Raw genomic sequence first — 54737 nt, 5'->3', positions numbered from 1 at the left:
TATCACCGGCGACTTGCTGCACTTCCTCGCGATCCTGAACGATGCGGACGGGCAGTTCAAGAAATTCACCGGCGGGCTGTCGCTCGTCACGGCGGTGATGGACGCGCTGCGGTTCGCGATCGACCTCGCGCTGACCCCGTTTGTCTTGTTTTTGAAGAGTCTCGGCTACATCGCGGACGCGTTGAACTTCCTGGCCGGCAAGCTCGGTCTCGGCAAGGTCATGACCGACCAGACCGCCGAGGCGTTGAAGCACGCAGGCGACGCCTCGAACCAGATGGCGGGATCGGTCAAGGCGGCGGCCAAGCCCGTCGAATCATTGACGGACAAGATCAATCGGCAGACCAGCGCGACCGATGCGCTGATTACTTCGATGTACCGCGCGCAGAATCTGGCGCTTGGTGCCGCCGGTGCCGAGATCGCATATAAGCAGTCGGTTGCCGACGCGACGGCGTCCCTCAAGGAAAACGGGCGCACGCTCAACGACAACACCGCGAAGGGCCGCGCGAACCACAGCGCATTGGTCAACCTCGCGCAGGCCGCCAACGATCAGGTCTCGGCGATGCTGAAGGCGAACGCTGGCACGGTTGCCGCGTCGCAGGCCGCGCAGGCGTCCCGCGCGCAGTTCATCGGCATGGCGGAAAAGATGGGGTTGAGCAAGACCGCCGCGAAGAAACTCGCCGATCAGTTGTTGCTGACGCAAGCGCAAATCGACAAATTGCACGGCAAAACCGTGCTGGTGAAATACACCACGAGCGGCACGATCGCTGGATTCACCCAGCAACAGCGGCTCGACCACGGGCTCGCCGTCGGTGGCCTGGTGACCGGTCCGGGCACGGGGACCAGCGACACCGCGGGACTGTTTGCCCTCAGCAACAACGAGTACGTCGTCAAGGCGGCCTCGGCCAGCAAGTACGGCAGCAAGGCGATGAGCTCGGTCAACAACGGGACCGCGACCATCATCCCCGGCATGGCCGCCGGCGGCCCGGTGGTCGATTTCCACTCCGAGGGCGTGTTCAAGAATGCCGCGCAGGCGCAGAAGATCCTCGGTGCCATGTTCGGCGGTACCGGCCCGGTTGGTCCTGCCGGCGCCGGTGTCCAGCGGTGGCGTGCTGTGGCCTTGCAGGCGTTGGCGCTCGCGCACGAGCCGGCCGCGTGGTTGCCGAGTCTGCTGGCCCGGATGCAGCGCGAGTCCGGCGGCAACCCGTCGGCGCAGAACAATTGGGACGCGAACGCGAAGCGCGGTACGCCGAGCAAGGGGTTGATGCAGGTCATCCAGCCCACTTTCGATGCCTACGGCAACGGTTTGCGCGGGCGCGGGATTTTCGACCCGTTAGCCAACGTTTACGCGGCAATCCGTTACACAGTGGCCCGGTATGGTTCCGGGCCTGCTGGCTGGAATAAGGCGGGTGGCTATCGGAATGGTGGATGGCTCATGCCGGGACAGTTGGCACTGAATGAAACGCGGAAGCCGGAGGCTGTTTTCAACCAGCACCAACTGGCCGCGATGAATCGCCCGATCGTGATCGAGAACAAAATGGTCCTCGATGGCAAGGTGATCCAGCAGTCGCTGGTCCACCTGAATCACAGCAAGGGTTACAGAGGGTTAGGGTTCGGGCCGGGTGAGCGCGTGTGACGGATATCCGGATCACCGATGGCGGCGAAACCAAGCGGGCCGCTGAACGCCTCCGGCTCGCCGCGAACGGTGGCCTACAACGCGAGCTACAGCACGCCCTGGACCGCAGCACGAAACGGCTGGACGAGGACGTACGGGGCTCGGCACTGGAGCGCCTGCCGAAGCGCGGCGGCCTCAACCAGATCGTCGCGCGCTCGCGGATCGACGCCGAGCACCTCGCCCCGCTGCGGGTCCGACTCGTTGCCAAGGGCATCGACCAGCTGAAGCTGATCAACGCCGGGCACGTCTCGCACCCGACGTACGGTCACCGGCCGCGAGTTTTTCAGTCGCTCCCGAGGGCGAAGAACTGGTTCTCCCGGCCGATCCGGCGCAACGCCGGCCGGATCTCGCGCGAGTTGCGGCGGGCGATGGAGCGGACCGCGCGGCGCATCACCGGGAAATAGGTTCGGCCCGCGCCGCCCCAAGCGACACGGGCCGAGGTTTCCTCCGGTGAGCTACTGCTGAGCCTGCTGCCGGCGTTCGCGGTACTGCCGGCCGGCCGCGTCCGCACAAGCGGCCAGCGCGATCACGAGATCTTCCTCCGTCCACCGCGACGGATTGAGCGCGTCCTCAGCGCCCTGGTCGTACGCGGCGCGTTCCGCCTCGCTGGCGCTCTCGAAATCGTAGGGTGAAGGCATGGTGAGACCTCCTAGCTAGGTCTTGCCTAGGGGCCGGCCTGGAGCACCACCTCCGGGCTGGTCCCGCCCCCTCACCGTGAGGGGTACGCGGCCAGCATCACCCCGCCGCCGGCGACCGCACAAGACCGAATTTCCGCGCGATGCATGGCGATGCACGGTGACGCACCTGGGGAAAATTCCGCAGGACATCTAGAGAGGTACCACCAACCTCGCACCGCTCGGCCGCTTCGGCCACCGGGTCAAGACCCACGCCCACGACTGGACCGTCCACCGCATCAACGACAGGACCCTCGAATGGACCACACCCCACGGCTTCACCTTCCACGTCGACCCCACCGGCACGCATCGGATCGACCGACGGATCAGCGCCACTCCAGGCAAGCCTCAGGCCAAGTAGGGACGCCAACGTTAGGCCTGGCGGGTCTTCGAGTCCTTGACGCCGTTGTGGTTCGCGTCGACGTACGCGTGGAAGGCGATCCAGGTCGTGCTGCCGACGTTGATGACGGTCGCACCGCCGGGGCCGCACAGCCTCGCGGACCAGACGTCGGTGTTGCACGAGCAGTTGGCGAAGTCACCGCGGGCCGTGAACAGCCACACCTTGCCGCCGTGCGCGATCACCGACGGGCCTTCCGGAGGCGTTGCGGTAGTCGCTCTTGTAGATCAGGTATCGCTTGCCGTCCTTCGCGCGGTACGCCGGCGGGTCGATCGACTCGTATCCGCGGGAGACCCACGGCGAGCAGACGACCGGCTTCGAACCGGGCATGTAGGTGCCGGCGGAGTTGCGGGGACGTGGCGACGCCGACGCAGTGCACGTTGCGGGAGGAGGACTGGCCGGCGAAGTACATGACGTAGAGCGCGCCATGGCTGTCGGAGCTCTGGAACGCCTCGGGCGCCCAGAGCAGCGGCTTGGCGTGGTCGACCCAGGCGGGGATCGCCGACATCGACTTGTGGATCGCGGACCAGCCGCCGGTTGTCGTCCAGCGCGTGCCGTAGCCGGCGCCGGTGCGGAACAGGTGGTACTTCGAGCCGAAATGTGCGAAGCCGGGGTCGGCGAAGTCTTCGGCACCGACCCGGTGCATGATGCTGCAATCTAACCCGCGCGAAGCTCGACAACCTCCACCGCGCCGTCGGTGACAAACAGCCCGACATGATCGCCGGACGCAACGAGGTCCGGGCGGAAGCTCAGGGCTACTCGGTTGTCGATCACTGCCTGGGCGGTTGGGCCGTCCAGGAGGACCTGGATGGTGTGGCGGCCGGGTGGGAGCGGGCAGGCGCGTTCCAGGTCGACGGCGTGCGTGACGTCGCCGTGGATCTGCCACTGGGCGGGACCGGTGCGACCGCGCGGCCACTGGTCCAGGACCACGCGGTCGCGTTGCGGTTCCAGGCGGAGGACGGTCGCGTACTCGCCGTCGGGGCTCGCGTGCAGGAGCAGGCCGAACGACTGCGTACCGGGCGCGACGTCGACCGTCAGCGTGATCAGGCAATGCTCCGGCACGGGGTCGCCGATCCAGGCGGCGTACCGGTCGTGGGCTCCTTGACCCGGCTCGTCCGCCGCACCGTCGAGCGGTGACAGCTTCACGGCTGCCGGGTCGTACGCCGCCACAACCTCCGCGGGCAGCCCGAACGCGAGCGTGCCGTCGGGTTCCTGGTGTGCTTCGAGTACGGCCAGGTCGCCGGCCCACTGCCACGCATCCCCTTGTTTCGTGGGGATCCAGCCGACGAAGAACCTCCGCCCTTCGTGCAGCACCGTCTTCGCAGCGTAGAACGCGCGTCCGTCGACGGTGTCCCGGGGCGGCGCGAGCCACGGACCGTCCGGGGTGCGTGCGATCCGGTAGCGCGTCTGGAAGGCGTCGCTGAACTCGGAGTAGACCAGGTACCACCAGTCGCCCAACTGGAAGACGTCCGGGCATTCCTGGGTGATGTAGCGGTGCGGCTCCCACAGCGGTTGCGCGAGCTCCCAACGCTTGAGGTCTGTCGAGGTCAGCCGCGCCACGACACCACACCGGCGATCCGGCGCATCGTCGTACCGTGCGGCCAGCACCATTTGCCAGGGCTCGTTCGGCGCGGTGCGGTAGACGAACGGGTCGCGCCAGTCCTGCGGTACGAAACCGTTGAGGGCACCAAAGGTATCTTCGGGCACCTTGGTCCAGCGGGTCGGATCGCCATCGCTCACTGCGTGACAGACGACCTGGTACGCACCGTCCGCCGTACCACGGCGCGGGTTGTGTCCGGTGTAGAACAGGTGCAGACGCGATCCTTCCGCCACGACGCTGCCGGTGTAGCAGTCGAAGTCGACCGCGTCCCGATCTCCGGTCGGCAGTACGACGCCGTGGTCCGTGTACTCCACGAAGTCCGTCGTCGACACCAACGCCCACGGCATTCCACCCGAGCCCGCGGTCGGATCGTCCGGCCGCAGATCCAACAGATAAAACAACCAAACCCGCCCGCCATACTCGAACGGAATCACATCCCCGACAAACCCCAGCTCCGGCCGCCAGTGGATCACTTGGAACTCCCCCGCCGGGCGGTGGGCGAGGTGGCGGGTGGGGTGATCCGGCGGCGGTGTTTCGGTGGATCGCCGACCGAGTCTCGTTCGATCAGTTCGCAGTCGACGATGATGCGGTCGGGGGCGTCCTCGGGTGGGGTGAGGAGTAGTTCGCCGGCGCGGCGGCCGAGCATGAGGTGTGGGAGGGCGGCGGTGGTGAGGCCGGGGCGGACCTGGTCGGCGACGTCGGGCTGGTCGTCGAAGCCGACGATGCTGACGTCGCCGGGGCAGTCGAGTCCGAGCGCGTGCAACGCGAGCAGCGCACCGATCGCCATCCGGTCGTTTCCGCAGACGAGCGCGGTCGGACGGTGCTCGACGACGACCTCGGTAGCCAGGTCGTACCCGTTCCCGATCTGATAGTTGCCGTACCGGTGTACGAGATCCGCCGGCTTCAGACCGGCCGCCCGCGCCGCATCGTCGAACCCACGACGACGCTCCTTGCAGGCGTAGTCGTCCCGCATACCGCCGAGGAACGCCACCTCGCGATGCCCGCGCTCGAACACCGACGCCGCCGCCGCGCGCCCCCCGGCATACTCGTCGGCCAGCAGCACCGTGTCGGCAGGCCCCTCCTCCGGCCAGCAGTTGACGAAGATCGTCCGGATCCCGTCCAGCCGCGGGCTGCGGTGCAACGGCTTCGGTGCGAGCGAGGCGTACACGATCGCGGCGACGCCCTGCGCGACCAGGCTGGCGACCGCGTCGTCACCCTGCCCCGGGTCGTCGGTGGTGTCGACGACCATGCAGACGTAGCCGGCCGGCTGGACGACCTGTTGCAGGCCGAGCACGATCAGACCGGCGTACGGCTGGGAGACGATCCCACTCGTCACCACGCCGATCGTGAAGGACCGGTTCGACCGGAGCAGCTGCGCGGCCCGGTTCGGGACGAAGTCGAGCTCGGCCGCCGCCTGCAGCACCCGCCGCCGGGTCTCCTCGGCGACGGCGACGTCGCGGCGGTCGTTCAGGACGAACGAGACCGTCGGCTGGGACACCCCCGCGCGGCGCGCGACGTCGGTCATCGTGACGCGCTTCGGCCCGGCCGCTGCCTTCTTCGCCATCGGTCCCCCTCCACGGTGAGCACTGCCGCCAACAACTATCACAGATTCGGCCAATACGTATTGACCCCACTCTAAGCCGCTGCTACGGTCCCGAGTCAATACGTATTGGGCGCTAGGAGGAAGTCCCATGACAGGTATTCATCCGGCCACCGGCACACTCGGCCGCCGTACCCTGCTGAAGGCCGGCGCCGGAGGCCTGAGCCTCGCCGCGCTCGCCGACCTGGCCGCCTGCGGCAAGGACAGCGGCGGCGGCTCGTCGAAGTCGCTGAAGATGCTGTACTTCGGCGAGCAGGCGCAGGCGACCCAGCTGCAGAACCGGTTGCAGCCGCAGATCGCCAAACTCGACTCGACGATCAAGTTCGAGATCTCGGCGATCAACGGCACCGACTGGAACGACTTCCTGGCCAAGGTGCTGACCCAGATCGCGGCCGGTACGCCGCCGGACATCATCAGCGTCGCGACCGAGGGCCTGCAGCTGATGGCGTCCAAGGAGCTCGCGATCCCGCTCGACGACTACGTCACCAAGGACCTCTCGGCGCTGAAGGAGTACTTCGCCGACATCCATCCGGCACTGGTCGAGTCGATGATGTACCAGGGCCACCTGTGGGAACTGCCGGACAGCTTCAACGCCGGCAACATGTTCTACAGCACCGAGCTGTTCCAGCGGGCCGGCGTGGTTCCGCCGAGCGAGAGCTGGACCCTCGACGACTTCGAGTCCGCGGCCACGAAGATCGCCAAGTTCAAGGGCATCAACGCCTTCGGCTGGGTGGTCCGGCTGTGGGGCAGCTGGACGTCGTTCATGTACGCGAACAACGCCAACCTGCTCGAGGAGGGCAAGTACGACGGCGGCGACTGGCTGTGGAGCAAGGCGTACGCCGGCGACGCTGCTGCCGCCGGGCGGAAGGGCGGCTGGAAGTGGGGGGCGCCGACGGCGAACTCCGACGCCACCGTCGAGGCGCTCGACTACATGATCCAGCTGACCAAGAAGGGGCTCTCGCCGTCGCCGGACGTCGGCGGCGGCGGCACGCTGCAGGGCCTGTTCGCATCGAACCGGATCGGGATGTCGATCGGCGGCGGCTTCTGGGCCGGCGGCCTGGCCAACGCCGGGATGAAGAACGGCAGCTTCGACGTGACGATGTTCCCGAAGTGGAAGAGCCAGCGGCATCTGTTCGGCGCCGGCGGGTACGCGATCTTCAAGTCGTCGAAGAAGAAGGACCTGGCCTGGGAGGTCCTGAAGCTGCTGGTCAAGCCGGACACCTTCGACCTGGTCTTCCCGGGCAACGTGACCACACCCGGCCGCAAGTCCCTGGTGACGGCCGAGCGGTACTCCAAGACCGGGCCGAAGCACTGGTCGGTCTTCTACGACACGCTGTCCAAGCACCCGGACACCGCGCCGATCCCGGCCCCGCCGTACTACAACGCGCTCGCGACCGCGCTGAACCAGCGGACCACCCAGGCGATCTCGTCGGGTGACGCGAAGGCCGCACTGGACGGACTGCAGGCGGACCTGGAGAAGGCAGCGGGGGCGAGCTGATGACCGCCGTCACCGCCGGGGTCACCGTCGTGGAGCGGCGCCGACATCCGACGTCGCACGGAGAGGCGCGGTTCGGCTTCGCGATGATCGGGCTGTCGGTCCTGTTCGTCGCGGTCTTCACGGCGATCCCGATCCTCGCGTCGCTCGGCCTGTCGTTCTTCTCCTGGGACGTGATCTCGAGCCCGGAGTACGTCGGACTGAAGAACTACGAGCAGCTGTTCAACGACGGCCCAGTACTCAAGTCCTTCGGTGTCACGCTCGGGATGGCGCTCGCGATCGTCGTACTGCAGCTGACCATCGGCCTCGCGCTCGCGGTACTCGTCAACCAGCGCAAGCTGGTCTGGGTCCGGACCCTGTTCCGTACGGCGTTCTACCTGCCGCTGCTGGCCTCGACCGCGGCCGTGTCGATCTTCATGGGGTACCTGTTCGACTACAAGTTCGGGGTCGTGAACTACTACCTCGGGCTGCTCGGGATCCCGAACGTACCGTGGCTGACCAGCGGTTTCGGTGCGGCTTCGACGATCGTGCTGATCGCGGTGTGGCAGCAGGTCGGGTTCACGTTCGTACTGTTCGTCGCCTCGTTGATGTCGGTACCGACCGACGTCCTCGAGGCCGCGCAGATCGACGGCGCCGGGCCGTTGCGGACGCTGTTCCGGATCAAGATTCCGTTGATCAGTCCAACGATCCTGTTCGCCGCGGTGGTTGCCCTGATCAACGCGATGCAGCTGTTCGACCAGCCGTACATCATGACCAAGGGCGGCCCGGGATCGGCGACCACGACGGTGACGATCTCGATGTACCAGAAGGGGTTCCAGAACCTGCAGTTCGGGTACGGTTCGGCGATCGCGATCGTGCTGCTGGTGGCGATCCTGGTGATCACCGGGCTGCAGTTCCTCGCCGCACGAAAGCTGGTGTTCTACCAATGAGCCTCGCCCGTATCGGCCGGCTGACCGGCATCCTCGTTCTGGTGATCGCCGCGATGGTTGCCCTCGGCCCGTTGTTGTGGACGGTCACGACCTCTCTGCGGACGCCTGCCGAGGCGTTCAGCAATCCGCCGCAGTGGTTGCCGCTGCATCCTGATTTCTCCAACTACAGCGCGGTCTTCGACCGGATCCCGATCGGCCGGTTCTTCGTCAACAGCGTGCTGGTCACCGGGCTGATCGTGGTCGGCCAGACCATCACCTGCACGCTGTCCGGGTACGCGTTCGCGATGGTCAGCTTTCCGGGGCGCTCGGTGATCTTCGGGATCTTCCTGGCCACCATGATGGTGCCGCTGCAGACGATCATCATCCCGGTGTTCGTGATCATCCGGTACCTCGGCCTGTCCGACAGCCCGTTGTCGCTGGTGGTGTCCGCGCTCGGCAGCGCCTTCGGTACGTTCCTGATGCGGCAGTACTTCATGCAGATGCCGCGCGAACTCGGCGAGGCCGCGCGGATCGACGGCGCCGGGCACTTCCAGACGTTCCTGATGATCTACGCCAAGATGGCCGGTCCCGCGATCGCGACGCTGGCGATCCTGAACTTCTCCGGCTTCTGGGCGGAGTTCTACCGGCCACTGATCTTCCTGCAGTCGCAGGACAACTTCACCCTGCCGCTCGGCCTGGTCGGCCTGCAGGGGAACCTCGGCACCGGCTCGATCTCGATCGTGCTGGCGGGCGTCATCCTGGCGATCCTGCCGAGCGTCGTGCTGTTCGTCTTCGCCCAGAGGTACTTCATCGCAGGCATCACGGCAGGAGCATCCCGTTGACCCAAGTTCAGGCCGATACCCGTACGGCCGCCCACCTCCGCCCCGCGTTCCACATCCGGCCGCCGCGCGGGTACATCAACGACCCGAACGGGCCTCTCGAGGTGGGGTCCGACGTCCACCTGTACTTCCAGTCGCGGCCGGTGCTGGACATGCACGTGCCGGTCGAATGGGGGCATGTCACGTCGACCGACTACGTCCGCTGGACGTTGCACCGGCCCGCGATGGCCCCGCTGCCGGGCGGGCCGGACACCGACGGCTGCTGGTCCGGCAACACGGTCCTCGACGGCGGCCGGATCCGCGCGTTCTACTCGGGCTACCTCGACGACAGCCCGTACCAGTCCGTACTGACGGCCGTTTCCGACGACGGCGGCGCGTCGTTCGGGCCGGCTCGGCAGGTCATTCCGGATCCGACCGACGACGCGATCATGTTCCGCGATCCCTTTGTCTGGCAGGAGAACGGCTCGTGGTGGATGGCTGTCGGCGCCGGGTACGCGGGCCGCGGCGGGAGCATCACGCTCTACCGGTCGCCCGACCTGGAGTCCTGGTCGTACGTCGGGCCGCTGGCGGAGCTGCCTCGTACCACCGTGAACGGCGAGGACACCGGCGCCGCCTGGGAATGCCCGCAGCTGTTGACGATCGACGACCGCCGGATCGCGGTGATCGCGTCGTGGTCGCCCGAAGGCGGTTCCGCGCAGGTACTGTCGTTCGACGTCGACGTGCCGCTCGTCCCGCAACGCGTCGACCACGGGACGAACTTCTACGCGGCCTCGGCGCAACGCGAGAGCCGGTTCGGGCCGCTGCTGTACGGGTGGCTGACCGAGGGCCGCGACCGCGCCGGGTGGGACGACTGGGCGGGGGTGATCTCGTTGCCGCGAGTGGTGTGGCTCGGTGACGACTCGTCGCTGCGCAGTGCGCCGGTGCCGACGATCGACACGCTGCGCACCGGTCCCGGCGTACCGGCCGATGGCTGTACTACGGGCGCGCAGTGCGAGATCGCCGTACCGGATGGGTCGGGGCAGGTCGTCATCCACTTCGGTGAGCAGGAGCGGGTTGTCATCTCGCTGGACGCGGACACCCTGACGATCGACCGTACCGAGGCCAGCCTCTCCCCACACGCGCACCGCGACCGCATGCAGGTCGCGGACGCCTTCGATCCGTCGTCGGGCCGACCCGCTGCGCGGATCTTCCTCGACGGCTCGGTCCTAGAGGTCTTCACCAGCGCCGGCCGCGTCCTCAGCACCCGCGTCTACCCGACCGCACCACCCACCTGGCGCGTCGAAGCCCCACCCACCGCCCACCTCTGGCCCCTCGACCACTGACAGGAGCCGTTCATGTTCCTTTCGGAGCCGACGCTCGGGCACAGCTCGCTTTCGCGTCGAGATCCGCCGGGGTGACTCGCTTGCCGTCCGAGTCGAACGTGCCTGGTGGCAGGTCAGTTGGAAGCGTCCTGCCGATCGCGGCGGCACCATAGGTGTGCGCCGTCGCGGTGATGTCCACGCTGAACTCCTGCCCGGAGTATTCGAAGGTGCCGGACGTATGTCGCCACTGCGATGCATCGAGACGCACGACCTTGGAGGTCGGCCGAGTTGGTCCGTCGACGGTCAACACCCGTTTTCCGTCTCCTTGGGGCAGGTCCACCTCGGCAGACTTCACCGACTCGTTCGGACACAGCGGCACATATGCAGTGAGCACGCCGTCGTCGACTCGGAGACCGATTGGCACACCCTCCGGGTCGCTCGGTGCGAAGCATCCCGCAATCAAGAGGCACAGGGCTCCTGCCCACGCAACACTGGTGCCTCTACGACGCAGCACAGGCTGTCTCCCTTGCCGAGCGCAAGACAGGGGCGCCGCGGCACTGTCGCGACGCCCCTGGTTCATTGGTGCAGAAAGTCTTACTCGCCGACCAGCTGGTCGTAGTGCGTGGTGATCGACACGGCGTCGACACCGTTGAAGGTCGTCGGGACCTTGCCGTAGGACAGGAAGGCGGTCTTGGAGCCGTTCGCCTTGCTCATGCCGTACAGGTCGCCGGACTTGGTGTCGCGGTCCACGCCGACGACCAGGGAGCCGCCACGGTCACCGCACCCGTAGACGACGAGCGACTCGTACGCCGCCCAGCCCGAGGAGCGAACCAGCTTCAGAACCGGCTTCGCGCCAGCCGCGACCGGGATGTGGACGGTCCACAGCGCGCCGGCGTTGGTCGTCATCAGCAGGGTGTCGTACGTCGCGTTCTCGCTGAGGACGGTCATCGCCTTGAAGCCACGGAAGCCTGGCAGCGGGCCGAGCGACTTGAAGCCGGCGCCGACGATCGAGTACCGGTACAGGCTGCCGTTGCTGTTCAGGCCGTACAGGTACTGGTGCCGGGGCAGGCCGACGCTGTAGTTCGAGGTGGCGATGGACTTGAAGCTCGTCCAGCCCGAACCGACCTTCTTGAACGTCGCCACCGGCGGCTTGCTGTCCGGCAGGTAGGTCGTGTGGCGGTACAGGCTTCCGCCCTGCAGGAACAGGCCGTAGTAGTAGAACTGGGTCGCCGACGAGTTGGACGCCAGGTACCAGGTCGAGTTCGCCCGAGTGCCGACGAACTTGATCGGGTCGCCGTACGGGTAAGTCTTCACCGGGCGGGTGGCCTCGATGTCCACGCCGTCCACGGTGCCGGCCGCGGTCGGCGACGCGATCGAGGTCAAGCAGGCGTCCGCGGTGGCCGCCTTGGTCTTGGGCGTGGCCTTGGCCGCCCAGCCGTGCGTGTTGTCCGGTGTGGCGGCGGTTGCCGGGACAGATGCGGCCGCGGCCGAAATCAGGCCGACTGCGGCCGCTGCGAGCGCAAAACGCTGCAACTTCATAGGTTTCCCCTCCAGAAAGTCTCACAAGCCCCCGAGATTCGCGCCGACTATAGCCGAGCCCAGGGACAACCAGCGACAGCGCGGGGGATTTCAGGTGATGGGGGCGGCGGTTGCCTCTTGTAGGTCGGTGTGGGTTACGCCGGGGGCCAGTTCGATCAGGGTGAAAGTGCCTTGGGCTATGTCCAGGACTGCCAGGTCGGTGATTACGCGGTGGACCACGCGACGGCCGGTGAGGGGGAGGGTGCAGGTGGGGAGGAGTTTCGGGGCGCCTTGGCGGGTTCGGTGGTCCATCAGGACGATGACGCGACGGGCGCCGTTGACCAGGTCCATGGCGCCGCCCATGCCCTTGACCATCGCGCCGGGGACGAGCCAGTTCGCGAGGTCGCCGTACGCCGAGACCTGCATGCCGCCTAGTACGGCGACGTCGATGTGGCCACCGCGGATCATCGCGAAGCTGGTGGCGGAGTCGAAGTACGACGCTCCCGGCACGACGGTCACGGTCTGTTTGCCGGCGTCGATCAGGTCCGGGTCGACCTGGTCGTCGTACGGGAACGGGCCGACGCCGAGGATCCCGTTCTCCGCCTGCAAGGTGACCGAGGAGCCGGGCGGGAGGTGGTTCGGGATCAGCGTCGGCAGGCCGATGCCGAGGTTCACGTACTCCCCGTCGTTCAGCTCCGCAGCCGCCCGCGCCGCCATCTCGTCACGCGTCCACGCCATCTCAGGCCTCCCGGGTGGTGCGCTTCTCGATCCGCTTCGACCGCGCCTGCTCAGGCGTGAGCGGTACGACGCGTTGGACGAAGACGCCTGGTAGGTGAACGGTGTCCGGAGGGAGCTCGCCCACTTCGACGACCTGTTCGGCCTCGACGATCGTCAGGCGGCCGGCCATTGCTGCGACTGGGTTGAAGTTTCGGGCCGCGGCGTGGAAGACGCAGTTCCCGGCCCGGTCCGCGACGGCGGCGCGGACCAGTGCGAGGTCGGTGACGATCGACTCCTCGAGCACCATCTCGCGGCCCTGGATCGTCCGCACCTCCTTCGGCGGCGATGCGATCGCGACCGTACCGTCCGGCGCGTACCGCCAGGGCAGCCCGCCCTCGGACACCAGCGTTCCGACGCCGGTCGGGGTGAAGAACGCCCCGATGCCGGCGCCGCCCGCGCGCAGTCGTTCGGCGAGCGTGCCCTGAGGTGTCAGCTCGACCGTCAGCTCGCCCGCGAGGTACTGGCGTGCGAACTCCTTGTTCTCCCCGACGTACGACGCGATCACCCGGCTGATCCGGCCGCGTTCGAGAAGCAGACCGAGACCCGCGCCGTCGACGCCGCAGTTGTTCGACACCACGGTGAGATCGCGCGCGCCCTGTTCGAGCAGCGCCTCGATCAGGAACCACGGAATGCCGGCCAACCCGAACCCACCGACCGCGAGACTCGCCCCGTCCGGTACGTCAGCGACTGCGGCCGAAGCGGTGGCGACGACCTTGTCGATGCTCACGATCTATCCTCCAGCAAGTGTGCGACGACAGCGGGCGTGATCACATCGGGACGCTCCGCCGACGCCAGGTGCGCCGAGTCAGGTACGACGAGAAGCTTGCCGTTAGCAACGGTCGCGGCGATCCGTTCGAGCTGCCACGGCGGCGTGGCCGGGTCCTCCGCACCCGCGATCGCCAACGTCGGCGCCGTCACGGACGGTAGGTCGGCGAGTAGGTCCATCGTCGCGATCACCTCACAACAGGCGGCGTACCCGTCAGGCGGCGTCGAGGCAACCATCTCCTCGGACTCCTTCCGTACCTGGGGATGTTCCGCGATCCAGTCCTCCGTGTACCACCGCCGTACGACAGCCTCCGCCACTGCCGCCGTACCGTCCGAGCGGACCAAGGCAGCCCGCTCCGACCAGGCCGACCGTGGATCGAGCCGGGCGCCCGTGCACAGCACCACCAACCGGTCGACCCGGGCGGACTCACGCGCGGCGAGCCGCAAGCCGATCATCCCGCCGAGCGACAAACCGACGAAGTGCACCCGCTCAAGCTCCAGCGCGTCGAGTAGCTCGACCACGTCGTCGGTCAGGTCGTCGATGGTGTACGGACCCGGCGGTACCGGCGAGCGCCCGTGACCGCGGGTGTCGAACCGGACGACCCGGAAATGCTGCTCCCAGTCGGCGAGGTTGGCGTCCCACATCTCCCAGGTCGCGCCGAGCGAGTTCGACAGTACGACGGTAGGCGCGCCGGGCCGGCCGGTGATCCGATGGGCGACCGTCATCGGACGGCCTCGAAAACCGCGGCAATGCCTTGGCCGCCGCCGATGCAGAGGGTTTCCAGGGCGTACCGGCCGTTGCGCCGCCGGAGTTCGTGGGCGAGCGTGGCGAGGATCCGCGCGCCGGTCGCGCCGACCGGGTGACCGAGCGAGATGCCCGAGCCGTTCGGGTTCAGGCGGTCGTCCAGAGGGTCGACCTTCCACTCCCGCAGACAGGCCAGCACTTGCGCCGCAAACGCCTCGTTCAGCTCGATCAGGTCGAGGTCGTCGAGGGTGAGATCGGCGCGGGCCAACGCGGCGGCGACAGCGGCGACCGGGCCGATGCCCATCACCTCGGGTCCGACCCCGGCCACCGCCCATGAACGCAGCTTGACGAAAGGACGCAGACCTCGGCGGTCGGCCTCCTCCTGAGTAGTCACGATGCAGACGGCGGCGCCGTCGTTCTGCCCGCTTGCGTTGCCTGCGGTGACGGTCGCGTCAGCGTCCGCCTGAACGGGGCGAAGAGCGGCGAGACTCTCGAGGGACGTGTCCGCGCGGGGATGCTCGTCTGCGGTGACGAGCGTGCTGGTGCCGCGGCGACCCGGGACCTCCACCGCGAACAGCTCGTCGGCGAAACGCCCCGAGGCCTGTGCCGCGACGGCCCGTTGATGGGACTGCAGCGCGTACGCATCCTGCTCCTCGCGGGTGATGCCGTACATCCGGCCCACGTTCTCCGCCGTCTCGACCATCCCGCCGGGAACCGGATGGAACTTCCCGCCGGCGGTCTCCCGCGCGCGGGTCAGCCGGTCGCTCAGCTCCACGCTCCCCCGGACACCGGTTCGCAATACCGAATAATGCTCCACCTGCGACATCGATTCGGTGCCTCCGGCAACGACCACGTGGGCGGCACCGGTCGCGACCATCCCGGCCGCGTACAGCACCGCCTGCAACCCGGACCCGCACCGGCGATCCACCTGAACCCCTGGCACGCCGACACCGAGCCCCGCGTCCAACGCCGCGATCCGGCCGATCGCCGGCGCCTCGCCGTTCGGGTAGCACTGGCCGAGCACGACGTCGTCGACATCACCTTCGCGCAGGCCCGTTCGCCGTACCAGCTCGGTGAGCGCAGCGGTGGCGAGCTCGGCCGCGGACAGCGCCGCCAGCGCGCCGCCGAAGCGGCCCACCGGGGTACGGATCGGCTCGCAGATCACCACATCGCTCATGCCCTCGACGGTAGGCGGCGCACACCGATATGGAGAAATACCCATATACGCCCGATCAAGACTCTGCCAATATCAATGAGGTGGAGCTTCGCCATCTCAGGTACTTCGTCGCAGTCGCCGAGGAGCGGCACTTCGGCCGCGCCGCGGCCCGGCTGCACATGGCGCAGCCGCCGCTGTCCCAGCAGATCCGGCAGCTCGAGAGCGAGCTCGGCCTGCAACTGCTCAGCCGGACGACGCGACGCGTCGAGCTCACGCCCGCGGGCGAGGCGTACCTGATCCGCGCCCGGCAGATCATCGCCGCGGTTTCGTCCGCGGCCGGCGAGGCGCAGCGGGTCGCGGCCGGACTGCAGGGCCGGTTGGTGATCGGCTGCGTCGGCTCGGCGACGTACAGCCTGCTGCCGCACCTGGTCCGGACGCTGCGCGAGGAGCTTCCGGACGTCGAGGTCTCCGTCCAGGGCGAGATGCTCGCGCCGGACCAGGCGCAGGCGCTGGCGGACGGCCGGATCGACCTCGGGCTGCTGCGGCCGCCGGTCGAGGACGAGTCGCTGCAGGTCGACGTACTGCGGGCCGATCGGCTGATCGTCGCCGTACCGGACGGGCATCGGCTGGCCGAAAGGCGCCGGGTCCGGCTGGAGGAACTGGCCGGCGAGGACTTCGTGATCCATGCGGGTGGCGGGCGATCGGTGATGCACGACACCGTGCTGGCGCGCTGCCGGGAGGCCGGCTTCGAGCCGCGGGTACGGCACGAGGTGGCGGAGACGTCGACGCTCGTGACATTCGTGGCCGCCGGCCTCGGGATCGCGGTCGTACCCGAACCTGTCGCAGAACTGCGGGTGCCCGGAGTGGCGTACAAGGCGCTCGGCGGAACGGCGACCGTCGAGCTGGCCGCCGCCACCCGCGCGAACGACGAAGCGCCGCAGCTCGCGCGCACGTTGGCCGTCCTCAAGGCCCTCGTTCAGTAGAACCCGTCGCGGGCCTGCGCATCGAGACGCCGCGTCCCGCTGAGCAAACGGAGATCGGCCGAGATCGCCGCCGCGGTCTCCTGCATCACCGGGATCACTTTCTCGACGAGCTGCTCTTCGGTATGCCGCCCGACCGTCGTCGAGTACGCGAGCGCCGCGAGTACGGCACCGTCCGGGGTCCGCACCGGTACGGCGGCCGACAGCAGACCGTCCTCCAGCTCCGACTCGACGACGGCGTACCCGTCCTGGCGAACCTTGTGCAGGGCATCGCGGAACGCGGTCGGATCTGTGATCGTCCGCTGCGCCAGCCGAGGCAGCCCGGCCGCGAGCACCGCCTCCACCACGTCCGCATCCGCCCACGCGGTCAGTACCCGGCCCATCGAGGTCGCGTGCGCCGGCACCCGGCTGCCCACGTCGATCGAGATCGCCATCACCCGGCGCACCTGCACGCGGGCGACGTACACGACATCGGTGCCGTCGAGCTGCGCGAGCGAGGCCGACTCCTGCGTCTCCTCGGCCAGCCGGAGCAGGTGCGGCTGCGCGGTCTCCAGGAAGCTGTGGGTCGCGGCGTAGTGCTGGCCGATCGTCAGCACCCGCGGCGTCAGGGTCCACCGGGTGCCTTGCGCAGCGACGTACCCGAGCTTCTGCAGGGTCAGCAGGATCCGCCGTACGGCGGGCCGCGACAGGCCGGTCGCCGACGCGAGCTCGGCCAGCGTCGGCGTCGGCCGGTCCGCGTCGAACGCGAGCAGAACGGCAAAGCCGCGCTCGATGCTCTGCACATGGTCGCGCTCGCTCATGACCGCATCCTTCCACGCCAAAAGTGGTTGAGCTCTTGACAGTCGATCGCGAGCACACCCATGGTCTTGTTGTACGCCTGGCGTACGAGCTGTACGCAAAGCGTACAACTGAGGAGGTAGGGCCGATGGATCCGCGAGAACTCCGCAACGCGTTCGGCCAGTTCGCCACCGGCGTGACCGTGGTGACCTGCACCAGCGACGACGGCGGCCCGCACGGCGCGACCGTCAACGCCTTCACCGCGGTGAGCCTCGAGCCCGCGCTCGCGCAGGTCACGCTCACCCGCACGTCCAAGGCGTGCCAGTACCTCGACGGCAAGCCGTTCGCGATCAACGTGCTCGCCGACGACCAGCTCGACGTCGCCTGGCACTTCGCCGGGCGGCCTGCGGATCGCGCCCCAAGCTGGGGCGACGGTCCGACCGCTCCGCTGCTCGAAGGCGCGGCCACGACGATCTCGTGCCGGCCGTGGCGGACTACCAGCCGTACGAGGAGAACGCGAAGCGCTGGTACAAGGAGTCGCAGGAGAAGGTCCTGTACTGGAACCACGCGATCATCAACCCGCCGGTCGACCGCAACCTGCCGCCGGACGAGGCCGGCGACATCTTCATGCGGGTCGAGAAGGAGACCGACGCCGGCGTGATCGTCTCCGGCGCGAAGGTGGTGGCGACCGGTTCGGCGATCACCAACTACAACTTCATCGCGCACTACGGTCTGCCGATCAAGAAGAAGGAGTACGCGCTGATCTGTACGGTCCCGATGAGCGCTCCTGGTGTGAAGCTCATCTGCCGGCCGTCGTACACCATGCAGGCCGACGTGATGGGCAGCCCGTTCGACTACCCGCTGTCCAGCCGGATGGACGAGAACGACACGATCTTCGTCTTCGACAAGGTCCTGGTGCCGTGGGAGAACATCTTCCTGTACGGCGACGTCGACAAGATCAACGGGTTCTTCCCGCAGTCCGGGTTCATCCCGCGGTTCACGTTCCACGGCTGCATCCGGTTGTCGGTGAAGCTCGACTTCATCGCCGGACTGTTGCTCAAGGCCCTCGAATGCACCGGCAGCAAGGACTTCCGCGGCGTCCAGACCCGGGTCGGCGAAGTGATCGGCTGGCGGAACCTCTTCCGCTGCATGGCCGACGCGATGGCGCTGAACCCGGACCCCGGCCCGAACGGAACCGTACTGCCGAAGCTCGACTACGGGCTGATCTACCGGCAGTTCATGATCACCGGCTACCCGCGGGTCAAGGAGATCATCCAGCAGGACGTCGCCTCCCGCCTCATCTACCTGAACTCCAACGCCGTCGACTTCAAGACTCCGGAAGTACGGCCGTACCTGGACCGCTTCGTACGCGGCTCCAACGGGTACGACGCGGTCGAGCGGACCAAGCTGATGAAGGCGCTGTGGGACTCGGTCGGTACGGAGTTCGGCGGGCGGCACGAGCTGTACGAACGCAACTACTCCGGCAACCACGAGAACGTGAAGGCGGAGATCCTGTTCGCCGCCGAAGCACAGGGCGAGACGGCGGCGATGAAGGGCTTCGCCGAGACCATGCTCAACGAGTACGACCTGGACGGCTGGACCGTACCGGACCTCGTCAACCCCACCGACGTCAGCCGGATCCTCAACCGGTGAAGGGAAAACTCCGATGACCGCAGTGCACGATTCACCGACCGCGGCCGGCTCCGGCGCAAACGCCAGCTCCAACTTCAAGGATCGCGCCCGGGTCGGCGCCGACGTCTCCCCCGAGCGGGTGAGCGCCGTCGTGACCGCCGTACTCCAGGGTGTGCACGCGGCGATCCGGGACAACCAGGTCACGTACCCCGAGTTCCAGGCCGCGAAGGCGTGGCTGATGGCGGTCGGCGAGGTCGGCGAATGGCCTCTGTTCATGGACGTCTTCGTAGAACACGTCGTCGAGGAAGTCGCAGCCACCACCCAACACGGCACCAAAGGAACAATTGAAGGTCCGTACTACCTTCCCGACCAAGTACGGCTTTCGTCCTCTTGTGAGTTGCCACATCGCGCGAACGAGAAGGGCACCCCACTGGTCCTGTCCGGCCACGTCCGCGACCTCGACGGTACGCCGCTGGCCGGCGCCGAGGTGGACATCTGGCACGCGGATGCCGACGGCTACTACTCCGGGTTCGCACCGGACTACCGGATGGCAACCTGCGCGGGATCGCGGTGACCGATGCCGACGGCAACTTCGAGATCCGGACCGTGCAGCCGACGCCGTACCAGATCCCCACCGACGGCCCGACCGGCAAACTGATCGAGGCGGCCGGGTGGCATCCGTGGCGGCCGGCGCACCTGCACCTGATGGTCCGCGCCGGCGGGCATCGTACGATCACCACCCAGCTGTACTTCGCCGGCGGCGACTGGCTCGACTCCGACGTGGCCGAGGCGACCAAGCCCGAACTGATCCTCGACCCGGTCGACGACGGCACCGGCGTCCGGCGGGTCAGGTACGACTTCGAACTCGAGGGGAACTAGTGCTCTTCCACGTCCGCATGGATGTCCACCTGCCGCCCGACCTGGACCCGGACGCGCGCGCCACCCTCCTCGCGCGCGAACGGGCCCGGGCCGTGGAACTCCAGCAGTCCGGCGCCTGGCCGGAGCTGTGGCGGATCGTCGGCGAGTACGCGAACATCAGCATCTTCGACGTCGAGTCCAACGACGACCTCCACGACATCCTGTCCAGCCTGCCGCTGTTCCCGTACCTGAGGATCCAGGTCACACCGCTGGCACAACACCCGTCGAAGATCTGAGCGCCGACATCAGGATGACATCAGTCTGGCTTCAGCATTGCGGTGAATACTCACACCGAGATCTCTGTGTCATCATACGGATCGAGTGCTGAGGTGGCGAATGCCAGGAGCCCAGAGCCATTCCGCATCCGTGGACGCCGAGTACCCACTCGATCGAAGCGGGCAGCAGAGTCTTGACTTTCATGCGGTTCTAACGCACATCGCCTCCAGCGTGATGGTTATCGCCACGTGCTCCGAGGGCGTCGACCACACCATCACCGCGACGACGTTCACGCCGGTCTCCTTCTCGCCACCCCTTGCACTGATTTGTGTCAGGATCGGGTCGCAGTTCGAAACTGCAGTCAGAAACGCACGCGCCTGGTCGGTCTCGGTGCTCCGCGAGGCAGATGTCGCGATCGCAGAACGGTCGTCGGCGCGCTCACGGACGAAGACCGATCACCTCGATGGCATCCCTCATTCACGGTGCCGTCCAGGTAACGTCCCCGTGCTCGACAGCGCGCTCGTCGGTATGACTTTCCGTACCACTGCCGAGTACGCCGCCGGGGACCACATGATCGTCCTTGGACATCTGGTCGAGCTGCACCTTCCATCGGACCGCGACTTCCCGTTACTGCGCTTTCATCAGACGTACTCCGTGATAGATCGCAGCGCACCGTAGACCAACGATCGGAACGCTCCAGGGAGGCTCTCATGCCGGCGAATCGCTTCCATCTCGGCTGGTTCTGCACGTTCATCGCCGACGCGTGGACGGAGGCCTGGGGATCGGGCGGTGAGCCGTGGGACGGCGGCTTCTACATCGAGCTGGCGAAGAGTCTGGAACGGGCCTGCTTCGACTACGTTCTGATCGAGGACAAACCGTTCGTGTCGAACGCCTACGGCGGTTCTATGGAGGCTGCGCTCAAGCACGCCTCCGTGCCCAAGCACGACTCGCTGCCGCTCGCCGTCCTGATGGCTCACGCCACGACCCGACTCGGGATTGTCTCGACCATGTCGACGACCTTCTACCCGCCGTTCATGACCGCACGCTTTGCCGCGACCATCGATCACATCTCGCACGGAAGATACGGCTGGAACGTTGTCACGTCCAACGATGAGCTCGCCGCCCAGAACTTCGGTATCGACAAGCTTCCGGAACACGACCTCCGCTACGACATGGCGGACGAGTACGTCGATCTCGTCCAGAAATTGTGGGACTCCTGGGAGCCGGGGGCGATCGTCAAAGACCGGGAACGCGGGATCTACGCTGACCACACGAAGGTCCACGCCATCAACTTCGAAGGGAAGTTCTACAAGTCACGGGGCCCCCTGAACACCGCTCCGCCACCGCAGGGCCGCCCCGTCATCTGCCAGCCCAGCAGATCCGGGCGGGGAATGACTTTCGCAGCCAAGTACGCAGATACCATCATCGCGATCGGCGACACGGTAGCGAACATGAAGGCCTATCGTGACGAGATCCATCGGCTGCTGGCCGCCCATGGCCGCGAGCCTGGGCAGTGCAAGGTCCTGTTCCTGGTCAATCCGGTGGTCGACGAAACGGCTGAGGCTGCGCGCGAGAAGGTCGATCGCCTCGTCAAGAGCGACGTGCATGTCGAGTACATCCTCGGTGAAATCTCGAAGATCACGAATGTGGACTTCTCCCGTTTCGACCTGGACCAGCCGCTCCCGGCGGTGACCACAGCCGGCGAGAAGTTCGCGCTGGAGTGGTTCGGCCAGAACGACAGCGGCAAGAACCTCCGCGACCTTGTCGGGCTCGGGATCGAGCAGACCGTCGAGCTGATCGGCACGCCGGACGAGGTCGCCGACCGGATGGGCGCGATCATGGCGGAGGTCGGCGGCGACGGCTTCCTGATCAACCCTCCGATGCAGCGACTGCACCGGCGCTACATCACCGAGATCACCGACGGCCTGGTTCCGGCGTTGCAACGACGCGGTCTGGTACGAGCCGGCTACTCGCACCAGCTCTTCCGCCACAATTTGCTCGAGTTCTGACGACAGTCAGGCTGGAGCGCATACAGCACGACCTGTTTCGCGACCCTCGCGGACGGCCTCACGGCAGGTTCGCGGCGCGTAGGCGTCACCGATGCAAACGACCCGACCTGGATAGGCCGCTTCCGCCAATCCCTTGGCCAGCTCATCATTCGCTACCCGGGAAGCCACCATCACAACGTTCTCGACGCCCTTGACGGCGTGCAGCGCGCCACCGACCACATCCTCCACGACCAGTCCATCCGCTGCGGACCACGACAGCGGGTTGCGCAGCAAATGCACGTCAACCTGCGCCTGGCGCATGTTTTCGGCCACGCCGATCCTCGATTGGACGGCGAGCTGGCCGGCGAACTCACGCAACGGCGTGACGAACGAAACCCGCCGGCCGTTCCTGGCCAAGTGCAGCGCCAGACTGCAGGCGGTCCATCCACCGTCCTCGTCGATGATCGCCACCGGTCCCTTCGTACCATCTCCGGAGCTGATTGCCGCAGACGGACCGAGCAGTGGACCGTAGCCAGTTAACGTCCGAGCCGGTTCACGAGACCCAGTTGCAAGGATCACTGCGTCGAATCCTCCGTCGAAGATCTCTTGGACGGTGACGTTTCGGTCGAGGCATACGTCGATGCGCTCGTCGGCGACTTCCCGTTCCAGTTCATCCGCTAGCAGGACGAGCCGCTCGCGTCCTGTGACGGCCGCGGCAAGCCGCACCTGACCGCCAAGCCGAGTCGCACGCTCTGCGAGTACTACCGAACTGCCGGAACGCGACGCCCACACGGCGGCCTCCATACCGGCCGGCCCGCCGCCCACGACGAGCACCCGGTCACGAGCAGCGGCGCGAACACTTGGCTTCGCGAGACGGAACTCCTCGCCCGCGTCGGGATTCACCAGACAGCTCATCGGGCGATCGAACTCGAGGTTCTTCAAGCAGGTTTGATTGCAGGCGATACACGACCGGATCGTGCTGCCGGCTCCCCGCTGCCACTTGCCGACGAGGTCGGGATCGGCGATGTGCGCCCGCGTCATCGACGTGAGATCGGCATATCCTCCGGTGACCAGCGAATCGGCTGCGGCCAGATCATCGATTCGGCCGGCCGCGATCACCGGAAGCCCTGGAAAGGCTTCCTTGAAGGCCTTCGGAAATTCCTTGAACGGCATCGGGCCGAAATAGCTGTCCGGAGCCAGCGTGCTCAGTGATCCACCACGAGCCGTGAAGGCGGACTGACTGACGCTGAGGAAACTCAAAGGAAATCTGCTGTTGAGACGTGCGGTGATGTCCAGCATGTCGTCGAGCTCGAGCCCGCCGGGGGCCATCTCGCTCGCAGACAGCCGGATGCCTACCAGGAACTCGGACCCAACGGCGCTGAACACAGCATCGAGCACCTCAGTGGTGAAGCGCATCCGGCGCTCGGTACCGCCGCCGTACTCGTCGTGGCGTTCGTTGGACAGCGGAGACAGGAACTGCTGGAGGAGATGCCCGTGTCCGATGTGCACCTCGACGCCATCAGCACCTGCGCGCTCCATCAGAGCTGCTGCCCGGCCAAAGCCCTCCGAAATCTCCCGGATCTCGCCTCGATCCAACGCGTGTGGTACCGGAGCGCCAACTGTCCAAGGGACGTCGGATGCACTCCAGGACACTGACCTGTCGCTGGGGAAGTGGCGACCGTGTTCCGCCAGTTGGACCACACACGATGCGCCTTCGGCGTGGATTGCAGCGGTCAGCTGCCCGAACCGCTCGACTGTGTCGGGTGAGGTGATCGCAAGCTTCTGGCGCGTCCTCGACAGCGGGTGGACACGGACGCTCTCGCAGACGATCAGAGCGGCCCCACCCCGAGCCCGCGCGCGGTAGTACGCGATCATTCGGTCACTGGGTGTGCCGTCGTCGTGGGCATAGTTCGTCGTATGCGAAGCGACGACGACGCGATTCCGCAGCCGGAGATTTCCAAGATTGAACGGCGACAAGACACCAAGCGGTTCTTTCATCGACTTCCCCCAGTCAGGGACTCAGGCCGGCGTCGTCCTCAGCGAGCGACTGCCGCGGCCTCCTCCAGATGCATGCCTACAGCCGATTCGAGTGGCAGCGGCGTCCAGTTCAACTCGGTGTGAGCACGAGAGCTGCTCACGTTGGTCGGATAGCCGGGCGACACCTCACCGTCGGCCGGGAACTCGAACGTGGCACCAGGGATCTGGGCCGCGGCAATGGCGGCCACTTCGCCGACGGTCGTCTCTGATCCGGACGCGTTGTACACAGAATGGTCGAGTCTCTCGGCGAGTCCAAGACCGGCGAAGAGCTGCGCCAGATCGTCGACCCAGACCAGGTTCGTGGGCATCTGCGCGCTGAAAATCGCTCGACCGGTCCCCCCTCGAGCGACCGGATTCAGAAGGTCTGCGGGCCACAGCGGGCTTCTCGATCCAAGGACGGCCGCGGACCGGACCGCAACGACGTCAAGCGACCAGTGGTCGCGGTACCACTCGGCCACGCTCTCGTTCAACGCCTTCAGCTGACCGTAGAGCGAAGGTGGCGACACGAAGTCCTGCTCGGTCACCGGACGATTGCCGTAACGCTCCTGGGGACCGTAGACACCGATGCTGCTGGCGAGCACGACCCTTCGCAGGTTCAGTTTCACGGCCGCCTCGAAGAGGTTCGCGATGCCGAGGACATTCGCCCTGATCGCTGCGGACATGTCCCGGAAGTCCGGTTCGAACAGCTGATGCATGACGTATCCGAGGACTATCAGCGTGTCAACGCCATGTTGATCCATGATCCTCAGCGCAAGATCCAGGTCGCCCGCGTCGCCGACGATCTGAAGACAATCGGCGGACTGCCTCGCCGGTTCCGCGGGGTCCACACCGATAACGTCGGCCCCGCGATCCGACAGGGCGCGAACCACGCGTTCGCCGATGAGACCGGCGCTCCCAGTAACCAACACAGACATTCGCAGACCTCGCCGATGAGCTATTGGTTGACCGACTGAAGCACGAGCTGCACTGGTAAGGTTTGCAGCCGCCTGCCGACACCGGCCATTTTCCAGCGCGGCACAAACCCTTCAACCAGGTGCGCCGATTGCACCTGTTGAACAAACACCTCGATGGCGATCCTCAATTCGAGCCTCGCGAGGTGAACCCCGAGACAATGATGGCGTCCTGATCCGAAGGCGACATGATCGTTGGGCTGCCTGTCGACGACAAGACGGTCAGCATCGGGAAACGCGCGTTCGTCACGATTAGCCGATGCCCAGAGCAGCATGATGAAGTCACCTTCGCTGATGTCGTGCCCGTTCCAGCGGGTGGCACGGCGAACGAATCGCTGGCCGGTGTGAACGACGCCGATGAAACGCAGGAACTCCTCGACGGCGGACGGGATCAGCGACGGTTGATCCCGCAGACATCGCCACAACTCCTGGTCGCGAATCAACAGGTGCAAGATGGCGGCCAGGGCCGCCGACGGTGTCTCCGTACCGGCCTTCCACAGAAACCAAAGGGCGCTCACTTGCTCCTCCGGACTCAACGCGGAATCCTGGAGCTTGGTCGGTATGTCCTGCTGAGGATTTTGCTGCCGCTGTTCGAATACCGCAGACACATAGTCCAACATTTCCCGCGCGGCGGTGTCACCGACGTCCGTCGGATCGTTCGTGTGGCGAACCCAGCGGGCGAAATGAGCGACCCAGTCCACCACACCGGGGACGGGTGCGGGCTCGCCGAGCAGCGGCTGCCGCCACATGACCAGCTGCGGCAGCCGGTCGGCGAATCCGGCGACCAGATCCACCTGCCCTGCGTCCGAGAACAGGTCCACGACGAGTTCGTTCGCCAGCTGACGGACGCTGGCCTCCATCGATGCGACCACGCGATGGGTGAAGAACCTGCTGAGACCTGCCCTGTAGATCCGATGTTCCGGCGGGTCGAAGTGGATGGGGATCAACGGATCCGGACCGGCATGCGGGCGCGTCGGACCTCCTCGGATCCTCGACGAGAAGGTGTCATCGTCGGCAGCGACCTTCTTGACCTCGTCATAGGTCGATACCACCCACGCACACTCCGGCACAGCTGCCCAGCCGGCTTGGCCGTACTTGGCCGAACGAGCGAACGGCGACCTGCTCCGGAGTTGCCTGTAGACGGCGAATTGATCCTGCAGCCGGGGCTCGTCCGTCGGGTCGAAGTCTCTGCATGGCCACTCGTCTTCAGTCACTGACTGACTCCGTCCGGCGGTGCATGATGATGGGAGGGCTCTCTCCTGCTTATCACCCGGATCTGAAGCCGTCCTGAAGCCTTCCTGGAAGACTCAGCTCAGGACGGGGCAAGCGTCAGGACAACCTCGTTGCGGTGGAGGGTCAGGGTGCCGCCGGCGGCTTCGGCGCAGCGGCGGGCTATGTCCAGGCCGAGGCCGGTGGAGCCTCGGTCGGAGCGGCCTCGTTCGCCTGCGCCCAGGGGGATGCCGGGGCGTTCGTCGGCTACGACAATGCGGACGAGCGTGTCGGTGCGGGTGAGGGTGATGCGGGCGGGGGTGCCGTCCGGGGTGTGGGCGACGACGTTCTCGACCAGGGCGTCGAGTGCGGCGCCGAGATCCTCGGCGGACGAGCGTACGGGCGCCGGGTTCGTTGGCAGGTCCAACGCCAGTTCGCGGCCTTGGTCTTCGAAGAGGGGTTCCCAGAAGGCGGCGCGCCGGCGGGTGACCTCGACGGCGTCGGAGTGCGGTACGCGCCCTTCGCGTTGCGGGCGTCGGGCGGCGCTGATGACTGCGGTGAGCGTTCGTTCCAGCACGTTGACCTGGGTGTTCAGCTCCTCGGCGCTCGCCCGGTCCGGTAGTGCCTCGACCTGCAGCCGGAGTGCGGTCAGCGGAGTGCGCAGCCGGTGCGAGAGGTCCGCGACGGCTTCGCGTTCGACGGCGATGACCTCGTCGATCCGGTCGGCGAGTCCGTTCAGGGCGGAGCCGACCTTGGCGACTTCGGCGGGCCCGGTGGTCGGGGCACGGGCGTCCTTGTCGCCGCGGGCGAGGCGTTCGGCCGTACTGGCGGTTTCTTCCAAGGGACGGGCGAGGCGGCGGGAGACGAGTTCGGCGCCGCCGATGCTGAGCAGCAGTACGACGAGGCTGCCGCCGACGAGGATCAGCAGCCGCGGGGTGAGGCCGGCGTACAGCTCGTCATCGGTCAGGAAGAGGCAGACGGACGCGGTGCCGTGCGGCGTACCGACTCCGACGTCGACCGCGAGACCACCGGCCAGGTCGCGGTACTCGGCGTCGCCCAGCTTCGGCGGCCCCTTCTGGTCGCCGTCGTCGTCGCCGTACTCGGCCGGTACGTACTTCGGCGTCGGGACCCCACCAGGCGGCGGATCGCCAAGCGTCGTACCGTCCGCCATCCGCACCGAGATGCTGCCGGGTGCATCGGGGAGCTCGTTGATGTACGCGGTGATGTCGGCGTTCGTGCGGCCCCTGTCGCCGACGTAGTACGCCACGGTCTCGGCCCGGTTGCGGGCCTTGTCCTTGGACTCGCTGGCCGTCGTACTGCGGAGCAGAAGAATGAGCGGTACCGCGAAGGCGAGTACGACCAGCGTGGTCATGCCCACCGAGAGCAGCAGGATCCGTCGGCGCATGCTCACCGGTCCACAGCGAGCTTGATGCCGACGCCGCGAACGCTGTGCAGGAACCGCGGCGCGGCCGCCGTCTCACCGAGCTTCCGCCGCAGCCACGACAGGTGTACGTCGACGGTCCGGTCGCCGCCGCCCCACGGCAACCCCCAGACCTCCGCGAGCAGTTCCCGTTTGCTCACGACAGCCCCGGGCCGCCGGGACAACGCGAGCAGGAGGTCGAACTCCTTGCGCGTCAGCTCCACCGGCCGACCGTCCACGGTCACCTCGCGGCTGCGTGGGTCGATCCGCAGCCCGCCGACCTCGACGGTGAGCGATTCGCCCTGCTGTTCCTGACCGAGCCGTCGCAGGACGGCGCGGATCCGGGCGTCCATCTGCGCCGCGCTGAACGGCTTGATCACGTAGTCGTCCGCACCGGCGTCCAGCAGCCGTACGACACTCGCGTCGTCGTCGCGCGCCGTCGCCACGATCACCGGCACGTCGCTGACCGCCCGGACCATCGCGAGTACGTCCCGCCCGTCGAGGTCCGGCAGACCGAGATCGAGCAGCAGCACCTCGGGCTTGTCCCGCGCGACGGCCGCGACACCGTCCGCACCGGCCGCCACCGCCGACACGACATGCCCGGCCGCCGTCAGGGACTTCCCCAACGACATCCGAATCGCATCGTCGTCCTCGATCAGCAGCACCCGCGCCATGTACCAGAGCGTAACCGCCCGTCCGTCAAGGAACTCTCAAGTGCGACTTAAGCCGCCGTCCGTTCGCGTACGGCGGCCGCGGCCAGCCCGGCGACCGCGCCGAACGCCGTGGTCCACAACGGCAACCAGACCAGCATCAGGATCAGCCCACCGAGATCGTCGCTGACCAGGTAGGTCGGCAGATCCGGCAGCCCGCTCTGGTGAAACGCGTCCATCGTCAGCTTGTCGGCAACGGCCGTCTGTGCTGCGTGGAGCGACGCAGCAAGTCCCAGTACGAACACCAGCGGCGCGCCGACCAAGCCCGTCCAGAGCCCTGCCAGCACACCGGCATTCGGCGAGCGGCTGATGCCGGCGGCGAAGCCGGCCGCGACGGTCACCGCGACGACGACGGTCAACCACGCAGCCGGCCCGGACAGCCAATCGGCAGAACGGCTCAACAGCATCGGCACCACCCAGACTGCGACCGCCCCCAGACCGGCCGCGGCACCGGCCCACCGCCCGGCCGGTTGCGACACGGCAGCGCGCGGTGGCGTGACCGCCAGGGCGACGTACCCGGCGAGGACGACGGCGAACACCAGCGCGAACAGGTGCAACGGATCGTCGACGGCACGCGGGTACGCCGACGCGGCCCTGGCGGCGAGTCCGACGCAGGCCACGACCCCTAGCAGTACGACGGACACGACCACGATCCACGGCGACCGCAGTACCACCCGTGGCACCCGCCGGCCGGCGACCGCCCAACTCAGGTAGCCACCGAGCAGGACCGCGAACACCACGACGAACACCTGCAACCGTGGGAAGAACGCCGCCGCGCCTGCCCACGCCCCGCCGGCCACCATCGCGGCGACCAGCGCCGGATGGAACCCTCGCCGGGACGGTGGCAGCAACGCAACCCGAGCGGCGCTCAGCGCGAACCGCCACCGCTGCATCGGATCCTCGATCGACGCCAGCTCCGCCAGCATCGCCCGTCCCCACTGTTCGCGGTCACCGTGCAGGCCGTCGGCCGCGACGCGCAGCATCCAGGCGGGCCAGTCCGTTCGGCGCACGGCGGCGAACAGGCGCCGACGGGACACCGCGAGGACGATCAGCGCAACGATCGGCGCGAACAGCAGCACCATCACGACCCCGCGAGTCGTGGTCGGAGCGGCGGAGCCGGTGCCGTCGCGGGCAGTCCGGCCGCGAACCGTACGCCGTCGCCGGTCAGCCGGTACAGATGCCGGGCCGGGCGCCCGGGCTGCGGGTCGTTCTCCCATTCGGTTTCCAGCAGGCCACGATCGGCCAGCCGGATCAGGATCGGGTACATCGACCCGGCCTTGAGACCGACCTCGACGCCGAGCTCGTAGCCGTACCGCCACGCGGCCGGGTCCGCGGCGAGCGCACGCAGCACCGTGATCGTCTGCTCCGAGGGCCGCCGGGAACGCGTCATGGCAAAACTCTATATAGCAAGAGTTAGCCCGGCAATGCCTCCGGCGGAGGTTTCAGCCCGGTCCGGCGAAGTTCGAGCGTGGCGAGCGCTCTGATGACCTCGGAGTCGCCGTCGCGCCAGGCGGTGACTGGGTCGTCGGAGATCTTGGCGAGTTTGTGCATCGGCTGGTTCGCCATCGCGCGCAGTGCGAACAGGTCCAGGTCGGCGGCGTTGTCGATGAACTTCTGGGCCGCCCGGGCCCGGCGCGCGAAGCGGATCCGGCGCGGCACCCAGATCAGTACGGCGAACAGCACCGGCAGCCCGATCGTCACGCCCGCGAGTACCAACGCCAACTGGTCCACCGCGTGCACCTGGTCCCGCCCGGCCTGGGCGAGCTTGCCCGCGGCGCCGGCCGCGCTGTCGATCGGCGATCGCAGCTGGTCCCCGACCGCCGGCACCTTGCCGATCGGTTCGGACAGTTGCCGCAGGTTGCCGGCCAGCCCGTCGCCGGCCTCGGCCGCCATCCGGCCCGGCGCACCGAGAGCTTCGACCATCCGGTGGACGAGCAGGCCGAGCTCCACGCACAACCAGATCCACGCGACCAGCAACAGGTCCCCCAGGACCTGCCTGAACCGCTGCCCGCCGACGTCGGAGTAGAGCTTCACCAAGCCTCCTGGAGAGTCCCGCGAAGCCTAGCGAACGAGGCCACCCACTGTGGATGGCCTCGTCACGCTTTCCCGAGGATCAGGCCGGCCGCGGCCGGATCGTCCGCGAGTCGATCGAGCTGACCGCCCGCCCGTCGCCGGCCGCGGTGTGCGTGACCGTGACCTCGAGCGGGTGGTCCGCGACGATGTCCAGTACGCCGATCAGCAGCAGCGGGCTCTTCGGCCCGACCGCCTCCTCGAGGCTGCAGCAGTCGTCCATCGTCGCCGTACCGGGCGCGAGCTCGAGCTTCGCGAACGGGCGGGCCGGCACCGTACGCGGCTCCCGCCCGACCGCCTCGTCGTTGAGCACGAGCGGAGCGAAGTACTTGACGACGGTGACCGTGCAGGTCGTCGGGTTGTAGATCGTGACCGCGGTCGCGTACTTCCCGTCGACGACCGTCTGGCACTTGTCGTCGTCGGCCTTCTCGATGCCGTAGATCATCTCGACCGAGTGATGCCACCGGCACGCAGGCACCGTCACGGTGACGGGCTTGCTCGCGACCACGACTCCGTCGGCGACCACGTCGAGCGTTCCGGTGAACGTCTGCGGGTCCTCCGCGCAGTCGACGACGCCGGTCCACGTCACGTCGAACGGCAACGTGTGCGCGGTGTTCCCGGGCAGCGGGCCGTAGCTCGGCGGCGTGATCGAGGTGACGAACTGGGCGATCGATCCGGTCGGCTGCAGATGGACGTCGGCGATCGAGTGGACCGCGGCGTTGATCAGCGAGACGAGCGTGCCGACGATCTGGCTCGCGTTCACACCGATCGTGTGCGTACCGCCCGGCGTGGCCGCGGTCATCCGGGTCGCCTGGCCGGCGCTCCCACCCACCGGGCACGGCGAGTAGTCGGTCGACCCGATCGCCGGATCGCCGTCGAGCGCCCCGGCCGTACCGGTGTCCGTACTGACGGCCACCAGCGTGATCCCGGCCGCGACGAGGGCCGCGGTCGCGGTCGCCTCGGTGACGTCCGGTACGCCGGACAACGCCGAACACACCGGGTCGTGTCCGGGTGCGTCCCCGAACCAGACCACGATCCGCTTGCTGTCGGTCCGCCAGCCGATGGCGGGGTCGGTTGCGACCTGTTGCAAGGCGAACAGTTGTCCCTCGGGGATGTCGGAACCGTCCGCGGCGGACCACGTGGCGACGGCGGCGGTCACCGCGGCGACACCCGGCGTCGGCGCGAGCTGGTGCTGGAACGCGTACGGGTTGAGGCCCGTACCGACCGGGAAGTCCTTGTAGTTCCCGGCGCCCCAGGCGAGGTCGAACCCGGCGAACGCGGGATCGTTGACGATCGCACCGATCCCGGCCTGGACCGCGCCGATGATCGAGACCATGCTCCCGGTCGTGTCGGCGAGCAGGTAGACGTCCGCCTTGGGTGGAATCCGCGACTCCGGGATCGTCACGGTGACGGTCTCGTCCTCGGTCACGCACTCCGGCAGCACCCACGTGTTCGTCGGCGGGTCGATCGTGACCGGGTCCGCGCCGAGCCCGGCGACGACGGTCGCGGGTGCTACCAACGCTGGTACGAACAACTCCCGCCCGGCCAGTGCCTCGAGCCGCCGGCGCGGCCGGACCGTGCCGGACTCGTCGACCGCGACCGAAGCGGTCCGGTTCGGCTCCCCGCGTACGGCGCCGTGGAACAGCCGTACCTGTCCGCCGTCCGGCATCCGCCCGGAATCACCGGCCAGGACGTCGATCTCGCCGGTACCGAGCACCTCGGCCAGCGCGGCGCGGACAGCCTCGGCCGGCTCGGGCCCGATCCCCCCATCGGGACGGCCCTCGTCTGTAGAACTCATCTGAATCTCCCCCTCCGAAGATGTGCCCCTACAAGGGCGGACTCCGGACGGGTCGGTTCTGATACCGGCGAGTCTGAAAAATCAGAGGTTGGAGCGAAGGTTCCACAGCAGCGGGTAGTAGCGCAGGTCCAGCCGGCTGCGCAGGTAGCTGGCGCCGGACGACCCGCCGGTACCGGGCTTGGTGCCGATCATCCGCTCGACCATCACCACGTGCCGGGCGCGCCAGGCGGCGGCGAGTTCGTCGTGCTGGAGCAGGGCCTCGGCGAGCTCCCAGATCGCGGCGTAGTGCGAACGGTCGCCGGCCACCTTGCGCAGCGCGTCCCGGATCGAGTCCTCCGAGTCGGTGTCGAACCCGGCCTTGCGCAGTACCTCGAGGTACGCGTCCCAGAGCGTCGGCTCCTCCAGCCGGCGGTGCAGGCGCTCCTTCTCGACCTCGGTCAGCCCGCGGAAGCGGCGTACGAACGAGGGGTCCTTCGAACCGGACAGGAACTCGATCTCGCGGAACTGCACCGACTGGAACCCGGACGCCGGCGACAGCCGGTGCCGGAACTCGCCGAAGTCCTGCGGGGTCATCGTCTCGAGGATGTCGACCTGCTGGGTCAGCACCCGCTCGATCGTGTGTACCCGGCGGAGCAGGTGCTCGGCGAGCCAGAGTTCGCCGTTCAGCATCGCGTCCCGGGAGGCGGTCAGCTCGTGCAGGTTCTGCTTGAACCACAGCTCGTAGACCTGGTGGATCGTGATGAACAGCAACTCGTCGTGCGCCGGCGGGTCCGACTCCAGCCGCTGCTGGTCGAGCAGCTCCGCCAGCCGGAGGTAGCTGCCGTACGTGAGCCGGCCGCCCTCCTCACCGAAATGCACGTCGACGCCGCCCCACTGCCCCGCAACCCCGTCACCAGCGCTCATGTGACGGAGACTAGCCGACGGGTCCGTGACCGGTCAGTGATTCGTTCGTTGGAACTCAGGAACGCCGAGTCGAGGAGTTGTATGTCCGCCACGGTCGAAACGCCGATCGTCCCTGGTCCTGTTCAAGGGCCCACCCGGGAAGAGCCGCTGATCGAGGCGTTGCTGCTCGACGACTACCGGTCGCTGGTCCACCTCGCCTACCTGATCCTCCCGCCTGCGATCAGCCGGGCGAGGCGGGTGGCGGCCGCGCACGCCGTCGTACAGCAGGCGCTCCCGCCGGGGCTGCCGTTGCCGACCGGCCTGGTGCACCGGGAGTTCATGCGCCGCCGTGTGGTCGAGGAGGCGACCCGGCAGGCTGAGCGCCGGACGGTCCTGTCCCGCCTCGGCAGCGTGCTGGCGCCGGCCGACGAACTCGGCTTCGACCCGTGCAGCACCCGCCCCGACCGCACCGCGATCACCCGCCGCCGCGCCCGCGGCCGCCGCGTCGCGATCGCCGCGACCGTCGTCGTCGCCACCACGATCCTCACCGCGCTGCTCACGTTCTGACCTTGACGTGGTGAGGTCGTCCGCCTACCTTCGGTGACACCGCTTTCTTCCTACCGCCCCAGGGAGACGTGTGATGTACGGTGGAATCGTTTCCAGCCTTGCTCTGCTGATCGCTCCCCTCGGCGCGCCCGCACCGGCGCCTGCCACGCCGGAGGTGAACATGACCGCCCAGGCGACGATCTGCAACAAGTACTGCGACGCCCGCGACCCGGCACTCGCCACCAAGGACCGGACCGCGGTCTCGACGACGTTGTTCGGCCGCACGATCACGCTGCACTTCGACGACGACGCCGCGATGGGCTGGGCCTCGATCGAGAACGGCAACCCCGGCGACGAGGTGTGGCTGGACCGCTCGATGGACGGCGGCCGTACCTGGTCCGGCGGCAGCCGGCTCGGCAACACCGCGATCCCGACCGGCCAGCGCGGTTGGCGCACGCTGATGTACAACGTCGACGACTGGAACAACCTCGGCGTCGGCGCACTCCGCGCCTGCGGCAAGGCCGGTGACCGCGCGGACATCGCCTGCACCCCGTGGGCACGGACGACGTGGAACGCGTGGGACCGCCGTACGGCCGCCTCGACCGCGCTGATGCAGGACTACAACCTGTCCAGCGGGCTGTTCGACACAACAGGCTGGTGGAACTCGGCGAACGCGCTGAACGCGTTGATCGACAACATCCGGGTCAGCGGCATGCAGAGCTACAAGTACGCGATCGCGAAGACGTACGACCTCAACCTGAACCAGTTCGAAGGCCAGTTCCGCAACGACTACATCGACGACACCGGGTGGTGGGGGCTCGCGTGGGTCGCCGCGTACGACCTGACCGGCGACGCGCGCTACCTGCAGACGGCCCGTGCCGACGCGGACCACATGGCCGCGTACTGGGACAACACCTGCGGCGGCGGGGTCTGGTGGAGCGAGGCGAAGACGTACAAGAACGCGATCTCGAACTCGCTGTACATCCAGCTGAACGCGCAGCTGCACACCCGGGTCGCGGGCGACTCGACGTACCTGCAACGCGCGCAGGCCGGATGGACGTGGTTCCAGCAGAGCGGGATGATCAACGGCTCGAACCTCGTGAACGACGGCATCGACCTGTCCACCTGCAAGAACAACGGTCAGACCGCGTGGACGTACAACCAGGGCGTGCTGATCGGTGCGCTCACCGAGTTGTCCAAGGCAACGAACAACTCGGCGTACTTGACCTCGGCCCGCACGCTGGCGGACGCGTCGACGACCGCGGCGTCGCTGCACACCGCGGACGGCATTCTCCGCGAGCCGTGTGAGGACGGCGACTGCGGCGGCGACGGCCCGTCGTTCAAGGGCGCGCACGTCCGCGGGCTCGGCAAGCTGAACGCCGCGCTGCCCGATCACCCGTACACGGCGTACCTGCAAAAGCAGGCCGATCGCGCGTACGCGGCCGACCGGACACCGATGGACCAGTACGGTCTGCGCTGGTACGGCCCAGCCGACAAACTCGACGCGGCCCGCCAACAGTCGGTCGTAGACCTCCTCAACGCCGCCCCCTAGCCCGGGTACGTTCGCCGGGTGACGGGGATCCAGGAACATGACGGCCGCAGGCGCGAGACGCTGCTGCGGGTGCATCGGCCGAACGACTGCATCTTCACGTTGTCGCTGACGATCGACCCCGCGAAGGACATCATGTTCACCGAGTTCTACGACTACGGTCCGAGCGGCGACGATCCGGGCCGGGAGTACGGCTACAGCGTGCACGCGCCGTACGACGCGCTCAAGACGCTGGCCGACGCGTACGCACCGGGCTCGGAAGGGCCGGCCAAGGACCGGCTGATCGACGCGTTCAAGCACCTGATCGCGTCCGGTGAACTCGGCGACCACCTGCCCTTGAAGACGAATCAGGAGCTGGTACAACGCGCCTTCGAGGCTGCTGGTGTGATGACGGCCGCTGATACCTGGGTGTGGCACAACTCCGAATGAACCTGCGGGTAATGCCATGATGACGGGATGGAGCTGAAGATGTCGGCGTCGTACGACGCCACCCCCGAGGAAGTGTTCGCGATCGTGACGGACACGGCCTTCCGTGAGCAGGCCTGCGAGAAGACCAAGGCGCTGTCGTACGACGTCAAGGTCAGCACGTCCGGCGCCGACACGGTGGTCCGGGTCAGCCGGCAGATGGAGTCCACGGACATCCCGGACATGGCCCGGAAGTTCGTCGGCGACACGCTGACCGTCGTGCAGACCGAGACCTGGCACGCGCCGGCCGCGGACGGTTCGCGGACCGCGGACGTGTCCGGCGAGATCAGCAACACGCCGGTGACGCTGAAAGGCACCGCGCGGATCGGCTCGGACGGAGCTCAGACCGTCCAGGCGATCGACCTGGACGTGAAGGTCGCCGTACCGCTGATCGGCAAGAAGCTGGAGCCGTTCGTGGTCGACGCGATCCGCTCCGGCCTGCAGAAGGAACACGACCTCGGCCACGAGTGGAGCGGCAAGTAAAGGCCGTGTCGTTGCGCTGACCACGGCACCTCCGGTGGCAACCTGAGAAGAAGCGTTGCACCGGAGGTGACCCGTTCTGATGCGTAGTTCCCTGCGTAAGAAGCCCGCCGAAGACGAGCAGTACTGCGCTTTCTGCGCCGCCTTGATGCCGTTCGAGCGCGTCGAACCCTCGGACTACCTGGTCGACGAGCCAGACGAATGGATCTGCATCACATGCGGCTCCGCCCTCCTCGTCGACCCACCCACCCAGGAGCTACACCAGTCGGCCTAGCCCTCAGCCCTGGTGCGGGTACCGGTAGTCGGTTGGTGGGGTGAAGGTTTCCTTCATGGAGCGGGGGGAGGCCCAGCGGATCAGGTTCCACATGGAGCCTGCCTTGTCGTTGGTGCCGGAGGCTCGGGCGCCGCCGAAGGGTTGCTGGCCGACGACGGCGCCGGTGGGCTTGTCGTTGACGTAGAAGTTGCCGGCCGCGAAGCGCAGGTAGTCGGCGGCCTCCGCGATCGCGTGCCGGTCCTGGGCGATCACCGCGCCGGTCAGACCGTACGGCGCCGAGTGCTCCATGCCCTTCATCACTGATCCGTAGTCCGCGTCGTCGTACACGTGCACGCCGAGGATCGGGCCGAAGTACTCGGTCGTGAAGATCTCGTCGGTGGGGTCGCCGGAGACCAGCAGCGTCGGGCGGACGAAGTACCCCTCGCTGTCGTCATAGGTGCCACCGGCAACGACCTCGATCGAGTCGACCGACCGGGCCCGGTCCAGCGCCGCCTTGTGCTTGGCGAACGCGCGGTCGTCGATCACCGCACCGATGAAGTTCGACAGGTCGGTCACGTCACCCATCGTCAGCGACTCGGTCTCGGCGGCGATGTCGTCCTTGATCAGGTTCCACACCGAGCGCGGCACGTAGGAACGCGACGCGGCCGAACACTTCTGGCCCTGGTACTCGAACGCGCCGCGCACCATCGCGGTCTTCAGCACCGCCGGGTCGGCCGACGGATGCGCGAGGATGAAGTCCTTGCCGCCGGTCTCGCCGACGAGCCGTGGGTACGTCTTGTACGACGCGATGTTCGTACCGACCGTGGCCCACAGCGACTGGAACGTCTTCGTGGAGCCGGTGAAGTGGATCCCGGCGAGGTCCGGGTGCGTCAGCGCCGCCTTCGAAACATCGATGCCGTCGCCGGTGACCAGGTTGATCACGCCGGCCGGCAGTCCGGCGGCCTCGAACAGCCGCATCGTCCAGTGCGCCGCGAACTGCTGCGTCGGCGACGGCTTCCACACCACGGTGTTGCCCATCAGCGCGGGTGCGGTCGGCAGGTTGCCGGCGATCGCGGTGAAGTTGAACGGGGTGATCGCGTACACGAAGCCCTCGAGCGGCCGGTAGTCCACCCGGTTCCAGACGCCCGGCGACGAGATCGGCTGGTCGCTGACGATCTGCCGCGCGAACGCCACGTTGAACCGGAGGAAGTCGATCAGCTCGCACGCCGCGTCGATCTCGGCCTGCTGGATCGTCTTCGACTGGCCGAGCATGGTGGCCGCGTTCAGCGTGTCCCGCCACGGGCCGGCCAGCAGGTCGGCCGCCTTGAGGAAGATCGCGGCCCGGTCGTCGAACGACAGCGACCGCCACGCCGGCGCCGCCGCCAGCGCCGCGTCGACCGCGGCGCGACCGTCCGCCTCGGTCGCGTTACCGAGCGTGCCGAGTACCTGGGCGTGCCGGTGCGGCTGGACGACCTCGATCGGCGTACCGCCGCCCAGCTTCTGCTCGCCGCCGATCGTGCAGGTCAGGTCGATCGACCCGGCCGCGGTGAAGTCCTTGAGCTTCGCCTCCAGGCTCGCGCGCTCGGCCGAACCGGGCGCATAACCCTTCACAGGCTCGTTGGCGGGCGTCGGTACAGCGGTGACGGCATCCATGCGGCAGGACTCCTCGATCGTGTGGTGGACCGTACTGGGGTCACACCCGGTGCGGATGGCCTGGCGTGACACCAGCATGGTGCCACGCCAGGACCGTCAACCACGAACGCAGCTGAATTACTTCCGCCACGGCATATGTTGCAGCGCCCAGGTGTTGCCGTCAGGGTCTTCGAACCAGGCGTAGAACACGCCGCCGAGGTCTTCGGTCGCGCTCACCTCGACGCCGCGCCCGAGCAGCTCCGCGCGGGCCGCCTCGATGTCCCTCACGACCAGGTGCAGGCCGCGCTGCGAACCGGGCGCCATCTGCAGCTGCGGCAGCCCGGTCGTCAGCGAGATCGAGCAGTACGAACCGGGCGGCGTGAGCTGCACGATCCGGACCCCGTCCGCCGGCGTCACGTCCACGTCGCACACGAATCCGGCCTGGTCGGTGTAGAACGCCTTCGCCCGGTCGACATCCGCGACCGGGATCGGGATCAGCTCGAGCAGGTACGCCCCCGGGGCCACCACGGCGTGTCCCGGGTCCACCGGGACCTCCGAGATATCGGCAGGGATCTCGGTGCGCTCGCTCATGACGCCTTCTTCTTCGCTGCGGTCTTCTTCGCAGGGGTCTTCTTAGCAGCGGCAGCCTTCTTGGCTGGCGCCTTCTTGGCGGCCGCAGCCTTCTTGGCGGGAGCCTTCTTCGCAGCGGCCGGTTCACCACCACCCGCACGACGTGCCTTCGCGGCCTCGACGGAGGCCCGCAGCGCGGCCACCAGGTCGACGACCTCGGCCCCGTCGGTGCCCTCCTCCTCGTCGGACTCCGGCAGCGGTACGCCCTCCGCCTTCGCCTCGACGACCTTCTCCAGGGCCTCGCGGTACTCGTCGTGATACTGGTCCGGGTCGAACTCGCCGCGCAGCGTGTCGATGTACGACGACGCCATCGCCTTCTCCTGGGACCGGATCTCCACGTCCTCCGGCGGCGCCGCGAACGACTTGTCCCGGATCTCGTCCGGCCAGAGCATCACCTGCAGCACCAGCACGTCGTCGACGGTCCGGAGCAGGCCGAGGCTCTCCCGGGACCGCAGCGCGACCTTGACCAGCGCGTACAGCTCGGAGCCGTCGAGGGCGTCCCGGAGCAGTACGTACGGCTTCGCGCCGGGGCCGCCGTCGGCGGCCAGGTAGTACGACTTGCCGAGGTACAGCGGGTCGACCTGGTCCGACGGGACGAACTCGAGCACGTCGATGACCTTCTTGCTGGACAGCGGCAGGTCGGCGAAGTCGTCCGAGTCCAGCACCACCATCCGGCCGTCCGGCATCTCGTACCCCTTGCCGATGTCGGAGTACGGCACCTCTTCACCGTCGATCGAGCAGATCCGCTTGTACTTGATCCGCCCCCCGTCGGCGACGTGCACCTGGCGGAACGAGATGTCCTTCTCCTCGGTCGCGGAGAACACCTTGATCGGGATCGTCACCATCCCGAACGAGATGGCCCCCTTCCAGATCGCCTGCATCGCCATCAGCTCCCTGTCAGCTCAGACCGCCACGCGGCCCCTCCGCCGCGAGCAGATCGGGGATCTCCTGTGTCGCGTACCACATCAGGTCTTCACCTTCGCACGAATCCAGGGCGAACACCGCGTCGTCGTCACCGTCCTGAGCCGCTTCCCACAGGTCCGCGGCCTTGCCGATCACCGTGGTCGCCTGGACCGCGTCCAGGTGCACCGAGGCCACCGAGCGCCACGGGATCACCACGTGCAGCTCCAGCCGGGCGTCACCGAGCTCCACCGACCCGTCGGCCGGCGGTACGGCGCTGACCTCGGCCGCGATCACCACCCGTCTGCGACTGGTACCCGGATCCGCGGCGAGCAGTCCCACCGAGGCGCGGGCGGCCTGTGCCATCGCGGCGTACTCCAGCTCCTCGTCGTCGCCCTCGGCGTACCACTCCCGCAGCGCGGGCGTGACCGCGTACACCGTGAGCGGCGCCGGGCCGATCTCGCCGGCGTTGCACGCCGCGCTCAGCAACCGGAGCGTGGACGGTACGTAGACCCTCATGAACCCGCCTTCTTGGTGGTGCGAGGCTTCTTCCGGCCGCGGGAGGCCCGGTTCCGGCTGCCCCTGGTCGTCTCCAGCAGTTCGTCCAGCGCGTCGGTCACGCACTGGGCGAAAACGGCGAGGTCCGGCATGGCCGTGCGGTCCGCGTTGAGACCGTAGTACACCTTCCCGTCGTACGACGTGACGCCGACGGACAGGCCCTGCCCGGGCATCAGTGGAACCACCGGGTACGACGCGAGCATCGGGGCGCCCTGCGCGTACAGCGGGAACTGCGGACCTGGGACGTTGGTGATCACCACGTCGTCGATCGGCCGGACCGTTGTGGTCGCGACCCGGGCGGCGAGCGCGTGCAGCGTGGTCGGCGCGAACCCGGCGATACCGACCAGCGAGCGGGCGCTGACCGCGCGACCGGTGTCCTTGTGCACCTTGGTCTGGTACGAGATCTGGTGCAGCCGCATCACCGGGGAGTTCTCGCCGACCGGGAGGTTCACGCTGGAGGCGATCACCCGGGAGCCGAGCGAGGTCGGTTCCTCGTCCTCGTCGTCGCGGATGCTGACCGGGACCACGGCCCGGACGCTCCGGGTCGGGCCGACGCCCTCACCGCGGGTCATCATCCAGGCCCGGAACGCGCCCGCGACCACCGCGAGGACGACGTCGTTGACCGTGCCGCCGTGCGCCGCGCGGATGGTCCGGTAGTCCTCCAGGTCGGTCTGCACTGTGGTGAACCGGCGCTGGCCGGACGTCTTCACATGCAGCGAGCTCTCCTGCGCGTGCCGCTGCGCGACCAGCGAGCCGACCACGTCGCCGATCACCTCGCGGACCGAGCTGGAGCCGGTCAGGCTGGTCATCTCGGCGCGCGCCAGCTCCAGCACGGCGGTCGGGTTCCTGGTGGCGTCGGCGAACACGCCCGCGAGCAGCTCCAGCGCGGACGGCGGGTGCTCGGGCTGCCAGGTGTCGGTGGGGGTCTCGTTCGGATGGGCGGTCGCGTCCAGCACGACCTGGCCGATGTCGACCGTGCTGTTGCCGTCGACAAGCGCCTGGTGGGACTTCGCGATGATCGCGAACCGGTCGCCCTGCAGGCCCTCGACCAGGTACATCTCCCACAGCGGGCGGGCCCGGTCGAGCCGCCGGGACATGATCCGGGCGACCAGCTCCAGCAACTGCGCGTGCGTCCCCGGCCGGGGCAGCGCGGACCGCCGGACGTGGAAGGTGATGTCGAACTCTTCGTCGTCCACCCAGACCGGCCCCGCGAACCGGCCGGGGACCTGCTGGACCCGCTGCCGGTACCGCGGCACGAACGCGATCCGGTCCCGGATCAGCGCCACCAGGCTCTCGTAGTCGAACCCCTCGTCACCGTGCACCGGCGGCTCGAAGATGTCCACCGTCCCGACGTGCATCGGGGTGGCCGGCGACTCGGCCTTGAGAAAGGTGAGATCGAGCGACGTCAGCCGGTCCGGCATCGTGGTCACCTTCCTCTCGTCAACAGGCTTCTCACCCTAGCGGGCAGCTCCGACAGTGTGCTGCAACACTGCTCGTACGGGAACACTGAGCTATCGGTGTTCGTCAGGCAAGAGGGTGTGTCCCGCACCCGGTGATGTCATACGACCCCTCGAAAGGCCTCTGGACCGATGCGTACGACGCTTACCCGCGGTGCCGCCACCGCTCTCCTGCCCACCCTCGGCCTGCTGGTCCTGGCCGGCTGTGGTGGCGGCGACAGCAGCGGCAGCAACACCCCCTCGCCGAGCGCCCCGGCCAGTACGCCGACGTCGACCCTGCCGACCAACACCCCGACCCCGGGCGCGCCGAACACCAGCTCCCCGTCGAACACCGCCGACCCGTCCGGTGAGACCGCGGACGTGACGATCAACGTCACCGTTGCCAACGGCAAGGTCAACCCCAGCGGCGCGACCATCAAGGTGAAGGCCGGGCAGACCGTCCTGGTCACCGCGCTGAGCGACGCCGACGAGGAACTGCACATCCACGGGTACGACAAGGAGCTCGAGCTGACCCCGGGCAAGCCCGCGTCGGTGAAGTTCACCGCGAACATGAAGGGCACCTTCGAGGTCGAGACCCACAAGAGCGGCAAGCTGGTCGCCAAGCTCGTCGTCTCGTGATCGCGCTGCATGGGATCGGGGGTCGTCAGGACCTGCCGATCCCGTTCGGGCTGGCGGTCGGCGGCGCGGCGGTCGCGGTCGCGGTGTCGTTCGTCGTGCTCGGACTCGCCTGGCGGAGCCCGAAGTACCGCGGGAACCGGTCCGGGAAGCCGTTGCCCGCCGCAATCACCCGGACGGTCGACGCCGGCTGGTTCCGGTGGGTGGTCCGGCTGCTCGGGCTGGCGATCTTCCTGTACGCGATGTTCTCGCTGGTCTTCGGCGTCGACCGGCTGACCAACCCGATCTTCGGGTTCGTCTACATCCTGGTCTGGGTCGGGCTGGTCCCGATCTCGCTGGTGTTCGGACCGGTCTGGCGGACCCTCAACCCGCTGCGCACGCTGCACCTGCTGCTGTCGAAGCTGCTCCGCCAGCCGCCGTCGAAGGGTCTGCTGGAGCTGCCGCGCTGGGCAGGCCTGTGGCCGGCCGCGCTCGGCATCTTCGCGTTCACCTGGCTCGAACTGGTCGCCCCGGACCGTGCGACCATCCCGGTCCTGCAGGCGTGGATGGCGCTGTACGTCGTGATCCAGCTCTTCGGCGCGATCCTGTTCGGCGACCGGTGGTTTGCGCAGGGCGATCCGTTCGAGGTGTACGCGACGTTGATGGCCCGCCTGTCGCCGTGGGGCCGCCGTACCGACGGTGCGCTCGTCGTACGGCGTCCGCTCGAGAACCTCGACGGGCTCCGCGCCCAGCCCGGCCTGGTCGGAATGGTCGCCGCACTGCTCGGTTCGACGGCCTACGACGGGTTCTCGAACTCGTCGGCGTGGGTCGGCTGGGCGCAGAACCAGGACATCTCGATGACGTGGCTCGGCACCGGAGCGCTGATCGTGTTCATCCTGTTCGTACTGGTCACGTACTCCGGCGCCACGGTCCTCGCGGGCCGGCTGTCCGACAGTTCGCGGACGTCGCTACCGGGCCTGTTCGCGCACTCCGTCGTACCGATCGCCTTCGGGTACGTCGTCGCGCACTACCTGACCCTGTTCATCCTGGAGGGCCAGCGGACGCTCATCTACCTGAGCGACCCGCTGAGCAACGGCGCCAACGTCTTCGGCACCGGCCTGCTCGCGGTGAACACCGGCATCACCAACCACAGCACGATGATCGCCGTCATCCAGGTCCTGGCCGTCGTCTGCGGGCACCTGCTGGGCGTCATCTCCGCCCACGACCGAGCCGTCGCGCTGTTCCCCCGGGCCAAGGCGCTGGCCGGACAGTTGCCGCTGCTCGTCGTGATGGTCGGCTACACCTGCGCCGGGCTACTGCTGCTCTTCTCGTCCTGAGTTCTTCGAGATGCCGCGGCTGGTGACGACCAGCAGGATGAACGCGATCATGCCGACGATCAGGTGCGAGTTGCCGGGGATCGACTGCCAGAAGGTCCAGCTGAGTTCGCGGTCGTCGCGGTACGGGACCCACCAGATCGAGCGCAGTACGAACAGGCCGTAGAACAGGACCCCGGTGACGACCGCCGGGTTCAGGCCCCAGACGCGGTTCACGCCGCGGATCAGGCTGACGCCGAGCGGGATGATCCACACCCAGTGGTGGCTCCACGAGATCGGAGACGCGTACAGCACCGCGAGCGCCATCACCGAGATCGCGGTCACCCGCTCGTCGGCCAGCCAGTACTTGCGCGCCAGCCACAGCACGGCCAGCCCGAACACCGCCGACAGTACGAACCAGGTCGGCTGGACCCAGCTCGCCTCGTCGCCGATCCGGTGCAGGAACCCGTTGAACGACTGGTTGCCGGTGTACGCGATCCCGCCGACCCGGTTCGCGTCCAGGATCACGTCGGTCCAGTACCGCCACGACTGGTGCGGGACGATCGCGAACCCGATCGCCATCGTCGCGAGCAGCCCGAGGACGGCGTTGCGCAGCGCGCGCCACTGCTTCGTCACCACGAGCAGCGCGAGGAACGGCAGCGGCGTCAGCTTCACGCCGATCGTGACGCCGACCCAGAACCCGCGCAGCCGGGTGTCGTTCGGCCGGACCAGGTCGAGCAGGATCATTGCCGTTAGCAACAGGTTGATCTGGCCGAACTGGATCGTCTGCCAGACCGGCTCCAGCAGCAGCGACAGGATCGTCAGCGCGACCAGCACCGCCGTCCGCTTGCGCTGCGTCACGAACGACCAGAACGTCTTGGTCAGGCTGGTCCGCCAGAGCGCGGTGATGCACAGCACCGAGAGGGTCGTCCACGCCACCAGCGCGACGCCCCACGGTACGGCGGCCAGCGGGACCATCGCGATCGCCGCGAACGGCGGGTACGTGAACGGCAACCCGGAACCGCCGGGCAGCTTCGCGTCGTACAGCGAGCCGCCGTGCAGCAGGACCGAGCCGCCCATCCGGTACACGCGCAGGTCGATCATGCCGCCGAACAGACTGCCGATCCACGCGCCGATCGCGACGAGGACGGCACAGGCCAGGATCGCGATCAGGGCGCGCCGGCGGCCGGCCGGCCGGGCTGGGGAGGAAGCAGGGGTGGTCACGGTCACGTCAGGTCGGCTCCGAACAGGTCTTCCAGCGCTCGCCGGGTCTCGTCGTACTCGGTGTGAAGGATCGCGGTCATCCCGACCGCACGGGCGCCGTCGACGTTGAGTTGCAGGTCGTCGACGAACACGCACTCGGCCGGTTCCAGGCCGAGCCGGCCGGCGGCCAGCCGGAAGATCTCCGGTTCGGGCTTGCGCAGCCCGACCTCACCCGAGATCACGATGTCGTCGAACATCCCGTCCCAGGTGTCGCGCGGGTAGGTGTTGCCCCAGGAGTTGGACAGCAACGCGGTCCGGATCCCGCGCTGGTTGACCCGGCGGACCAGGGCGGCCATCGCAGGCTGGTGCTCGAAGTGCGCGAACATCCGCTCGATCAGCCCCTCGGCGGGGACCGGCGTACCGTCGCGGCGGACCAGCAGCGAGGCGAGTTTGCGCTCGAAGTCGGGCACCGCGAGCTGGCCGCGTTCGAGCGCGTGCACCGGGTTGAGCTCGGCGGTGATCGCGTTCTCGGACGGCAGCCATTTCAGTACCGCTTCCAGGTACGCGTCGAAGTCGAAGTCGTCGAGCTCCGCCCAGCGCCGCAGCGCCGGCTCCAGGCCCGAGGTGAGGACGCCGCCCCAGTCCACGAGCAGACCACGCACCTCGACCATGGCGGCAAGCCTACTCAGACCACCGGGGCGCTCACCCTCCCCACCCTCGATCTCACTCGGCGTGGTCGCCCCGCCTCGCCCGCTAGTGCGTGTATTCGACGGAGACGTCGCCGGACGACGTCCGCGCGGTGATCTGCCGGGTCGCGGCCGGGTCGGTCTTGATGTTCGCCGACTCGTCGCCGGACGACGTCTTGGTGTCGAGCTTGTACGCGTCGCCGGCGTCCGGGATGCCGATCGTCACGTCGCCGGAGCTCGACTTCGACTCGACCGACTGCGGCGCGACGACGAACTCCAGCGAGGCGCTGCCCGAGCTCGAACTGGTCGTCACCGTCGTCGAGGTCAGCCCGTCCGCGTCCAGATCTCCCGAACTCGACCGCAGGTCCAGGGGCCCGCCGACGTCGTGCACCGCGACGTCGCCCGAACTGGTCTTCACGTTCAGGCCGTCCTGGAGCCCGGACACCGTCACCTCTCCGCTGCTGGTCTCGACCGTCAGCTTCACGTCCCGCGGGACGGTCAGCACGTAGTTCGTCTTGCAGCCGAAGGACAGGATCCCGCAACCGCCGCTGTCGAGCTCGAGCTGGTGCTCGTTCGGGTCGTACTTCTCCTTCGGGTCCGAGCCGAACACGTTCCGCTCGAACTGCCGGTCGACCTTCACCTCGGCACCGTCGCCGGGCCGGACCTCGACCGTCGCCGACCCGCCCTTCACCAGCAGGCTGGTGCCGTCGACCGGGTAGCTGCTCTGGTCCGACTTGGTGCCCGAGGTCAGACCGGTCAGCGCCCAGTACACGCCACCGAGGATGAGCGCGACGGAGATGGCGATCCCGTAGCGGCGCTCGGGACTCATCGAACCTCGTGGGCGGCTCTGGACGTCAGGCATACCTCAACCCTGGCAGACGATCGCCGTCCTGTCGGTCGGGTAATCCCCCGGATCGACCCTGAGGTCAGGCGGGGACCGTGTGGAAAGCGTCGGCGACCTCGGCGGCCAGTTGCTGGAAGGCCTTGCGGAGCTTGCTCGACTTCGCGGCGTCGGCGAGGCTGCGCCCGTGTGCCATCGCGGCGTCGGTCGCGCTCAGGTCGTACGGCAGGAGGACGGCGCGGTCGATGCCGGCGTACTGCCGCAACGCGTCGGTCGCCGCATCCGCCGGCGAGCCGCCGAGCGCGCCTGAACGGAGCCGGTTCACGACGACGCGGACGCCGACCGACGGGACGACCCCGCGTACCTCGTGGACCGCCCGGATCAGGCGGGTCAGGCCGACCGGGTCCGCCGTACCGACCACGATCACCTCGTCGGCCTCCTCGAGGGTAGCCACGGTCGCACCGTTGCGGCGGGGCGCCAGCGAGTCGAACGAGATCTCCTCGTCGGTCTCGATGCAGAAGCCGGCGTCCACGATCGTCAGCGGTGCCAGCGTCCGGGCGGTCGCCCAGATCGACTCGACCGCCGCCGGGCGGAGCTCGGTCCAGCGGTCGGCACGACTCAGACCGGACAGCACCAGGAGGTGCGGGTTCAGCTCGCGGGAATGCCGGGCGAGCATCACCGTGTCGAGCGAGCCGTTCGACGCCGACCGTGCCGCGGCCGCCAGCCCGGAGGTCTCGTCGAGCATGCCGAGCATCTGGGCGACGGTGCCGCCGTACACATCGGCGTCCGCGAGCAGGGTCGGCACGCGGCGCAGCGACAGCTCGGTCGCCAGGTTGACGGCGACCGTCGTCCGGCCGGGAGCGCCGGTCGGGCCCCAGACCGCGATCAGCCGGCCGGTGCCCTGCGGGAACGCGGGCGGCTTCGGGTTGGCGATGTCCTCCGGCGTGAGCGGCACGAACCCGCCCGCGAAGTGCGAGCTGGCAACCGGCGGACCTGACTCGACCGCGTCGGCGACCGCCCGGCCGAGGTCCGACGGGCTGACGTCGGCCGGCAGGATCCGCTCGATCCCCATCCGCGCCAGCCGGTCCTCGGCCCCGAACGGCGCGCCGGTCTCGAGCGGATCGACCAGGGCGAGGACGACGATGCCGCGGGCGTGCAGCGCCGCGACGGCGTCCGACGACAGCCGGGCCAGCGCGTCGGCGATCAGTACCGCCCGGGCCTGCCCGCTGGCGGCCGCGGCCATCACGTCGGCGATGTCCACGCAGCGCCGGACGACCCGGATACCTGACGCCTGCTCGGTGCGGCGTACGACGTCTGCTTCCCACGGCGCCCCGGTCACCGCGAGCAGGACTGGGATCGACATCAGCCGGCCTTCCGGACCAGGGTCGGCTCACCGACGTTGATCGCGGCCAGGGCTGCGCCCATCCGGTTGAGGTCGCTCTGGCTCAGGTCCACCGTGACCTGCCGGCGTGCGGAGCCGCCCGCCACACCCTTCACCGAGTCGACCTGCAGAACGCGGACGCCGGCCCACCACTTCGCCGCCGCCTGACCGTCCTCCTTGGGCACCACCCAGACGTCGACGACGTCCCCGACCCCGAGGTCGGGCGGCAGATGCCCGGTGGCGATCGACAACGGCAGCTCGGTGCGGTCCTTGTCGGCCTGGGTGACGGCCGCATCCTTCGGCACGAACTCGCCCTGGCCGACTGTCCGGCCGACGATCAGGCCCTTCAGATCGGCGTCGGCGGACAGGTACTTGCCCGAGTCGTTGCTGCTGGTGAACTTGACCCGGACCGTGGTCAGGTCGTCGTCGGTCAGCGGGCTGCCGACCCGGAGCTCGTGCTTGGCCGCCCAGATCGTGGTCGTGTCGTCCGCGGACGACAGCAGCTTCGCGCCGGCCAGCGCGGTGACGGCGACCAGCAGCACGCCGAGCACCAGGCGGCCGTCGCGCCAGCGCGCCTTCCGGTTGCGCTGCGCCGGAGCGGCCGGCGCACCGAACCCGCTCCGCACCTGTGTCTCGACCACGTCATCTCCCCAGTGGATGGATCGCCTGTCGGCGGACATTCTGCCTGTTCGCCGAACCAGGCGTGAACGGTCATCCACAGGCTGTCATGGCCTGGGGACAAACTCGGTCGTCCACGCGCCAACCGTGGCAAACTGAAGGAACCAGCCACTATCCGAAGGAGTCCGACGATGCCGGGTCCCCGTTTCCTCCAGCTCGCCGACGTCGCCGAGGTCCTGAACATCTCCGCCAACCAGGTGTACGCACTGGTCCGCCGCGGCGACATCCCCGCGGTCAAGATCGGCGGCCGCGGCCAGTGGCGGGTCGAGTCGTCGGAACTGGAGAAGTACATCGAGCGGCTCTACACCGAGACGAAAACCTTCATCGACAACCACCCCTTCGGCGAAGACGCAGAAGCGTCCGAAGACGCCCACCTGTAAGCCGCCGCTCGCCCGGCGGGCTGGCGCCGGGCGTGTGAACAGGAAATGGGGGCGGCGCACAGGCAATACCTTGTCTGCAGCCCCGGGCAGGTGAGTCCTCCCCCGGCAGTTGGTCAGCGGCGGCGAAGCGCCCGGAGCGCCTGGGTGGGGACCAGGCGGACGTTGTAGACCTCGGTACGGCGGCGTGGCGCGTCCAGGGGGTGCTCGGCGATCTCGACGAAGTCGGCGCCGACGCGGTCGATGGTCCCGGTGACCGGACCGCCGCCGCTGCAGAACAGCGTCACCGGTGAGCGGTCACGGGCGATCCCGCGAAGCAGATGGGCCAGGCCGAGCTTGCCCTCGACCGCGCCGACGGCCGGCTCCGCCCACGGCCCGAGCCGGTGCACGGCGACCAGCGCCTCGACCGGGATCAGCCATTCCTCGTAGCGCTCGGTCTCGATCAGCAGGCAGTCCTTCCCGACCCGGCTGAGCAGCCCTCGGATCGGGTCCGCGTCCTGCACCTCGACGCGTACGACGGTGTCGACCGCGCCGCGCAGCCGGTCCAGCACGGTGATCTTCCCGACCTCGGCCCGGATCCGGTCCGCCACCTCGCCGTACAGGTCACTGTCCTGGAGCGCCTCGAACTGCGACTCCAGGTCCGCGAACAACGCATCCCACCGCATGACCGTGAACTTACCGGTCGTGCGGTTTCACCCTGCGCAGCCGAAACCTACGCAGCGTGTGTTAAGGACTTGCAAATGCGTACTAGTACCGGTCTATAGTGGTCAAGCCAAAGCAAACTAACGCAAACTCATAGGTCGGGAGCGAAGCGGGATGAACGCGATGATCCGGGTACTCAAAGGAACCCTCGCGGTCCTCGCACTGGCCGGGCTCGGCTGGCTCCTGCACTGGATGACCGCCGGTTCGATCAGCGGCCTCCGCACGTACGACTTGGACTCGCTGACGGTTCTTGCGGTCGGGACGATCGCGTGGATCGCCTATGCCTGGCTCGCGCTGGCCGTCGTACTCACCGTCCTGGAGCAGGTCCCAGGCGTCGTCGGCGAACTGGCCGGCGCGGTCGCGGGCCGGATCACCACCAAGACAGCCCGAGCCCTACTCCGCTCCGGCCTCGGCGTCGCCGCCGTCACCCCACTCACCATCGGCGCAGCCCACGCCACCCCCGACACCGCCCACGTACGCCACACCACCCAACCCGCCCAACCAGCCCTCCCCGCCACGTACCTCCCCGCCGAAGCAGCCTCCCGCCTGAAGCTCACCACCGACACCAACACCTACCGCTCGACGGAACCCGCCTCATCCCTCGAGATCCGCGGCACCACCCCACACCAGAACCCCACCGACTACCGCGGAACCGAGGCAGCGTCGTCACTGGAGATCGGCGGTACAGCCCCGAACCAGAACGCGACCGACTACCGCGGGACCCAAGCAGCTTCGTCGCGGGAGACCGACGGCCACCACACCGGCAACTACCGCGCGACCGAGCCCGCCTCATCCCTCCAGATCGGCGACACCACCGCACACCAGAACCCCACCGACTACCGCGCCACCAAGGCAGCGTCGTCACTGGAGATCGGCGGAACCACCCCGAACCCCTCGGACTACCGAGTGACCGAGCCCGCCTCCACCCTCCCCATCACCCAGGCGACCCACGCCTCGCGCAATACCTCCGACAAGCAGGCAAACTCAGGTCGGCCAACCGACTCCGCGCGTACGTCAGACAGCAAGCCCGCCGCACCGGAACAGACCGCTGGACGGCCAACCGACACCGGGCGCACGTCCGACACCAGGTTCACCACGCCCGAGCAGGCTGCCGGGCGGACGGGCGACTCTGCGCGTACGTCGGACGGCAAGCCGACTGTGCCGGAGCAGACTGCTGGGCGGTCGCGGGTGGGGGTGCCGGATCGGCCGACCGATGGGGCGCCCACCAGGTACACCGAGCTCCGCCCGAACCTCCCCGTCAGCGTCGTCGTACGCGAAGGCGACTCGCTCTGGTCCATCGCCGCCCGCGAACTGGGCCCCACCGCAACCTCCGAAGCCATCACCGCCCGCTGGCACGACTGGTACGCCGCCAACCGTCACGTGATCGGGAAGAACCCCGACCTCATCCTCCCCGGCCAGGTGCTCCGCACCCCGCCCACCCACACCGGCGACCACCTCCCGCCACACCCCCAGGAGCAGTGAGATGACCCACCCCCAACCCCACCCCCCGGAACCACATCCCACCGCTCCCCTGACCGCCGTCCCCACCCACCGGGCGACCACCCCGAGCCGCAACAGCTCCAGCCCAACCGCCCCCGGCCCCACCGCTCCCAGCCCAACCACTCCCAGCCCAACCACTCCGGGCCCAACCGACTCGCACCCAACCAAGCCCGGCCGGGCCGACTCGAGCCCATCCACTCCCGGCCTACCCGAACCCGGCCAAAGCAAGCCCCGCCCAACCAACTTCGACCCAACCAACTCGGGCCCAACCAACTCCGACCCAGCCAACTCCGACCCAACCAACTCCGGCTCGGCCAGCTCTCGGCCAACCGTTCTCAGGCGAACCGAGCCCGGCTCAGCCGACGACGAGCCGACCAGCCCGAGCCCGACCAGCTTCAGCGCGCCTACCCACCCAACCCCCACCACCCATCAACCGGCACCGCACACCTCGGAGGCATTCATGGCCGTCAACTCGCTCCCCGCCTCGGACGACCACAGCGCCCCCGCGCCCGGGTCCGGGACAACCGCGGACCTCTCGCTGGTCACCGCTCGACACGGCCAGGCACCTGCGGAGGCCGACGAAACCACGCGGCCCGGCGCACCAGCCGATCCGGAGCAGGACACCCAGCCGAGCTCGACGCCGACCGAGGCGAGCCTCGCGCAGCGCGGCACGCTGACGGTCGTACCAGCTGGAGCCGAAGCGTTCACGCGGAACGTTGGAGCGACCGAACCGGGTGGGATGCACGCCGCAGTCACCCGACCGCGACTGGCCGCGACGCGGGATGCGGGCGAGTACGCCGTACCCGCGACCGCCCGCTACGCCGACGAACTCACCGAAGGCGCCTTGGCCCTCCGTCACCAGGCCATCGTCCGCCTGGGAGTCGCCTCGGCTCCTCGCCACCTCACCCGCGTCACCGTCCCCACAACAGACGACGCGAACACTCCGGATCCCGCCGGCCACGAGGCGAACGACACGGCAACTGCCGCCAAGGTCGAGCTGCTCAACGCACAAGCGGCGGCTGCCGAACCCGCCGAGACCGACCACGGCGACGAACCCGAGGCACGTACGACGCACGCCGGCACGACGCACGCACGCGGCGGGGAGTTCGGCACGACGCGGGCGCGCGGCGCGGAGGCTGGCGCTGGTGTGGGCACCGTGCAAGCCGGTCCGGCACGAGCGCGCGGGGCGGAGGTTGGTGCTGGGCAGCGGGGGGTTCGGGGGGATCGGGCGGGGTTGCCGGATGTTCGGGTTTGGGGTGGGCGGTTGGCTCAGGCGGTCAGTGAGGTGCTGGTGGGGGATCGGCCGATTTCGCAGTTGGTGCGGTTTACGGATGATCAGGTGTTTCTGGAGTTGAATCGGCGGGTTCGGTTGCTCGGGCTGAACTCGACTGCGGGTACGCGGGGGGCGAACGAGAAGAGCACAGTGCGTTCGGTCCGGGTGTTCATGCCGGAACCGTCGATCGCCGAGGTCGCCGCGCACGTCCGGCACGGCGGACGGTCCCGCGCCGTTGCCCTCCGCCTCGAGATCCGGCGCAACCGGTGGGTCTGCACCGCTCTCGAACTCGGCTGATGACGCCGGCGCACGGCGAGGACGAGGTGATCGACGTCCTCGACCGGCAGGCTGATCCACCCGGCGACACAACTCTTTGCCGAAGTCAGGCGTCTCAGATTGCGCAAAGGGATTGTGCTGCTGTTGTCATCGGTTCGGGGGCGCGGCGGCGTACGGTGACGAGATCGGACTCGGGGAACGGACATGTCTGTGAGCACAACGGTCACACCGCTGGATGAAAGTACGCCTGAGGCATGGCGGGTCGGCGTACACGAGCTGAGTCCGGCCGAACGGGCGCGTGTGCTGCCCGCGGTACGCCGGAAGCGGTGGAGCGAGCGGATCCGGCTGCTGTACCCGGTCGCGGTCCGGTATCACCGGATGGTGAAGCGGATCGAGTGGATGCGGTCGAGTACGCCGTACGCCGCGACGCACGACGCCGGCGATCTGCCGGTGCGGATCAAGCGCCACAAGTCGTTGCTGTTGCGCCAACTCGGGGAGACCGAGATGTGGATGCAGCACAACAAGGTGACCAACCTCAAGCTCGCGTGTGCGCAGGTGGACGGACTGCTGATCCGGCCGGGTGAGACGTTCTCGTTCAACAAGGTGGTCGGCAATGCGACCCGCCGCAAGGGGTACGCGAAGGGCATGCGGCTGTCGAACGGGCAGGCGAAGCCAGGGATCGGCGGCGGCATCTGCCAGCTCGCGAACCTGCTGCACTGGATGGTGCTGCATTCGCCGTTGACGGTGACGCAGCGGTCGACGCACAGCTTCGACCCGTTCCCGGACAACGGGCGGGTGCTACCGTGGGGTGTCGGGTGCAGCATCGTCTACAACTACGTGGACCTGCAGTTCCGCAACGACACCGACCAGACGTTCCAGCTGCACGTCGGCGTCGGCGAGCGGTACCTGGAGGGCGAGATCCTCGCCGACGTCCCGGCCGAGTCGTCGTACCGGGTGTTCTCGAAGGGCGAGCGTTTCCTGCGCGTCGGCGCCGACTACTTCCGCCGGAACGAGATCTGGCGCACGGTGATCGACCGCCGCACCGGCGCCCCGGTCCGCGACGAACTCGTCCGCGAAAACGTTGCCCTGGTCAAGTACCTCCCGGTCGACGTCCTCGTCGTCGACGTCGTCGTACCGGCCTGATCAGGTACGCGATCCGAAACTGTCGGTGGGCCGTAGCAGACTGGAGTCGTGACTGTAGCGGTCGAGCCGTACCGGGAGCGTCCTGCGCGTATCGCCGGTGCTCAGCTGTGGACGCGGACCGCCGAGGGTGGGGAGTTCCGCATCCTGCCCGACGGGTGCATGGACGTGTTGCTGATGGACGACGACCTGTACGTCGCCGGCCCGGACAGTCGCGCGTGGACGGGCACCGCACCGCGCGGGACGCGGTACGCCGGGGTGCGGTTCGCGCCGGGTGCCGCGCCGGCGCTGCTCGGCGTACCGGCGCACGATCTGCTGAACGAACGCGTCCCGCTCGCCGAGCTCTGGTCGCCGAACCGCAGCCGCCGCCTCCTCGACCGGATCAGATCAGCCCCCGACCAGACAGAGGCGCTGGACCTCGAGGTCGCACGACTGCTCGACGAACCGGAGGACCGGCTGACGACGCACATCGTCAACAGCGTCCGCAGCGGTCTGCTCCGCGGCACCGCCGGCGTCTCGCGGCTGGCCGGCACAATCGGCCTGAGCGAACGGCAGCTGCACCGCCGCTGCCTGGACGCATTCGGCTACGGCCCGAAGATGCTCGACCGCGTCCTCTGGATGAACGTCGCCCTCGACCACGCCCGCACCGGCCTGCCGCTCGCCGACGTCGCGATGATCACCGGGTACGCCGACCAGGCCCACCTCACCCGGGACGTCAAAGCCCTCACCGGACTCCCACCGAAGATCCTGATCGGCTGACGTAGCGTTATTCGAGCAGCACGGTGAAGCCTCCGGGCTCCACGACTGGTTTGCCTTGGGCAACTAGTTGGCCGGAGGCGTTGTAGTTCCAGGCGTGGCTTCCGGCGACCGCGTGCGGACGTGTGTCCACGTTGACCAGCAAGGTCGCCCTGCCGATCTGGAGCCTGCTGAGAAGTGGCAGGAGGAGCAGTGCGTCGATTTGAGCGGTGCCGGTGGCCGTGACGGTGGTTGCGTGGGCAGGAAGCGGTTTGGGAAGCGTCAGAGGAAGGAGAGCGCCGGGAGCGGCGGAGATACCTTGTGGGCCGCCCTGGTAGTTGAGCAGGCCGAGGCTCCACGTGGTTCGGCTCGGAGTCTCGGTGACGTTGACGACCGGGAGAGCTGGCCGTGGATGGCGGACTCGGCGCCGGAGTTGCGGTTGATCGAGCCGTCGCCGGAGATCCCGTCGTACGTGCGGCCCGTGGTCACGTCGTACATCGGCTGCCCGGCGTGGTTCGCGCCGAAATACCAGGC

At 68.2% G+C, this 54737-nt stretch carries 58 protein-coding genes and 2 pseudogenes (2 of these 60 cut by a window edge); 25 read left to right on the top strand and 35 right to left on the bottom strand.

Annotation, left to right across the window (positions count from 1 at the left end; translation table 11 throughout):
• On the top strand, nucleotides 1-1633 hold the 3' portion of the coding sequence (locus ACFYRU_RS28175) for a transglycosylase SLT domain-containing protein (protein ID WP_387663813.1). Its footprint begins 1016 nt before the window's first position; only the last 1633 of its 2649 coding nucleotides appear in the window; the start codon falls outside the window, past its left edge; its stop codon occupies nucleotides 1631-1633.
• Nucleotides 1630-2076, top strand: a complete 447-nt coding sequence (locus ACFYRU_RS28170; RefSeq protein WP_387663812.1) for a hypothetical protein — start codon at nucleotides 1630-1632, stop codon at nucleotides 2074-2076. The genes ACFYRU_RS28175 and ACFYRU_RS28170 overlap by 4 nt, the downstream gene beginning before the upstream one ends.
• 51 nt (nucleotides 2077-2127) lie before the next feature.
• Here ACFYRU_RS28170 and ACFYRU_RS28165 read toward each other — a convergent pair whose 3' ends face one another.
• The 5 genes from ACFYRU_RS28165 to ACFYRU_RS28145 all read right to left on the bottom strand — a co-directional run bounded on the left by ACFYRU_RS28165 (nucleotide 2128) and on the right by ACFYRU_RS28145 (nucleotide 5907).
• On the bottom strand, nucleotides 2128-2310 hold the full coding sequence (locus tag ACFYRU_RS28165; RefSeq protein ID WP_387663810.1) for a hypothetical protein: 183 nt from the start codon (nucleotides 2308-2310) through the stop codon (nucleotides 2128-2130).
• Between the two features lie 408 nt (nucleotides 2311-2718).
• Nucleotides 2719-2928 carry a hypothetical protein gene (locus ACFYRU_RS28160; protein WP_387663808.1) on the bottom strand — a complete coding sequence of 70 codons (210 nt, stop codon included), beginning with the start codon at nucleotides 2926-2928 and terminating at the stop codon, nucleotides 2719-2721.
• Nucleotides 2925-3389 carry a hypothetical protein gene (locus tag ACFYRU_RS28155; protein ID WP_387663806.1) on the bottom strand — a complete coding sequence of 155 codons (465 nt, stop codon included), beginning with the start codon at nucleotides 3387-3389 and terminating at the stop codon, nucleotides 2925-2927. Before ACFYRU_RS28155 ends, ACFYRU_RS28160 begins: the two co-directional genes overlap by 4 nt.
• An 11-nt stretch (nucleotides 3390-3400) precedes the next feature.
• Complete coding sequence (locus tag ACFYRU_RS28150; protein WP_387663804.1) at nucleotides 3401-4816, bottom strand: glycoside hydrolase; 1416 nt, start codon at nucleotides 4814-4816, stop codon at nucleotides 3401-3403.
• The gene (locus tag ACFYRU_RS28145; protein ID WP_387663802.1) at nucleotides 4813-5907 is read right to left on the bottom strand and encodes a LacI family DNA-binding transcriptional regulator; all 1095 of its coding nucleotides are present in this window, start codon (nucleotides 5905-5907) and stop codon (nucleotides 4813-4815) included. Before ACFYRU_RS28145 ends, ACFYRU_RS28150 begins: the two co-directional genes overlap by 4 nt.
• Before the next feature lie 127 nt (nucleotides 5908-6034).
• Between ACFYRU_RS28145 and ACFYRU_RS28140 the strand changes: the two genes are divergently transcribed.
• From ACFYRU_RS28140 to ACFYRU_RS28125, 4 genes are read left to right on the top strand one after another with little or no spacing between them, the layout of a single operon-like run.
• Nucleotides 6035-7441 (top strand): ABC transporter substrate-binding protein, encoded by a 1407-nt coding sequence (locus tag ACFYRU_RS28140; protein WP_387663800.1) that lies wholly within the window; start codon nucleotides 6035-6037, stop codon nucleotides 7439-7441.
• A complete protein-coding gene (locus ACFYRU_RS28135; protein ID WP_387663798.1) occupies nucleotides 7441-8367 on the top strand; it encodes a carbohydrate ABC transporter permease in 927 nt (308 codons plus the stop codon). The genes ACFYRU_RS28140 and ACFYRU_RS28135 overlap by 1 nt, the downstream gene beginning before the upstream one ends.
• Complete coding sequence (locus ACFYRU_RS28130; RefSeq protein ID WP_387663796.1) at nucleotides 8364-9188, top strand: carbohydrate ABC transporter permease; 825 nt, start codon at nucleotides 8364-8366, stop codon at nucleotides 9186-9188. Before ACFYRU_RS28135 ends, ACFYRU_RS28130 begins: the two co-directional genes overlap by 4 nt.
• A complete protein-coding gene (locus tag ACFYRU_RS28125; protein WP_387663794.1) occupies nucleotides 9185-10507 on the top strand; it encodes a glycoside hydrolase family 32 protein in 1323 nt (440 codons plus the stop codon). Before ACFYRU_RS28130 ends, ACFYRU_RS28125 begins: the two co-directional genes overlap by 4 nt.
• A 10-nt stretch (nucleotides 10508-10517) precedes the next feature.
• On the opposite strand, the gene ACFYRU_RS28120 is transcribed toward ACFYRU_RS28125, so the two are convergent.
• The 6 genes from ACFYRU_RS28120 to ACFYRU_RS28095 form a co-directional block, all read right to left on the bottom strand.
• A complete protein-coding gene (locus tag ACFYRU_RS28120) occupies nucleotides 10518-10841 on the bottom strand; it encodes a hypothetical protein (protein ID WP_387663792.1) in 324 nt (107 codons plus the stop codon).
• Between the two features lie 239 nt (nucleotides 10842-11080).
• Nucleotides 11081-12025 carry a hypothetical protein gene (locus ACFYRU_RS28115; protein WP_387663790.1) on the bottom strand — a complete coding sequence of 315 codons (945 nt, stop codon included), beginning with the start codon at nucleotides 12023-12025 and terminating at the stop codon, nucleotides 11081-11083.
• Nucleotides 12026-12115: 90 nt separating this feature from the next.
• The gene (locus ACFYRU_RS28110) at nucleotides 12116-12742 is read right to left on the bottom strand and encodes a CoA transferase subunit B (protein WP_387663788.1); all 627 of its coding nucleotides are present in this window, start codon (nucleotides 12740-12742) and stop codon (nucleotides 12116-12118) included.
• Between the two features lies 1 nt (nucleotide 12743).
• Nucleotides 12744-13502, bottom strand: coding sequence for a CoA transferase subunit A (locus tag ACFYRU_RS28105; protein WP_387666027.1), 759 nt, complete (start codon nucleotides 13500-13502; stop codon nucleotides 12744-12746).
• Nucleotides 13503-13504: 2 nt separating this feature from the next.
• Nucleotides 13505-14272 carry a 3-oxoadipate enol-lactonase gene (gene pcaD / locus ACFYRU_RS28100; protein ID WP_387663786.1) on the bottom strand — a complete coding sequence of 256 codons (768 nt, stop codon included), beginning with the start codon at nucleotides 14270-14272 and terminating at the stop codon, nucleotides 13505-13507.
• A complete protein-coding gene (locus tag ACFYRU_RS28095; RefSeq protein WP_387663784.1) occupies nucleotides 14269-15468 on the bottom strand; it encodes an acetyl-CoA C-acetyltransferase in 1200 nt (399 codons plus the stop codon). The genes pcaD and ACFYRU_RS28095 overlap by 4 nt, the downstream gene beginning before the upstream one ends.
• 80 nt (nucleotides 15469-15548) lie before the next feature.
• On the opposite strand from ACFYRU_RS28095, the gene ACFYRU_RS28090 reads away from it, so the two are divergent.
• Nucleotides 15549-16430 carry a LysR family transcriptional regulator gene (locus ACFYRU_RS28090; protein WP_387663782.1) on the top strand — a complete coding sequence of 294 codons (882 nt, stop codon included), beginning with the start codon at nucleotides 15549-15551 and terminating at the stop codon, nucleotides 16428-16430.
• Here ACFYRU_RS28090 and ACFYRU_RS28085 read toward each other — a convergent pair.
• Nucleotides 16424-17227 (bottom strand): IclR family transcriptional regulator C-terminal domain-containing protein, encoded by an 804-nt coding sequence (locus ACFYRU_RS28085; RefSeq protein WP_387663780.1) that lies wholly within the window; start codon nucleotides 17225-17227, stop codon nucleotides 16424-16426. The genes ACFYRU_RS28090 and ACFYRU_RS28085 overlap by 7 nt on opposite strands.
• Before the next feature lie 125 nt (nucleotides 17228-17352).
• On the opposite strand from ACFYRU_RS28085, the pseudogene ACFYRU_RS28080 reads away from it, so the two are divergent.
• From ACFYRU_RS28080 to ACFYRU_RS28055, 6 genes and pseudogenes are all read left to right on the top strand, one after another.
• Nucleotides 17353-17643, top strand: a pseudogene (locus ACFYRU_RS28080) (flavin reductase family protein); the annotation flags it as partial.
• A 47-nt stretch (nucleotides 17644-17690) separates the two neighbouring features.
• The gene (locus ACFYRU_RS28075) at nucleotides 17691-18857 is read left to right on the top strand and encodes a 4-hydroxyphenylacetate 3-hydroxylase family protein (protein WP_387663778.1); all 1167 of its coding nucleotides are present in this window, start codon (nucleotides 17691-17693) and stop codon (nucleotides 18855-18857) included.
• Nucleotides 18858-18870: 13 nt separating this feature from the next.
• Nucleotides 18871-19715: pseudogene (catA, locus tag ACFYRU_RS28070) on the top strand (catechol 1,2-dioxygenase).
• A complete protein-coding gene (gene catC / locus ACFYRU_RS28065) occupies nucleotides 19715-19990 on the top strand; it encodes a muconolactone Delta-isomerase (RefSeq protein WP_387663776.1) in 276 nt (91 codons plus the stop codon). The pseudogene catA and the gene catC overlap by 1 nt, the downstream one beginning before the upstream one ends.
• Before the next feature lie 130 nt (nucleotides 19991-20120).
• On the top strand, nucleotides 20121-20648 hold the full coding sequence (locus ACFYRU_RS28060; RefSeq protein ID WP_387663774.1) for a flavin reductase family protein: 528 nt from the start codon (nucleotides 20121-20123) through the stop codon (nucleotides 20646-20648).
• A 32-nt stretch (nucleotides 20649-20680) separates the two neighbouring features.
• Entirely contained in the window at nucleotides 20681-21979 is a 1299-nt protein-coding gene (locus ACFYRU_RS28055) for an NtaA/DmoA family FMN-dependent monooxygenase (protein ID WP_387663772.1), read from the top strand.
• A 6-nt stretch (nucleotides 21980-21985) separates the two neighbouring features.
• Here ACFYRU_RS28055 and ACFYRU_RS28050 read toward each other — a convergent pair whose 3' ends face one another.
• The 10 genes from ACFYRU_RS28050 to ACFYRU_RS28005 all read right to left on the bottom strand — a co-directional run bounded on the left by ACFYRU_RS28050 (nucleotide 21986) and on the right by ACFYRU_RS28005 (nucleotide 33055).
• Nucleotides 21986-23956, bottom strand: coding sequence for an FAD-dependent oxidoreductase (locus ACFYRU_RS28050; RefSeq protein WP_387663770.1), 1971 nt, complete (start codon nucleotides 23954-23956; stop codon nucleotides 21986-21988).
• 38 nt (nucleotides 23957-23994) lie between these two features.
• Complete coding sequence (locus ACFYRU_RS28045; protein WP_387663768.1) at nucleotides 23995-24909, bottom strand: NAD-dependent epimerase/dehydratase family protein; 915 nt, start codon at nucleotides 24907-24909, stop codon at nucleotides 23995-23997.
• 20 nt (nucleotides 24910-24929) lie between these two features.
• A complete protein-coding gene (locus ACFYRU_RS28040; RefSeq protein ID WP_387663766.1) occupies nucleotides 24930-26159 on the bottom strand; it encodes a cytochrome P450 in 1230 nt (409 codons plus the stop codon).
• Between the two features lie 98 nt (nucleotides 26160-26257).
• On the bottom strand, nucleotides 26258-27559 hold the full coding sequence (locus tag ACFYRU_RS28035) for a sensor histidine kinase (protein WP_387663764.1): 1302 nt from the start codon (nucleotides 27557-27559) through the stop codon (nucleotides 26258-26260).
• Nucleotides 27560-27561: 2 nt separating this feature from the next.
• On the bottom strand, nucleotides 27562-28248 hold the full coding sequence (locus tag ACFYRU_RS28030; RefSeq protein ID WP_387663762.1) for a response regulator transcription factor: 687 nt from the start codon (nucleotides 28246-28248) through the stop codon (nucleotides 27562-27564).
• A 47-nt stretch (nucleotides 28249-28295) separates the two neighbouring features.
• Nucleotides 28296-29366, bottom strand: coding sequence for a hypothetical protein (locus tag ACFYRU_RS28025; protein WP_387663761.1), 1071 nt, complete (start codon nucleotides 29364-29366; stop codon nucleotides 28296-28298).
• On the bottom strand, nucleotides 29366-29674 hold the full coding sequence (locus tag ACFYRU_RS28020; protein WP_387663759.1) for a PadR family transcriptional regulator: 309 nt from the start codon (nucleotides 29672-29674) through the stop codon (nucleotides 29366-29368). Before ACFYRU_RS28020 ends, ACFYRU_RS28025 begins: the two co-directional genes overlap by 1 nt.
• A 23-nt stretch (nucleotides 29675-29697) precedes the next feature.
• Nucleotides 29698-30318: a hypothetical protein gene (locus tag ACFYRU_RS28015; protein WP_387663757.1), complete on the bottom strand. Its 621-nt coding sequence runs from the start codon at nucleotides 30316-30318 to the stop codon at nucleotides 29698-29700.
• 79 nt (nucleotides 30319-30397) lie between these two features.
• Complete coding sequence (locus ACFYRU_RS28010) at nucleotides 30398-32152, bottom strand: hypothetical protein (protein WP_387663755.1); 1755 nt, start codon at nucleotides 32150-32152, stop codon at nucleotides 30398-30400.
• Nucleotides 32153-32233: 81 nt separating this feature from the next.
• Complete coding sequence (locus ACFYRU_RS28005; RefSeq protein WP_387663753.1) at nucleotides 32234-33055, bottom strand: tryptophan 2,3-dioxygenase; 822 nt, start codon at nucleotides 33053-33055, stop codon at nucleotides 32234-32236.
• 81 nt (nucleotides 33056-33136) lie between these two features.
• Between ACFYRU_RS28005 and ACFYRU_RS28000 the strand changes: the two genes are divergently transcribed.
• From ACFYRU_RS28000 to ACFYRU_RS27980, 5 genes are all read left to right on the top strand, one after another.
• Nucleotides 33137-33601 (top strand): hypothetical protein, encoded by a 465-nt coding sequence (locus ACFYRU_RS28000; protein ID WP_387663751.1) that lies wholly within the window; start codon nucleotides 33137-33139, stop codon nucleotides 33599-33601.
• 73 nt (nucleotides 33602-33674) lie between these two features.
• Nucleotides 33675-35132 (top strand): glycoside hydrolase family 76 protein, encoded by a 1458-nt coding sequence (locus ACFYRU_RS27995; RefSeq protein WP_387663749.1) that lies wholly within the window; start codon nucleotides 33675-33677, stop codon nucleotides 35130-35132.
• Nucleotides 35133-35150: 18 nt separating this feature from the next.
• A complete protein-coding gene (locus tag ACFYRU_RS27990; protein WP_387663747.1) occupies nucleotides 35151-35558 on the top strand; it encodes a hypothetical protein in 408 nt (135 codons plus the stop codon).
• Nucleotides 35559-35585: 27 nt separating this feature from the next.
• Nucleotides 35586-36077 carry a DUF2505 domain-containing protein gene (locus ACFYRU_RS27985; protein WP_387663746.1) on the top strand — a complete coding sequence of 164 codons (492 nt, stop codon included), beginning with the start codon at nucleotides 35586-35588 and terminating at the stop codon, nucleotides 36075-36077.
• Nucleotides 36078-36156: 79 nt separating this feature from the next.
• Entirely contained in the window at nucleotides 36157-36348 is a 192-nt protein-coding gene (locus ACFYRU_RS27980; RefSeq protein ID WP_387663744.1) for a hypothetical protein, read from the top strand.
• 3 nt (nucleotides 36349-36351) lie between these two features.
• On the opposite strand, the gene pruA is transcribed toward ACFYRU_RS27980, so the two are convergent.
• The 5 genes from pruA to ACFYRU_RS27955 all read right to left on the bottom strand — a co-directional run bounded on the left by pruA (nucleotide 36352) and on the right by ACFYRU_RS27955 (nucleotide 41468).
• Nucleotides 36352-37980, bottom strand: coding sequence for an L-glutamate gamma-semialdehyde dehydrogenase (pruA, locus tag ACFYRU_RS27975; protein WP_387663742.1), 1629 nt, complete (start codon nucleotides 37978-37980; stop codon nucleotides 36352-36354).
• 117 nt (nucleotides 37981-38097) lie between these two features.
• On the bottom strand, nucleotides 38098-38550 hold the full coding sequence (locus ACFYRU_RS27970) for a VOC family protein (RefSeq protein ID WP_387663740.1): 453 nt from the start codon (nucleotides 38548-38550) through the stop codon (nucleotides 38098-38100).
• On the bottom strand, nucleotides 38547-39470 hold the full coding sequence (locus ACFYRU_RS27965) for a Ku protein (protein WP_387663738.1): 924 nt from the start codon (nucleotides 39468-39470) through the stop codon (nucleotides 38547-38549). The genes ACFYRU_RS27970 and ACFYRU_RS27965 overlap by 4 nt, the downstream gene beginning before the upstream one ends.
• A gap of 16 nt (nucleotides 39471-39486) precedes the next feature.
• Nucleotides 39487-40008 (bottom strand): DUF6912 family protein, encoded by a 522-nt coding sequence (locus tag ACFYRU_RS27960; RefSeq protein WP_387663736.1) that lies wholly within the window; start codon nucleotides 40006-40008, stop codon nucleotides 39487-39489.
• The gene (locus ACFYRU_RS27955; RefSeq protein WP_387663734.1) at nucleotides 40005-41468 is read right to left on the bottom strand and encodes a wax ester/triacylglycerol synthase family O-acyltransferase; all 1464 of its coding nucleotides are present in this window, start codon (nucleotides 41466-41468) and stop codon (nucleotides 40005-40007) included. Before ACFYRU_RS27955 ends, ACFYRU_RS27960 begins: the two co-directional genes overlap by 4 nt.
• A 168-nt stretch (nucleotides 41469-41636) precedes the next feature.
• On the opposite strand from ACFYRU_RS27955, the gene ACFYRU_RS27950 reads away from it, so the two are divergent.
• Entirely contained in the window at nucleotides 41637-42122 is a 486-nt protein-coding gene (locus ACFYRU_RS27950; RefSeq protein WP_387663732.1) for a cupredoxin domain-containing protein, read from the top strand.
• Nucleotides 42119-43435: a hypothetical protein gene (locus ACFYRU_RS27945; protein ID WP_387663730.1), complete on the top strand. Its 1317-nt coding sequence runs from the start codon at nucleotides 42119-42121 to the stop codon at nucleotides 43433-43435. Before ACFYRU_RS27950 ends, ACFYRU_RS27945 begins: the two co-directional genes overlap by 4 nt.
• Here ACFYRU_RS27945 and ACFYRU_RS27940 read toward each other — a convergent pair.
• The 5 genes from ACFYRU_RS27940 to ACFYRU_RS27920 all read right to left on the bottom strand — a co-directional run bounded on the left by ACFYRU_RS27940 (nucleotide 43412) and on the right by ACFYRU_RS27920 (nucleotide 48163).
• Nucleotides 43412-44641: a glycosyltransferase 87 family protein gene (locus ACFYRU_RS27940; RefSeq protein WP_387663728.1), complete on the bottom strand. Its 1230-nt coding sequence runs from the start codon at nucleotides 44639-44641 to the stop codon at nucleotides 43412-43414. The two genes, ACFYRU_RS27945 and ACFYRU_RS27940, sit on opposite strands and share 24 nt — an antisense overlap.
• A complete protein-coding gene (locus ACFYRU_RS27935) occupies nucleotides 44638-45285 on the bottom strand; it encodes an HAD family hydrolase (RefSeq protein ID WP_387663726.1) in 648 nt (215 codons plus the stop codon). Before ACFYRU_RS27935 ends, ACFYRU_RS27940 begins: the two co-directional genes overlap by 4 nt.
• 82 nt (nucleotides 45286-45367) lie before the next feature.
• Nucleotides 45368-46162 (bottom strand): DUF4097 family beta strand repeat-containing protein, encoded by a 795-nt coding sequence (locus ACFYRU_RS27930; RefSeq protein ID WP_387663724.1) that lies wholly within the window; start codon nucleotides 46160-46162, stop codon nucleotides 45368-45370.
• 64 nt (nucleotides 46163-46226) lie between these two features.
• Entirely contained in the window at nucleotides 46227-47504 is a 1278-nt protein-coding gene (locus tag ACFYRU_RS27925; RefSeq protein WP_387663722.1) for a CpaE family protein, read from the bottom strand.
• Nucleotides 47504-48163 carry an SAF domain-containing protein gene (locus ACFYRU_RS27920; protein ID WP_387663720.1) on the bottom strand — a complete coding sequence of 220 codons (660 nt, stop codon included), beginning with the start codon at nucleotides 48161-48163 and terminating at the stop codon, nucleotides 47504-47506. The genes ACFYRU_RS27925 and ACFYRU_RS27920 overlap by 1 nt, the downstream gene beginning before the upstream one ends.
• Nucleotides 48164-48331: 168 nt before the next feature.
• Here ACFYRU_RS27920 and ACFYRU_RS27915 point away from each other — a divergent pair, with 168 nt between their 5' ends.
• Nucleotides 48332-48580 carry a helix-turn-helix domain-containing protein gene (locus ACFYRU_RS27915; RefSeq protein ID WP_387663718.1) on the top strand — a complete coding sequence of 83 codons (249 nt, stop codon included), beginning with the start codon at nucleotides 48332-48334 and terminating at the stop codon, nucleotides 48578-48580.
• A gap of 113 nt (nucleotides 48581-48693) precedes the next feature.
• Here ACFYRU_RS27915 and ACFYRU_RS27910 read toward each other — a convergent pair whose 3' ends face one another.
• Complete coding sequence (locus tag ACFYRU_RS27910) at nucleotides 48694-49242, bottom strand: hypothetical protein (RefSeq protein WP_387663716.1); 549 nt, start codon at nucleotides 49240-49242, stop codon at nucleotides 48694-48696.
• Nucleotides 49243-49393: 151 nt separating this feature from the next.
• Between ACFYRU_RS27910 and ACFYRU_RS27905 the strand changes: the two genes are divergently transcribed.
• The 4 genes from ACFYRU_RS27905 to ACFYRU_RS27890 all read left to right on the top strand — a co-directional run bounded on the left by ACFYRU_RS27905 (nucleotide 49394) and on the right by ACFYRU_RS27890 (nucleotide 54227).
• On the top strand, nucleotides 49394-50761 hold the full coding sequence (locus ACFYRU_RS27905) for a LysM peptidoglycan-binding domain-containing protein (RefSeq protein ID WP_387663714.1): 1368 nt from the start codon (nucleotides 49394-49396) through the stop codon (nucleotides 50759-50761).
• A 478-nt stretch (nucleotides 50762-51239) separates the two neighbouring features.
• Nucleotides 51240-52349, top strand: a complete 1110-nt coding sequence (locus tag ACFYRU_RS27900) for an Rv3235 family protein (RefSeq protein WP_387663713.1) — start codon at nucleotides 51240-51242, stop codon at nucleotides 52347-52349.
• A 183-nt stretch (nucleotides 52350-52532) separates the two neighbouring features.
• Nucleotides 52533-53471, top strand: coding sequence for a VanW family protein (locus ACFYRU_RS27895; protein WP_387663711.1), 939 nt, complete (start codon nucleotides 52533-52535; stop codon nucleotides 53469-53471).
• 48 nt (nucleotides 53472-53519) lie between these two features.
• Complete coding sequence (locus ACFYRU_RS27890) at nucleotides 53520-54227, top strand: helix-turn-helix domain-containing protein (protein WP_387663709.1); 708 nt, start codon at nucleotides 53520-53522, stop codon at nucleotides 54225-54227.
• A gap of 7 nt (nucleotides 54228-54234) precedes the next feature.
• Here ACFYRU_RS27890 and ACFYRU_RS27885 read toward each other — a convergent pair whose 3' ends face one another.
• Together ACFYRU_RS27885 and ACFYRU_RS27880 are read right to left on the bottom strand one after the other, a co-directional pair.
• Entirely contained in the window at nucleotides 54235-54357 is a 123-nt protein-coding gene (locus ACFYRU_RS27885) for a hypothetical protein (RefSeq protein ID WP_387663707.1), read from the bottom strand.
• Between the two features lie 128 nt (nucleotides 54358-54485).
• On the bottom strand, nucleotides 54486-54737 hold the end of the coding sequence (locus tag ACFYRU_RS27880; protein WP_387663706.1) for a hypothetical protein. The gene runs 1128 nt beyond the window's last position; the window shows 252 of its 1380 coding nt (coding positions 1129-1380); the start codon falls outside the window, past its right edge — the gene reads right to left on this strand; the stop codon is at nucleotides 54486-54488.

The sequence above is a fragment of the Kribbella sp. NPDC004536 genome (assembly GCF_042873835.1).
Classification (GTDB): Bacteria; Actinomycetota; Actinomycetes; order Propionibacteriales; family Kribbellaceae; genus Kribbella.
Note: the sequence above shows the minus strand (reverse complement) of the source record. Positions and strands in the feature narration are given on the sequence as shown.

Excerpts from the sequence above, each read along its gene's own strand:
- ACFYRU_RS28130 (WP_387663796.1), top strand. The coding sequence starts at position 8,364 with ATGAGCCTCGCCCGTATCGGCCGGCTGACCGGCATCCTCGTTCTGGTG.
- ACFYRU_RS28085 (WP_387663780.1), bottom strand. The coding sequence starts at position 17,227 with ATGAGCGAGCGCGACCATGTGCAGAGCATCGAGCGCGGCTTTGCCGTT.
- ACFYRU_RS27995 (WP_387663749.1), top strand. The coding sequence starts at position 33,675 with ATGTACGGTGGAATCGTTTCCAGCCTTGCTCTGCTGATCGCTCCCCTC.
- ACFYRU_RS28025 (WP_387663761.1), bottom strand. The coding sequence starts at position 29,366 with ATGGTGCTGCTGTTCGCGCCGATCGTTGCGCTGATCGTCCTCGCGGTG.
- ACFYRU_RS28050 (WP_387663770.1), bottom strand. The coding sequence starts at position 23,956 with ATGAAAGAACCGCTTGGTGTCTTGTCGCCGTTCAATCTTGGAAATCTC.
- ACFYRU_RS28165 (WP_387663810.1), bottom strand. The coding sequence starts at position 2,310 with ATGCCTTCACCCTACGATTTCGAGAGCGCCAGCGAGGCGGAACGCGCC.
- pcaD (WP_387663786.1), bottom strand. The coding sequence starts at position 14,272 with ATGACGGTCGCCCATCGGATCACCGGCCGGCCCGGCGCGCCTACCGTC.
- ACFYRU_RS27980 (WP_387663744.1), top strand. The coding sequence starts at position 36,157 with ATGCGTAGTTCCCTGCGTAAGAAGCCCGCCGAAGACGAGCAGTACTGC.
- ACFYRU_RS27915 (WP_387663718.1), top strand. The coding sequence starts at position 48,332 with ATGCCGGGTCCCCGTTTCCTCCAGCTCGCCGACGTCGCCGAGGTCCTG.
- ACFYRU_RS28010 (WP_387663755.1), bottom strand. The coding sequence starts at position 32,152 with ATGAGTTCTACAGACGAGGGCCGTCCCGATGGGGGGATCGGGCCCGAG.
- ACFYRU_RS28140 (WP_387663800.1), top strand. The coding sequence starts at position 6,035 with ATGACAGGTATTCATCCGGCCACCGGCACACTCGGCCGCCGTACCCTG.
- ACFYRU_RS27895 (WP_387663711.1), top strand. The coding sequence starts at position 52,533 with ATGTCTGTGAGCACAACGGTCACACCGCTGGATGAAAGTACGCCTGAG.
- ACFYRU_RS27905 (WP_387663714.1), top strand. The coding sequence starts at position 49,394 with ATGAACGCGATGATCCGGGTACTCAAAGGAACCCTCGCGGTCCTCGCA.
- pruA (WP_387663742.1), bottom strand. The coding sequence starts at position 37,980 with ATGGATGCCGTCACCGCTGTACCGACGCCCGCCAACGAGCCTGTGAAG.
- ACFYRU_RS28045 (WP_387663768.1), bottom strand. The coding sequence starts at position 24,909 with ATGTCTGTGTTGGTTACTGGGAGCGCCGGTCTCATCGGCGAACGCGTG.
- ACFYRU_RS28145 (WP_387663802.1), bottom strand. The coding sequence starts at position 5,907 with ATGGCGAAGAAGGCAGCGGCCGGGCCGAAGCGCGTCACGATGACCGAC.
- ACFYRU_RS28155 (WP_387663806.1), bottom strand. The coding sequence starts at position 3,389 with ATGCACCGGGTCGGTGCCGAAGACTTCGCCGACCCCGGCTTCGCACAT.
- ACFYRU_RS28030 (WP_387663762.1), bottom strand. The coding sequence starts at position 28,248 with ATGGCGCGGGTGCTGCTGATCGAGGACGACGATGCGATTCGGATGTCG.
- ACFYRU_RS27935 (WP_387663726.1), bottom strand. The coding sequence starts at position 45,285 with ATGGTCGAGGTGCGTGGTCTGCTCGTGGACTGGGGCGGCGTCCTCACC.
- ACFYRU_RS27930 (WP_387663724.1), bottom strand. The coding sequence starts at position 46,162 with ATGCCTGACGTCCAGAGCCGCCCACGAGGTTCGATGAGTCCCGAGCGC.
- ACFYRU_RS27955 (WP_387663734.1), bottom strand. The coding sequence starts at position 41,468 with ATGCCGGACCGGCTGACGTCGCTCGATCTCACCTTTCTCAAGGCCGAG.
- ACFYRU_RS28035 (WP_387663764.1), bottom strand. The coding sequence starts at position 27,559 with ATGCGCCGACGGATCCTGCTGCTCTCGGTGGGCATGACCACGCTGGTC.
- ACFYRU_RS27950 (WP_387663732.1), top strand. The coding sequence starts at position 41,637 with ATGCGTACGACGCTTACCCGCGGTGCCGCCACCGCTCTCCTGCCCACC.
- ACFYRU_RS27910 (WP_387663716.1), bottom strand. The coding sequence starts at position 49,242 with ATGCGGTGGGATGCGTTGTTCGCGGACCTGGAGTCGCAGTTCGAGGCG.
- ACFYRU_RS27925 (WP_387663722.1), bottom strand. The coding sequence starts at position 47,504 with ATGTCGATCCCAGTCCTGCTCGCGGTGACCGGGGCGCCGTGGGAAGCA.
- ACFYRU_RS28110 (WP_387663788.1), bottom strand. The coding sequence starts at position 12,742 with ATGGCGTGGACGCGTGACGAGATGGCGGCGCGGGCGGCTGCGGAGCTG.
- ACFYRU_RS27900 (WP_387663713.1), top strand. The coding sequence starts at position 51,240 with ATGGCCGTCAACTCGCTCCCCGCCTCGGACGACCACAGCGCCCCCGCG.
- ACFYRU_RS28115 (WP_387663790.1), bottom strand. The coding sequence starts at position 12,025 with ATGAAGTTGCAGCGTTTTGCGCTCGCAGCGGCCGCAGTCGGCCTGATT.
- ACFYRU_RS28020 (WP_387663759.1), bottom strand. The coding sequence starts at position 29,674 with ATGACGCGTTCCCGGCGGCCCTCGGAGCAGACGATCACGGTGCTGCGT.
- ACFYRU_RS28135 (WP_387663798.1), top strand. The coding sequence starts at position 7,441 with ATGACCGCCGTCACCGCCGGGGTCACCGTCGTGGAGCGGCGCCGACAT.
- ACFYRU_RS27965 (WP_387663738.1), bottom strand. The coding sequence starts at position 39,470 with ATGCAGGCGATCTGGAAGGGGGCCATCTCGTTCGGGATGGTGACGATC.
- ACFYRU_RS28095 (WP_387663784.1), bottom strand. The coding sequence starts at position 15,468 with ATGAGCGATGTGGTGATCTGCGAGCCGATCCGTACCCCGGTGGGCCGC.
- ACFYRU_RS27970 (WP_387663740.1), bottom strand. The coding sequence starts at position 38,550 with ATGAGCGAGCGCACCGAGATCCCTGCCGATATCTCGGAGGTCCCGGTG.
- ACFYRU_RS28005 (WP_387663753.1), bottom strand. The coding sequence starts at position 33,055 with ATGAGCGCTGGTGACGGGGTTGCGGGGCAGTGGGGCGGCGTCGACGTG.
- ACFYRU_RS28055 (WP_387663772.1), top strand. The coding sequence starts at position 20,681 with ATGCCGGCGAATCGCTTCCATCTCGGCTGGTTCTGCACGTTCATCGCC.
- ACFYRU_RS27985 (WP_387663746.1), top strand. The coding sequence starts at position 35,586 with ATGGAGCTGAAGATGTCGGCGTCGTACGACGCCACCCCCGAGGAAGTG.
- ACFYRU_RS27960 (WP_387663736.1), bottom strand. The coding sequence starts at position 40,008 with ATGAGGGTCTACGTACCGTCCACGCTCCGGTTGCTGAGCGCGGCGTGC.
- ACFYRU_RS28000 (WP_387663751.1), top strand. The coding sequence starts at position 33,137 with ATGTCCGCCACGGTCGAAACGCCGATCGTCCCTGGTCCTGTTCAAGGG.